Origin of the sequence: Dactylosporangium sp. NPDC049742 (assembly GCF_040674675.1) — a bacterium.
Lineage (GTDB): Bacteria > Actinomycetota > Actinomycetes > Mycobacteriales > Micromonosporaceae > Dactylosporangium > Dactylosporangium maewongense.
Window position 1 is genome coordinate 1 of sequence record NZ_JBFANF010000006.1, and the last position, 57,671, is coordinate 57,671.

43 protein-coding genes, 1 tRNA gene and 1 pseudogene are annotated in these 57,671 nt (G+C 72.8%); 31 read left to right on the plus strand and 14 right to left on the minus strand.

Annotated features, from left to right (window positions below; all coding sequences use genetic code 11):
* Together AB0J72_RS10220 and AB0J72_RS10225 are read right to left on the minus strand one after the other, a co-directional pair.
* Positions 1–182, minus strand: a 182-nt coding sequence (locus tag AB0J72_RS10220; protein WP_363397138.1) for a hypothetical protein, incomplete at its 3' end; no start/stop codon positions are given.
* Positions 183–434: 252 nt separating this feature from the next.
* Entirely contained in the window at positions 435–4,073 is a 3,639-nt protein-coding gene (locus AB0J72_RS10225; protein WP_363397141.1) for a family 78 glycoside hydrolase catalytic domain, read from the minus strand.
* Between the two features lie 130 nt (positions 4,074–4,203).
* Here AB0J72_RS10225 and AB0J72_RS10230 point away from each other — a divergent pair, with 130 nt between their 5' ends.
* The 4 genes from AB0J72_RS10230 (at position 4,204) to AB0J72_RS10245 (ending at position 10,429) form a co-directional block, all read left to right on the plus strand.
* The gene (locus AB0J72_RS10230; protein ID WP_363397144.1) at positions 4,204–5,016 is read left to right on the plus strand and encodes a cyanophycinase; all 813 of its coding nucleotides are present in this window, start codon (positions 4,204–4,206) and stop codon (positions 5,014–5,016) included.
* Complete coding sequence (gene cphA, locus AB0J72_RS10235) at positions 5,006–7,678, plus strand: cyanophycin synthetase (protein ID WP_363397147.1); 2,673 nt, start codon at positions 5,006–5,008, stop codon at positions 7,676–7,678. The genes AB0J72_RS10230 and cphA overlap by 11 nt, the downstream gene beginning before the upstream one ends.
* 1 nt (position 7,679) lies before the next feature.
* The gene (locus AB0J72_RS10240; protein ID WP_363397150.1) at positions 7,680–8,849 is read left to right on the plus strand and encodes a protein kinase; all 1,170 of its coding nucleotides are present in this window, start codon (positions 7,680–7,682) and stop codon (positions 8,847–8,849) included.
* Positions 8,850–8,935: 86 nt separating this feature from the next.
* A complete protein-coding gene (locus AB0J72_RS10245) occupies positions 8,936–10,429 on the plus strand; it encodes a hypothetical protein (protein ID WP_363397153.1) in 1,494 nt (497 codons plus the stop codon).
* A gap of 183 nt (positions 10,430–10,612) precedes the next feature.
* Here the strand turns inward: AB0J72_RS10245 and AB0J72_RS10250 are convergent, their stop codons facing one another.
* Positions 10,613–11,878 (minus strand): hypothetical protein, encoded by a 1,266-nt coding sequence (locus AB0J72_RS10250; RefSeq protein WP_363397156.1) that lies wholly within the window; start codon positions 11,876–11,878, stop codon positions 10,613–10,615.
* 161 nt (positions 11,879–12,039) lie between these two features.
* Between AB0J72_RS10250 and AB0J72_RS10255 the strand changes: the two genes are divergently transcribed.
* Positions 12,040–14,271, plus strand: a complete 2,232-nt coding sequence (locus tag AB0J72_RS10255) for an Hsp70 family protein (RefSeq protein WP_363397159.1) — start codon at positions 12,040–12,042, stop codon at positions 14,269–14,271.
* A 9-nt stretch (positions 14,272–14,280) separates the two neighbouring features.
* Here the strand turns inward: AB0J72_RS10255 and AB0J72_RS10260 are convergent, their stop codons facing one another.
* From AB0J72_RS10260 to AB0J72_RS10280, 5 genes are all read right to left on the minus strand, one after another.
* On the minus strand, positions 14,281–15,075 hold the full coding sequence (locus tag AB0J72_RS10260; RefSeq protein WP_363397162.1) for a squalene--hopene cyclase: 795 nt from the start codon (positions 15,073–15,075) through the stop codon (positions 14,281–14,283).
* Positions 15,076–15,117: 42 nt separating this feature from the next.
* Positions 15,118–16,296, minus strand: a complete 1,179-nt coding sequence (gene moeZ, locus AB0J72_RS10265) for an adenylyltransferase/sulfurtransferase MoeZ (protein WP_360572251.1) — start codon at positions 16,294–16,296, stop codon at positions 15,118–15,120.
* 41 nt (positions 16,297–16,337) lie between these two features.
* Complete coding sequence (locus tag AB0J72_RS10270; protein WP_363397166.1) at positions 16,338–17,321, minus strand: DUF3152 domain-containing protein; 984 nt, start codon at positions 17,319–17,321, stop codon at positions 16,338–16,340.
* 7 nt (positions 17,322–17,328) lie between these two features.
* A complete protein-coding gene (locus AB0J72_RS10275; RefSeq protein WP_363397169.1) occupies positions 17,329–18,369 on the minus strand; it encodes an alpha/beta hydrolase in 1,041 nt (346 codons plus the stop codon).
* Between the two features lie 70 nt (positions 18,370–18,439).
* A complete protein-coding gene (locus tag AB0J72_RS10280) occupies positions 18,440–20,839 on the minus strand; it encodes a hypothetical protein (protein WP_363397172.1) in 2,400 nt (799 codons plus the stop codon).
* A 356-nt stretch (positions 20,840–21,195) separates the two neighbouring features.
* Here AB0J72_RS10280 and AB0J72_RS10285 point away from each other — a divergent pair, with 356 nt between their 5' ends.
* Together AB0J72_RS10285 and AB0J72_RS10290 are read left to right on the plus strand one after the other, a co-directional pair.
* Positions 21,196–21,834, plus strand: coding sequence for a TetR/AcrR family transcriptional regulator (locus tag AB0J72_RS10285; protein ID WP_363397603.1), 639 nt, complete (start codon positions 21,196–21,198; stop codon positions 21,832–21,834).
* Positions 21,835–21,909: 75 nt separating this feature from the next.
* Positions 21,910–22,143, plus strand: coding sequence for a DUF3107 domain-containing protein (locus tag AB0J72_RS10290; protein ID WP_363397174.1), 234 nt, complete (start codon positions 21,910–21,912; stop codon positions 22,141–22,143).
* 169 nt (positions 22,144–22,312) lie between these two features.
* Here the strand turns inward: AB0J72_RS10290 and AB0J72_RS10295 are convergent, their stop codons facing one another.
* Positions 22,313–22,960: a ferritin-like fold-containing protein gene (locus AB0J72_RS10295; RefSeq protein WP_363397177.1), complete on the minus strand. Its 648-nt coding sequence runs from the start codon at positions 22,958–22,960 to the stop codon at positions 22,313–22,315.
* Positions 22,961–23,203: 243 nt separating this feature from the next.
* Between AB0J72_RS10295 and AB0J72_RS10300 the strand changes: the two genes are divergently transcribed.
* On the plus strand, positions 23,204–24,934 hold the full coding sequence (locus tag AB0J72_RS10300) for a DEAD/DEAH box helicase (protein WP_363397180.1): 1,731 nt from the start codon (positions 23,204–23,206) through the stop codon (positions 24,932–24,934).
* Positions 24,935–25,033: 99 nt separating this feature from the next.
* On the opposite strand, the gene AB0J72_RS10305 is transcribed toward AB0J72_RS10300, so the two are convergent.
* The gene (locus AB0J72_RS10305) at positions 25,034–25,882 is read right to left on the minus strand and encodes a hypothetical protein (protein WP_363397183.1); all 849 of its coding nucleotides are present in this window, start codon (positions 25,880–25,882) and stop codon (positions 25,034–25,036) included.
* Between the two features lie 104 nt (positions 25,883–25,986).
* Here AB0J72_RS10305 and AB0J72_RS10310 point away from each other — a divergent pair, with 104 nt between their 5' ends.
* From AB0J72_RS10310 to AB0J72_RS10320, 3 genes are all read left to right on the plus strand, one after another.
* A complete protein-coding gene (locus AB0J72_RS10310; protein WP_363397186.1) occupies positions 25,987–26,928 on the plus strand; it encodes an NlpC/P60 family protein in 942 nt (313 codons plus the stop codon).
* Between the two features lie 222 nt (positions 26,929–27,150).
* Positions 27,151–30,777 (plus strand): PQQ-dependent sugar dehydrogenase, encoded by a 3,627-nt coding sequence (locus tag AB0J72_RS10315; protein ID WP_363397189.1) that lies wholly within the window; start codon positions 27,151–27,153, stop codon positions 30,775–30,777.
* 36 nt (positions 30,778–30,813) lie between these two features.
* Positions 30,814–32,904, plus strand: a complete 2,091-nt coding sequence (locus AB0J72_RS10320) for a RecQ family ATP-dependent DNA helicase (protein WP_363397192.1) — start codon at positions 30,814–30,816, stop codon at positions 32,902–32,904.
* A gap of 361 nt (positions 32,905–33,265) precedes the next feature.
* Here the strand turns inward: AB0J72_RS10320 and AB0J72_RS10325 are convergent, their stop codons facing one another.
* Positions 33,266–33,568, minus strand: a complete 303-nt coding sequence (locus tag AB0J72_RS10325) for an MGMT family protein (RefSeq protein ID WP_344501872.1) — start codon at positions 33,566–33,568, stop codon at positions 33,266–33,268.
* 52 nt (positions 33,569–33,620) lie between these two features.
* Here AB0J72_RS10325 and proB point away from each other — a divergent pair, with 52 nt between their 5' ends.
* The gene (gene proB, locus AB0J72_RS10330; RefSeq protein WP_363397196.1) at positions 33,621–34,721 is read left to right on the plus strand and encodes a glutamate 5-kinase; all 1,101 of its coding nucleotides are present in this window, start codon (positions 33,621–33,623) and stop codon (positions 34,719–34,721) included.
* A 3-nt stretch (positions 34,722–34,724) separates the two neighbouring features.
* Here proB and AB0J72_RS10335 read toward each other — a convergent pair whose 3' ends face one another.
* A complete protein-coding gene (locus tag AB0J72_RS10335) occupies positions 34,725–36,092 on the minus strand; it encodes a gamma-glutamyltransferase (protein WP_363397199.1) in 1,368 nt (455 codons plus the stop codon).
* A 101-nt stretch (positions 36,093–36,193) separates the two neighbouring features.
* Between AB0J72_RS10335 and AB0J72_RS10340 the strand changes: the two genes are divergently transcribed.
* The 15 genes and pseudogenes from AB0J72_RS10340 (at position 36,194) to AB0J72_RS10410 (ending at position 51,650) form a co-directional block, all read left to right on the plus strand.
* Positions 36,194–37,522: an MFS transporter gene (locus tag AB0J72_RS10340; RefSeq protein WP_363397202.1), complete on the plus strand. Its 1,329-nt coding sequence runs from the start codon at positions 36,194–36,196 to the stop codon at positions 37,520–37,522.
* Positions 37,519–38,916 carry an aminotransferase class V-fold PLP-dependent enzyme gene (locus AB0J72_RS10345; RefSeq protein ID WP_363397206.1) on the plus strand — a complete coding sequence of 466 codons (1,398 nt, stop codon included), beginning with the start codon at positions 37,519–37,521 and terminating at the stop codon, positions 38,914–38,916. Before AB0J72_RS10340 ends, AB0J72_RS10345 begins: the two co-directional genes overlap by 4 nt.
* 5 nt (positions 38,917–38,921) lie before the next feature.
* Positions 38,922–39,434 (plus strand): NADH-quinone oxidoreductase subunit B family protein, encoded by a 513-nt coding sequence (locus AB0J72_RS10350; protein WP_363397209.1) that lies wholly within the window; start codon positions 38,922–38,924, stop codon positions 39,432–39,434.
* A 10-nt stretch (positions 39,435–39,444) separates the two neighbouring features.
* On the plus strand, positions 39,445–40,011 hold the full coding sequence (locus AB0J72_RS10355) for an NADH-quinone oxidoreductase subunit C (protein ID WP_363397212.1): 567 nt from the start codon (positions 39,445–39,447) through the stop codon (positions 40,009–40,011).
* Complete coding sequence (nuoH, locus tag AB0J72_RS10360; protein WP_363397215.1) at positions 40,011–40,970, plus strand: NADH-quinone oxidoreductase subunit NuoH; 960 nt, start codon at positions 40,011–40,013, stop codon at positions 40,968–40,970. Before AB0J72_RS10355 ends, nuoH begins: the two co-directional genes overlap by 1 nt.
* Before the next feature lie 13 nt (positions 40,971–40,983).
* Positions 40,984–41,481: pseudogene (locus AB0J72_RS10365) on the plus strand (NADH-quinone oxidoreductase subunit I); the annotation flags it as partial.
* A 74-nt stretch (positions 41,482–41,555) separates the two neighbouring features.
* Complete coding sequence (locus AB0J72_RS10370; RefSeq protein WP_363397218.1) at positions 41,556–43,139, plus strand: methyl-accepting chemotaxis protein; 1,584 nt, start codon at positions 41,556–41,558, stop codon at positions 43,137–43,139.
* 83 nt (positions 43,140–43,222) lie between these two features.
* The gene (locus AB0J72_RS10375; RefSeq protein ID WP_344501863.1) at positions 43,223–43,747 is read left to right on the plus strand and encodes an NADH-quinone oxidoreductase subunit J; all 525 of its coding nucleotides are present in this window, start codon (positions 43,223–43,225) and stop codon (positions 43,745–43,747) included.
* Positions 43,747–44,082 carry an NADH-quinone oxidoreductase subunit NuoK gene (gene nuoK / locus AB0J72_RS10380; RefSeq protein WP_344501862.1) on the plus strand — a complete coding sequence of 112 codons (336 nt, stop codon included), beginning with the start codon at positions 43,747–43,749 and terminating at the stop codon, positions 44,080–44,082. The genes AB0J72_RS10375 and nuoK overlap by 1 nt, the downstream gene beginning before the upstream one ends.
* Positions 44,079–45,929 (plus strand): NADH-quinone oxidoreductase subunit L, encoded by a 1,851-nt coding sequence (locus AB0J72_RS10385; RefSeq protein ID WP_363397222.1) that lies wholly within the window; start codon positions 44,079–44,081, stop codon positions 45,927–45,929. Before nuoK ends, AB0J72_RS10385 begins: the two co-directional genes overlap by 4 nt.
* The gene (locus AB0J72_RS10390; protein WP_363397225.1) at positions 45,926–47,479 is read left to right on the plus strand and encodes an NADH-quinone oxidoreductase subunit M; all 1,554 of its coding nucleotides are present in this window, start codon (positions 45,926–45,928) and stop codon (positions 47,477–47,479) included. Before AB0J72_RS10385 ends, AB0J72_RS10390 begins: the two co-directional genes overlap by 4 nt.
* 151 nt (positions 47,480–47,630) lie before the next feature.
* On the plus strand, positions 47,631–49,223 hold the full coding sequence (locus AB0J72_RS10395; protein WP_363397228.1) for a proton-conducting transporter membrane subunit: 1,593 nt from the start codon (positions 47,631–47,633) through the stop codon (positions 49,221–49,223).
* A 76-nt stretch (positions 49,224–49,299) separates the two neighbouring features.
* Positions 49,300–50,172 (plus strand): zinc metalloprotease HtpX, encoded by an 873-nt coding sequence (gene htpX, locus AB0J72_RS10400; RefSeq protein WP_363397231.1) that lies wholly within the window; start codon positions 49,300–49,302, stop codon positions 50,170–50,172.
* A gap of 85 nt (positions 50,173–50,257) precedes the next feature.
* The gene (locus AB0J72_RS10405) at positions 50,258–51,463 is read left to right on the plus strand and encodes an MFS transporter (protein WP_363397234.1); all 1,206 of its coding nucleotides are present in this window, start codon (positions 50,258–50,260) and stop codon (positions 51,461–51,463) included.
* 37 nt (positions 51,464–51,500) lie between these two features.
* Entirely contained in the window at positions 51,501–51,650 is a 150-nt protein-coding gene (locus tag AB0J72_RS10410; protein ID WP_363397237.1) for a hypothetical protein, read from the plus strand.
* Between the two features lie 70 nt (positions 51,651–51,720).
* On the opposite strand, the gene AB0J72_RS10415 is transcribed toward AB0J72_RS10410, so the two are convergent.
* Positions 51,721–52,215 carry a YajQ family cyclic di-GMP-binding protein gene (locus tag AB0J72_RS10415; RefSeq protein ID WP_363397240.1) on the minus strand — a complete coding sequence of 165 codons (495 nt, stop codon included), beginning with the start codon at positions 52,213–52,215 and terminating at the stop codon, positions 51,721–51,723.
* A 99-nt stretch (positions 52,216–52,314) separates the two neighbouring features.
* Between AB0J72_RS10415 and AB0J72_RS10420 the strand changes: the two genes are divergently transcribed.
* Positions 52,315–52,395, plus strand: a tRNA-Tyr gene (locus tag AB0J72_RS10420).
* A 156-nt stretch (positions 52,396–52,551) separates the two neighbouring features.
* Here AB0J72_RS10420 and AB0J72_RS10425 read toward each other — a convergent pair.
* Entirely contained in the window at positions 52,552–53,613 is a 1,062-nt protein-coding gene (locus AB0J72_RS10425; protein WP_363397243.1) for a hypothetical protein, read from the minus strand.
* Between the two features lie 133 nt (positions 53,614–53,746).
* Between AB0J72_RS10425 and AB0J72_RS10430 the strand changes: the two genes are divergently transcribed.
* The 3 genes from AB0J72_RS10430 to AB0J72_RS10440 all read left to right on the plus strand — a co-directional run bounded on the left by AB0J72_RS10430 (position 53,747) and on the right by AB0J72_RS10440 (position 57,051).
* Positions 53,747–54,073 (plus strand): hypothetical protein, encoded by a 327-nt coding sequence (locus AB0J72_RS10430; protein WP_363397246.1) that lies wholly within the window; start codon positions 53,747–53,749, stop codon positions 54,071–54,073.
* Between the two features lie 160 nt (positions 54,074–54,233).
* The gene (locus AB0J72_RS10435) at positions 54,234–54,452 is read left to right on the plus strand and encodes a hypothetical protein (RefSeq protein ID WP_363397249.1); all 219 of its coding nucleotides are present in this window, start codon (positions 54,234–54,236) and stop codon (positions 54,450–54,452) included.
* Between the two features lie 112 nt (positions 54,453–54,564).
* Positions 54,565–57,051 carry a bifunctional diguanylate cyclase/phosphodiesterase gene (locus AB0J72_RS10440; protein WP_363397252.1) on the plus strand — a complete coding sequence of 829 codons (2,487 nt, stop codon included), beginning with the start codon at positions 54,565–54,567 and terminating at the stop codon, positions 57,049–57,051.
* Positions 57,052–57,671 lie beyond the last annotated feature (620 nt).

The window sequence follows — 57,671 nt, forward strand, 5'->3', positions numbered from 1 at the left end:
ACGGCGACCGCGATGGCGACCGCGATGGCGACGGCGACCGCGATGGCGATGGCGACCGCGACCGCGACCGCGACGGCGACCGCGACGGCGACCGCGACGGCGACCGCGACCGCGACGGCGACCGCGACGGCGACGGCGACCGCGATGGCGGCGGCAGGTGGGCGGGTCGGCGCCGCTGCCAACCGACGTTGGTCAATGCCCTGGTTTGTGGTTTTTGATACATCGAGGGTGCGCGATCCACCTGCATTTTGAAGATCGAAATGGGGGTGGATCGCGCGATGTCTATCTGGAAAAGAGGCTTTTCGGGCATTGATCAATGTCTGTGCAAAGGGGCGGCGGGTCGGGGTTTCGGTGCCGGTCGAGGCTGGGGGATCTGGCAGCGAAGAAGGGCTCCGGCTGCACGATGCAGTGCAGCCGGAGCCGGGGACAGGTGACTACGCGGGGGCGGTGAAGGTGTAGGAGCCGGCTGGCAGCAGGAACGTGCCCGTGCCCGAGGGGACGGCCTGGCCGGGGGCCAGGATCGAGCCCGGTGCGGAGGTGGGGACGCGGACCGTCGCCGAGGTGCCGGCCGGGATCGTCACCCGGAGGGTGAGGGTGCCGGCGGAGACGGACCAGTCGCTGACGGCCAGGCCGTACGGGGTCTCGTAGGAGGACTTGGCGGAGGTAAGGCCGCCGCCGGGCTGGGGGGCGATGAGCAGCGACGCGTAGCCGGGGGAGGCCGGGCCCAGGCCGCCGACCTGGCGGTACAGGAAGTCGCCGACGGAGCCCAGGCCGTAGTGGTTGAAGGAGTTCATGCCGGGGTCCTGGAAGGAGCCGTCGGTGCGGATGCCGTCCCAGCGCTCCCAGATGGTGGTGGCGCCGCGGCTGTTCATGTAGCCCCAGCCGGGGAAGCCGGGCTGGAGCAGGATCTGGTACGCCGTGTCCGCGTGGCCCGTGTCGACCAGGACCGGCAGGAGGTTCTCGACGCCGAGGAAGCCGACGGACAGGTGCCCGCCGGAAGCGGCGACCTTGGCGACCAACCGGGAAGCCAGGGAGGCGACCCGTGAGGGCGGGACCAGGCCGAAGGCCAGCGCGAGGGTGTAGCCGGTCTGGGTGTTGCCGGAGACGGTCCCGTCAGCGGCGACGAAACGGGCGGTGAAGGCGGCCCCGACCTGGTCGGCCAGCGCGCCGTAGGAGTTGCCCTGCGCCGTGCGGCCCGTCGCATAGGCCATGCGCGAGACCAGGCGGGCGGACCAGGCGAAGAACGCCGTGGATATGACGTCCTGGGCGGTGTTGTCGTTGACGTTGAGCCAGTCGCCGTAGGTGGGCTGGTTGCGGATCAGGTCGCTGCCCGAGGTGGCGCGCAGGTAGTCGACCCAGCGGGCCATCGCGTCGAAGTGCTCGTCGACGACGCGGATGTCGCCGTGGCGCTGCCAGAGGGTGTAGGGGACGATGACGCCCGCGTCGCCCCAGCCGGCGGTGCCGGCGCCGCAGCAGACGGCGGGGGCGACGTCGGTGAAGGCGCCGTCGGAGCGCTGGGCGTCGACCAGGTCGTCGGAGAACTTGTCGAGGAAGCCCTGGACGTCGACGTTGAAGGTCGAGGTGGCGGCGAAGATCGCGATGTCGCCGGTCCAGCCGAGCCGTTCGTCGCGCTGCGGGCAGTCGGTGGGGATGGAGAGCATGTTGGAGCGCTCGCCCCAGAGGATGTTGTGCTGCAGCTGGTTGACCAGGGCGTTGGAGGTGGTGAGGGTGCCGAGCTGGGCGCCGGCGGTCCACGCGGCGCGGCCGGTGACGGTGTCCGCGGTCGGGGTGAAGCCGGCCGGGAGGCCGGTCAGCTCGACGTAGCGGTAGCCGTGCACGGTGAAGCGCGGCTCGTAGACCTCGGCGCCGCCGGTACCGGCGAGCGTGAAGCGATCCGTCGCCTGGGCGGCGCGCAGGTTGGTCGTGTAGAGCTGGCCGCCGCTGAGCACCTCGGCGTGCCGGATCTGGACGGTGGTGCCGGCGGGGCCGGTGACGGAGATCCGGTTCCAGCCGGTGAAGTTCTGGCCCATGTCGAAGATCCAGACGCCGGGCGAGGGCTGGGTGACCGAGACGGGCCGGAAGTCCTGCTGCACCCGGACGCCGTTGTCGACCTGCGAGACCAGGTTCGGCTTCGTGCCCGTCCGTACAACAGCGGATGCCCACGACGAGTCATCGAACGCGAACCCGTCCCAGCCGGCCACGGCGAGCCGGGCGTCGTAGGTCTCGCCGTGGTACAGGTCGTCGGCGCGGATCGGGCCGCTCAAGACCTTCCACGAACCATCTGTCCGCACCACCGACGAGGTGCCGTCGGTGTACACAAGGCTCAACTGAGCCGAGTACCAGGGCTGCGTGCCGTACTTCTGGCTGCCGGCGAAGCCCAGGCTGCCGGAGTACCAGCCGTTGCCGAGCCAGGCGCCGAGCGCGTTCGCGCCCTGCCGGATCTGGCCGGTGACGTCGTACACCTTGTACTGGACGCGCTTGGTGTAGTCGGTCCAGCCGGGGGCGAGCACGTCGGTGCCGACGCGGGCGCCGTTGAGCCGGGTCTCGTGCAGGCCGAGCGCGGTGGTCAGCAGCCGGGCCGACGCGACGGGCTTGCTCACCGTGAAGCCCTTGCGCAGCAGCGGCGCGGCCTTCGCGATCGAGACGTTCGAGGCCCAGGGGCCGGTGCCGTAGGTTGCCACGGCGCGTGCCGCGGGCCAGGAGCTGTCGTTGAACCCGCCGGCGTTCCAGCCCGCGGGGGCGGTGGTGGACGCCTTCCACGACGCGTCGGTGACGAGCGACGCGCCGGTGAGCTTGGCGATCATGCCGGCCGGCGACTGGGTGGTGTTCTCCGACGCGATCGCGATGGTGTTGGTACCGGCGACGAGCCGGCTCCGGATGTCGACGGCGGACGCCTGCTGCCACGACTGGTACACCCGCGGCGAGGTGCTGACCTGGACGCCGTTGACCCACACGTCGGCGGTGTCGTCGCCGGTGACCACGAGGGTCGCGGTGGCGGGGACGGAGGCGAGGGTGAACGTGCGCCGGAAGTAGCGGGTCGCCGCCGGCACTCCCGCGGCGGGGTCACCCTCGGGGTACCAGATCCAGGTCGCGCCGGACAGGTCGGCGGTGACGGCCGCCTGACCGATGAAGTCACCGGTCCACTCGGTCGCGGGCGCGCGCAGGCCGGTCTCGAACGACCAGGTGGGGCTCCACGCGCTGACCCGGCCCTGGGTGTCCCAGACGCGGACCTTCCACGTGTAGCGCCGCATCGACTGCAGGGCCGGGCCGGTGTAGACGACGTCGACCTGCTGGCCGGACGCGACCCGGCCGCTGCTCCACACGCCGTCGACCGACAGCTCGTAGGCGGCCTGGCGCTGCTGCACGGCGGTCGAGGTGAGCTTCCAGCCGAAGCGGGGCTGCGCGGCGTCGACGCCGAGGGGGTTGGCGCGGTGCTCGACCGTGCCGCTCGCGACGCTCAGCGGGGAGGGCGCGTCGGGGTCGGGCGCGACGACGTTCGAGTTCCACGGGCCGACGCCGTAGGCGCCGAGGTCGGTCGCGGCGGGCCAGCCGCCGTCGGCGAAGCCGGGCTGCTCCCAGCCGGTCGGCACGGTCTGGAACGCCTTCCAGCTGCCGTCGGTGACGAGGTCGGTGGTGCCGCCGGCGGTGACGACGTGCACCTTGCCGATCAGGCCGGCCGGCCCGTCGGTCGTGTTGCGGGCCGCGATCGCGAGGGTGTTGGCGCCGCTGACCAGGGCGGACTGCAGGTCGACGTAGACGGCGCTCTTCCACGAGTCCACGACCCGCGGGGAGGCGGCGACGGGCTTGCCGTTGAGCCACACGTCGACGGTGTCGTCGCCGGTGACGACGAGCTGGGCCTCGCTGACCGCGCCGGCGGCGACGGTGAACGTCTTGCGGAAGTAGCGGTAGGCGGCGGGGGCGCTGCTGGCCGGGTTCCCCTCCGGGTACCAGACCCAGTGCGCTCCGGAGAGGCTGACGGGGGTCGCCGCCTCGGCCGGCGCGGACGGCGCGGCGAGGAGTGCGGCGAGCAGGACGAGCGCGGTGGCGCCCGCGCGGCGTCTCTTCAGGCGCATGGCGGTGCTCCTGTTCGATGGATTGAAACGTTTCATTGAGTGGTGATGTCCTGACTGTACGTAGACCCTGGTCAATAAGCAACGCCCAGCGGCGCGACGAACCGCAAGATGAGGGAAGTGTGGAGGTGGGATGCCGGGAAAGCTGCTCGTCATCGGTGGTGCGGAGAGTCATGACGCCGGCGACGACGCCATCCTCGAACGGTTCGTGCTGCTCGCGGGCGGCTCCGAGGCGCACCTCGTGGTGATCGCCACCGCGAGCGAGTGCCCGGAGCAGCGGGAGAAGGAGTACACGGACGTCTTCCACCGGCTCGGCGCCGGCCGCGTCACCCCGCTGCGCCTCGACGAGCGCGACGACAGCAACAGCGACCTGGCCGTGTCCGTGATCGAGCACGCCACCGGCGTCTTCTTCACCGGCGGCGACCAGCTGCGGATCACCACCGTCGTCGGCGGCTCCAAGGTCGACACGGCGATGCACGCGCGGCTCGCCGAGGGCATGATCCTCGCCGGCACCAGCGCCGGCGCCGCCATGATGTCCAGCACCATGATCCTCGGTGGCAGCATCGCGTCGGTCTCCACCGACAGCGTCCGCACCGGCCCCGGCATGGAGTTCCTGCCCGGCGTGCTCATCGACATGCACTTCGCCCAGCGTGGCCGGCTCAACCGGCTGCTCAGCGCCGTCGCGATGTTCCCGCACGAGCTCGGTCTCGGCATCGACGAGAACACCGCGATCCTCGTCGAAGGCGACGTGTTCGAGGTGCTCGGCGCCGGCACCGTCACCGTCATCGACGCCGGGCAGGCCCGCACGATCAGCGCGACGATGTCCGAGGTCGGCGGGCCGATCGCCCTGTGCGGCGCCCAGCTGCACGTGCTCCCGGCGGGCTGGCGCTTCAACCTCACCGAGCGGGCGGCCATCAAGAGATCGGATCCTGACCATGCGAATTGAGAGCAGCCGCCGCCTGCGCGGCCCGAACCGCTATCTCGCGCGCCCCGTCCAGGTCACCCGGGTCCTGCTCGACGGGCTGACCGAGCGCGAGAGCAGCGACTACCCCGGCTTCACCGACCGGCTCCTGGCCGCCTTCCCCGGCCTCGCCGAGCACCACTGCGCGTTCGGCGAGCCCGGCGGCTTCGTCAAGCGCCTGCACGGCGGCACCTACTTCGGGCACACCGCCGAGCACGTCGCGATCGAGCTCTCCCAACGCATCGGCCGCCCCGTCAACTTCGGGCGCACCGAGGGCACCGGCGTGCCCGGCGAATACGACGTCGTCACCGAGTGCCCGGTCGACGAGCCACCCGACTCCGGCGTCGCACAGGCTCTCCTCGCGCTGGCGATCGCCGGTGTACTGGCGGCCCTGCACGGCGAGCCGGTGCACGTCGAGGACGAGCTTGCGGCCCTGCACCGCACGTACGAACGCGAAAAAGCCGGACCGAGCACCGCCGCCATCGCCGACGCCGCCCGCGCCCGCGGCATCCCGGTCGAGCGGGTCGGCGAGCTCAGCCTCCTGCGCCTCGGCTACGGCCGGCACCGCAGGCTCGTGTGGGCCGCACTCACCGACCATACCTCCGCGATCGGCGTCGACATCGCGTCCGACAAGGAGCTCACCCGGCGGCTGCTCGACGAGGCCGGCGTCCCCGTCCCCAGCGGCGGCGCCGCCGCCTCCCTCGCCGAGGCCCTGGACATCTTCGCCGAGCTCGGCCCGCCCGTCGTCGTCAAACCCCGGCAGGGGCGCCAGGGGATGCACGTGTTCCTCGGCGTCGACACCCCCGACGCGCTGCGCGCCGCCTACGAGGCCGCCACCGCCGGCGGCGACGACGCGGTCGTCGAGCGCGAGCTGTCCGGCCGCGACTACCGCGTGCTCACCATCGGCGGCAAGGTCGTCGCCGCGGCCGAGCGGGTCGCCGCGCACGTCGTCGGCGACGGCGCCACCGACGTCGCCGGCCTGATCGCCCGCGCCAACGAGGACCCGCGCCGCGGCGACGGGCACGCCCGGGCGCTGACCCGGATCGTCGTCGACGACGTCGCCCTCACCCTGCTGCGCCGCCAGGGCGTCGCCGTCGACACGGTCCCCGCCGCCGGGCAGGTCGTGCGGCTGCGCGAGAACGCGAACCTCTCCACCGGCGGCACCAGCGTCGACGTCACCGACGACGTCCACCCGTCCGTCGCCGACCTGTGCCGGCGGGTCGCCGCGATCGTCGGCCTCGACATCGCCGGCCTCGACCTGCGCCTGCCGTCGATCGCCGAGCCGCTGCCCCCGACCGGCAGCCTCGCGGGCGGCGGCGTCATCGAGGTCAACGCAGCGCCCGGGCTGCGGATGCACCTCGACCCCAGCGACGGCACCGCCCGCGACGTCGGCGACGCGATCGTGGAGGCGCTGTACCCGGCCGGCAGCCCGTCGCGGATCCCGATCGTCGCCATCACCGGCACGAACGGCAAGACCACCGTCGCCCGGCTCACCGCGCACCTGCTGGACGGCGCCGGCCTGCGCGTCGGCGTCACCACCACCGACGGGATCGCCATCGGCGGCCGGCTCGTGCAGCGCGCCGACGCCACCGGGCCGCGCTCCGCCCGCGTCGTGCTCAGCGACCCGACCGTCGACGCCGCCGTGCTCGAGACCGCCCGCGGCGGCATGCTGCGCCAGGGTCTCGGGTACGACTGGAGCGACGTCGGCGTCATCACCAACCTGGCCAGCGACCACCTCGGCCAGGACGGCATCGACAGCATCGAGGAGCTGGTCGAGCTCAAGTGCCTCATCGGCGAGCGCGTCCGCGAGGGCGGCGCCGTCGTCCTCAACGCCGACGACCCGCGCAGCCGCGGCCTCGCCGCCCACCCCGGCCGGTTCGAGAAGCGCGAGATCGTCTGGTGCAGCCTCGACCCGCGCAACCCGCTGATCCGGCGGCACTGGGACACCGGCGGCCGCGCGTACCTGCTCGCCGACGGCTGGCTCGTCGAGCTGGCCGACCGCCGCTGGATCCCGATCCTCGCCGTCGGCGAGCTCGGCGGCGGCTTCGGCGGCGCCGCCCGCCACCTCGTCGCCAACGCCCTCGCCGCGACCGCCGCCGCCCGCGTCCTCGGCGTCGCCACCGCCCGCGTCGCCGAACGCCTCCGCACGTTCACCGACAACCCCGGCCGCGGCATGCTGCTGCACCTCGGCGGCGTCGACGTCCTCGTCGACTACGCGCACAACCCCGCCGCCATCCGCGCGATCGGCGACCTCGTCGACCGCCTCTGGGGCGCCGACCACGCCGTCGCCGCCGTCACCCTCCCCGGCGACCGCCGCGACGACCTGCTCCGCGAGTCCGCGCGCGAGGTCGCCCGCTTCGACCGGGTCGTCATCTACGAGGACAGCGACCGCCGCGGCCGGGCACCCGGCGAAGTCCCCGCGATCCTGCACGACGAGCTGACCGCCACCTCGCCGAAGGCCATCTGCACCGTCGTGCGGACCGTCGACGAGGCCGTCCCCGCCGCACTGGCGCTGGCCCGCCCCGGTGACGTGGTGTTGCTGCTGTACGAGAAGATCGAGCCGGTCCTGTCGCTGCTGCGGACCCTCGGCGCGGAGACCGCCCACGATCAACACGTGTCGTTTCCGCTCATCGGGGCATCTGTATGACGTGGAGCGCTATCGGCTGATCGAGCAACTCGGTGTGGGCGGCATGTCCGTCGTCTGGCGGGCCCGCGACGAGGTGCTCGGCCGGTCCGTCGCCGTCAAACACCTCGCGACCGCCGCGGACCCGCGGTCCCGCCGCCGCATCCAGGACGAGGCCCGCGCCGCCGCGCTCCTCAGCCACCCGCACATCGCCGCCGTGTACGACTTCGGCCACGACGCCGACGGCGCGCCGTTCGTCGTCATGGAGCTCGTCGAGGGCGAGTCCCTCGAGGACCGGCTGATCCACGCGGGTGGGCCGCTCGAGGTCGCCGAGTCGCTGCGGATCGCCGGGCAGCTCGCCTCGGCCCTCGCCGCCGTCCACGAGCGCGGCCTGGTGCACCACGACGTCAAGCCCGCCAACGTCATGCTCACCGCCGGCGGGCCGAAGCTCGTCGACTTCGGCGTCTCCGCGATCGCCGGCAACGAGCCCGACCAGCTGATCGGCACGCCCGCCTACCTCGCGCCCGAGCGCATCCGGGGCGTCCCGCCGTCGCCCGCCACCGACGTGTACGCCCTGGGCCTCGTCCTGTACCGCATGCTCACCGGCGCACTGCCGTGGGCCGTCACCACCACCGAGGAGCTGCTGCACGCGCACCGCAAGCTGCCGCCGGCGCCGCTGCCCGCGGGCCTGACCCTGCCCGCCGGGGTGGCGGACGCGCTGCGCCGCTGCCTGGCGAAGGCGCCCGGCAACCGGCCCGCCGCGACCGACCTGGCCGCGCTGCTGTCCGCCCCGGCGGTGACCCGGCGGATCGGCGCCCGCCACCGCTTCGCCGCCCGGCGCGCCGCGCCCACCCTGCGGCTGAGCGACGTCACGCTCGGCGGGTCGGCCCGGCGGCGGGTCTCCGTCGCCGTCGCGGCCCTCCTGCTCTTCGGCTCCGGCGCAGTGGGCGCGGCCGCGCAGGACCGCGACCCGTCCGCCGCCTGGAACCCGGGCTCCCCGGTGACCTCTCCCGTCGCCGGCACCGACCCGCAGCCGTCCGATCCGGCCGGGCCGCCGGTGGTGCCGGCCGCCCAGGCCGAGACGGCCGCCAAGCACTCCGGCGGCGCGCCACCCGCCGCCGGGAATGCCGGTGGTGCGCAGAATGGCAAGGCGAAGGGCAAGCACAACGGCAACGGCAAGAAAAGTGGTGGCTGAACCTTTTCGTTGCTTATGGCGTGCAACCTTCCCGACTGGTACACAAGTCTGATCTCGGTGATGCCCTATGGTGTCCGGGTCGAGGGATGGGAGAGGCCGTGCGCTTCGAGGTCAGCCGGGTCATGGACACCATCGAGCAACGGCTGACGACTGACGTCACGCTCGCTCAGGCCGTCGTCGACCTCGCCGACGTCGCCCGGTTCGTGGCCCTCGACGGTGGCCGCCCCATCAACCTGCTGCGCCTCGGGATGGTCGTCGACGCGCTCAGCCGGTACCTCATCGACGCCGGCGCCATGCTCTACCCCGTGGTCGGCCGTGAGGCCCTGTCCGAGGCGGCGCTCACCTCGAAGGAGCGCATGGTGCTCGGCCGCTGGGCCGACGACGGGCTCATCGAGGTCACGCCCGTCGTCGCCGACCGGCCCGCCGAGATCGCCGACTTCACCGGCCTGCCCCTGATCGTGGTCCGTGACCAGCCGCAGTTCGCCGCTCGGTTCCCGTGGCTCGTCGACAGCCCCGAGCGCGTGCTGCAGCTGACCCCGCGCGCCGGCGGCGCGGTCCTGACCCCCGGCGGCGAGCCCACCCCGCCGAAGGACGGCAAGGAACGCCTGGTCGTGAAGGGCACCGCGACCCTGCCGATCATCCCGCTCGAGCCCGCCGAATCCTCCGAGCCCGCCGAGTCCTCCGCTCCCTCCGCCCCGTCCGCCGACGAAACCGAAACTTCCGAAATTTCCGATATGTCGGCGGAGGGGGAGTCTTCCGAGCAGGGCGAATCGTCGGAGCCCGTGGAGGCCGCGCCCAAGCCGTCGCCTCGTCCGGCCAAGCCCGCCGCGGCCACCACCACCGCCGAGAAGGCCGCCCCGGAACCCAAGCAGGAGCAGGGCGGGCGGCCGGACGGGCTGCAGTCGTTCACCGCCCGCGGGTCGCAGCGCGCGGGGCGCACCCGGGTGATGCGGCGGCGGTTCACCCGTGCGGAGCCCAGCGGCGTCGGCGCCGCCCTGATGGCCCGCGAGTGGCGGTGCGGCGAGCCCGAGTGCCCCGCGTTCGGCCGCTTCCGCCGGATCGGCCAGCCGGTCCCGCGCATGCGCGCCGGCGTGCCCGCCTGCCCCCGCCACGGCCAGGCGGTCAAGGACATCGGCCCGCGGCCGCCCGCGTTCGCCGTGTCCGTGGTCGTCGAGGACCTGGCCCGGCGCCGGTTCGTGGTCGGCGCCGACCGTCCCGTGATCGTCGGCCGCGAGCCCGCCGACCCCGACGACATCGCCGTCGGCCAGTGGCTGCACGAGGCCGCGGCCGCCTGGATCGCCAAGGAGCACCTGAAGCTCGAGGTCCGCGACGGCCACCCCGTCGTCACCGACACGAGCGAGAACGGCACCCTGATCTGGAAGCGCTCGGCCCCCGACATCAAGGAGGAGACCGAGCGGATCTACCGGAAGTCGTACCAGCTGACCGGCTGGGACTCCGTCGAGCTCTACACCGGCGTCGAGCTGATCGTGGGCGACCACCGCCTCCAGACGATCGTCGGCTCCGAGCCCGCCTCGGTCCTGCTCGACGCCCCCACGGTCGCCCTGCGCCTGGTCGACTAGCCGGCCGTCAGGAGAACCCCAGCGCGGGTCACCACGTCAGCTCGTACGGCGTGGTCTGCGTGATCTCGATCGTCGGGGAGAGCCTGGTGCCGGGCGGCGGTGGACGGTGCGGATCACGGCGTCATGCCGCCGCGGGGCCGGGGGTGCTGACCCGGCCCGCGGCGGCGGACGGCTGAGGTGGGCTCAGGTGAGGTGCTGCGGGGTCTTCGCGGTCAGTTTCGCCGGACCGGTCGCGGAGAGGTTCGTGATCACGTAGGCCGTCACGGTCCCGTCGGGGGTGACCGCCCACAGGTCGGGCACACCGTCGGCGTTCACGTCGGTGAGCTGCAGCTCGGACAGCTGTGCGCCCGGCAGCCAGGCGTCGGCCAGGCGGAACTGCGTGAAGGCGAGCGCCCCGGTCCCCTGGTCGTAGGTGACGCCCTGCCACAGGTACAGGGCCCCGGTCGACTGGTTCCACAGCGCGACGGCGGTGCCGCTGGGCAGCAGCTTCGAGGCGAGGCGCCAGTGCTCCCAGTCGCCGCCGCCGGTCGGGGTCGCCGTCCCGAGCTGCGTGGGGAACGCGAAGTTGGCGGTGCCGTTCTGCGAGGCGTAGTACTGCAGCGTGTACCCGTTGGCCGGGCTGCCCACGATGCCCAGCAGGTCCGGGTACGCGAAGTGGTTGCCGCTGCCGTCGTAGGCGTTGACGAGCTGCAGCGGGTTGTCGTTGTTGATGTCGGCGAACAGGCCCGCCGACAGCGTCGCCTCGTAGCCCCGGTCGGCGCGCAGCGGCTCACCGCGGCCGAGGCCGTCGATGATCATGCCGCTGCCGGGGTTGATCCCGCCCGGGTAGTACACGAAGACGTCCTCGAACGGTCCGCCCCGGAACTTGCCGGTGAAGACCTGGGCGCCGGTGAACGGGGTGCCGACGCCGTTGCCGTTGACGCCGATGTCCACCGCCGGGGTGCGCACCTGACCGCGCAGCCCGCGCCCGGTGGCCTGCCACAGGCCGGGAGCGAGCCCCGGGGTGCCGCCGACGGCGAGCAGGTCCGGCTTGCCGTCGCTGTCGAGGTCCTGGTCGGCGGCCGGCGGTGGGAACGCCGCGTTGAAGGTGGTGACGGTCGAGTCGCTGACCGAGCCGTCGGCGGCCACGGCGTAGACCGACAGGACGTTGACGGCCCGCTCGACCACCACTGAGGCGGTGGCCCGCCCGTTGGCCGCCGTGACGCGGCCACCCGGGCCGCTGTTGAGCGAGAACACGAACTGGGTGACCGGCGCGCTGCCGGCGGCCGTGCCGAACCGGAACCTGGCGGCGGCGCCGACCACCGGCGCGGTCGTGAGCGCCGTGACGGTCGGTGCCAGCGCTCCCGCCGCGGACGCGGGCTCGGCGGCCAGGACGGCGCCGGCCACGGCGGGCGCCACCAGGACCGCCGCCGCGGTGGCGGCCAGGCGTCGCAGTCGATGCAGACTCATGGATTCCCCTCGTGATGTGCCCCGCGGGGTGCGGAGCGCATCAATCAGACGCGGGCATCGACGATCGGTTGCACCTTCGGCCGAACTGTTTTCTGACCGGCGCCGGTTGACAGAACCGTTGAGAGGATCTCGCGATGGTGTGAGGTCCGTATATTGGCGCTGTGGACTCGCGAGGCTACCGGCTGGGCATCGACTTCGGCACCTCGAACACGGCGGCGGTGCTGGCCTGGCCCGACGGGCACGTGCGGCCGCTGCTCTTCGACGGTTCGCCGAGCCTGCCCTCGGCGGTGTACGCCGACCCGCAGTCGGGTCTGCTCGTCGGGCGCGACGCGGTGCACGCCGCCCGGGTCAGCCCCGAGCGCTTCGAGCCCAACCCGAAGCGGCGCATCGACGAACCCGCCGTCCTGCTCGGCGACCACGAGGTGCCGACCGCCGACCTGTTCGCGGCCGTCCTCGCCCGCGTCGGCGGCGAGGCGCGGCGGGTCGCCGGCGGCCCGATCGGCCAGGTCACCATCACCTGCCCCGCCGCCTGGGCGCACACCCGCCGCGGTGTGCTGCTCGCCGCCGCCGAACGCGCCGGCCTCGGCACCGTGACGCTCGTGCCGGAGCCGGTCGCCGCGGCCGAGGTGTTCCGCACCCTCGAAGGCACCGACGTGCGCCCCGGCACCGCGTTCGTCGTCTACGACCTGGGCGCCGGCACGTTCGACGCGTCCGTCGTCCGGCACGGCCCCGGCACGTTCGAGGTGCTCTCCGCGGAAGGGCTCAGCACCAGCGGCGGCCTCGACATCGACGCCGCGATCGTCGGCTACCTGGGCGCCAGCCAGTCCTCCCGCGACCCCGCCGCCTGGAGCCGGCTCGTGCACCCCACGACCAGCGCCGAACGCCGCGCCAACCGGCTGCTCTGGGACGACGTCCGGGCCGCCAAGGAGATGCTGTCGCGCACGTCCTCGACGATGATCCATATTCCGATGTACGACGAGGACGTCCCCCTCGGCCGCGACCAGTTCGAGCAGCTCGCCCGCCCGATCCTCGCCGCCACGGTCACCGCGACCCGGGCCGCCATCGCCGCCGCCGGGCTCACCCCGGCCGACATCGCCGGCGTCTTCCTCGTCGGCGGCGGCAGCCGGATCCCGCTCGTCGCGACGCTGCTGCACCAGGCCCTCGGCACCGCCCCGACCGCCGTCGAGCAGCCCGAGATGGTGGTGGCGCAGGGCAGCCTCGGCGCCCCGGCCCAGCCCGGCCCGGCCGGCCAGCCGGCCTCCGCCCCGGTCTCCGGTCCCGCCTTCCCGACCTCGTCGCCACCCGTCACGTTCCCGACCTCGTCGCCGCCGGCCGCGTTCCAGGCACCGGCAGCGGCGGCGTCCGCACCGGCCGCGTTCCAGGCGTCCGCACCGGCCGCGTCCCCGCCGGCGCCGAACGCCGGGTTCCCGACCTCGGCGCCGCCCGCGTCGTCACCGGTCTCCGGTCCGGCGTCCGGCTCCGCCGCCGTGCCGGTGTCGGGGGCGCCGATGTCAGGGGTGCCGATGTCGGCGGTGCCGGTGTCGCCGGGGTTCGCCGCCGAGCCGACCTCCGGCCAGCCGTCGTCGCAGTTCGGGCAGGACTCCGGCTACACCCCGCCGTCCGGCTACGCCGCCACCCAGCCCGGGCCCGCGCAGCACTCGCCGGCCGCCCCGCAGCCCGGTCCGGCTCAGCACTCGCCGGCGAGCCCGCCGCCCGGCCGGGCCGCCGTGCCCGCCACCTACGGAACGCCACCGCAGCCAGCGCCGCAGCCGGCACCGCAGACCCCTCCGCAGACCCCTCAGCAGGCCCCGCCGCAGTCCTCGCCGCGGACGCCGACCCCGCCGCAGAGGCCGGAGCCGGCACCCGCGGCGGCGCCCGGCGGGCAGCGCCGGACCGGGATGCTCGCCGCGGCCGCCGTGGTCGTGCTCCTGGTGGTCGGCCTCGGCATCTACGGCTTCACCAAGCTCGGCGGCGACGACGACAACGGTGGCAAGGGCGACCAGTCGGCGAGCCAGACCGAGACCCCCGGCGACGGCAGCGGCGACAGCGGCGATGGTGGCGGCACCGACAGCACCACCGAGGTCAACGCCGAGAGGGACGACAGCGACTGGAACACCAACGCCGAGGAGTACAACGGCAACGAGGGCAAGCTCATCCGGTACACCTGCCCCAAGGGCGGCAAGGCCGGCAAGGTCTGGGGCAACGGCCCCTACACCACCGCCTCGTCCGTCTGCACCGCCGCGGTCCACGCCGGATACCTCAACCTCGACGAGGGCGGCAAGGTCGTGATCCAGATCCGGCAGGGCTCCGACTCCTACGAGTCCAACACCCAGTTCGAGATCACGACCAGGACCTACGGCAAGTCCGACTGGGAGTTCACGATCGCGGGCTGAGCCACCGGCTCAGCGCAGCGCCCGGATCGCCGTCAGGGTGGTGTGCACGTTGAACTGCGCGCCGTCGTCGCTCTCCCAGCCGCCGTCGCTGCGCTGCGTCTCGCTGAGGCGCTTACGGGCCGCGCTGAGCAGCCAGTCCTCCGGTGACATGCGGACCCGCCGCAGCGCCGCGTAGAGCGACGCCGTGTCGGCCGGGGTCATCTCCGGCACCCGGTCGGCGAGCGCCACCTGGATCTGCGCCGACTCGTAGAACCAGCCGAGGTGGAAGAGCACGGCGCAGCCGAGCCAGCCAGCGACCAGGAACGACGGCCAGCTGCCGTCGGGCCGCAGCGACGCCCGGAACGCCTCGGCGGCGCGGGCGACCCGGGTCGCGTGCTGGTCGTCGCCGTTGTTCGGGCCGCCGACCACCAGCCAGTAGGCGGCGTTGGTGGTCAGGTACAGCTTCGCCTCGTCGTCGCCGGGCTGCGCCCACGGCGGGGCGATGCCCGCCAGGGACGCGTCCTCTTCCCACATGCCGTCGGGCCGCTGGCTGCGGCCGAGCCACGCCAGGGCCCGGCGGGCCGCGGGGCGGTCGATGGCGCCCAGGTCGTCGAGCTCGCCGAGCCGGAAACAGGTGGCGTCCACGGACGCGACGTCGGCGCCCCACAGCGCCGGCCAGCCGCCGTCGGACGACTGGCCGATCTCGGCCTGCTCCAGCACGTCGGCCGGTGGGGACTGGCCGGTGCGCAGCCAGGCGAGGCGGGCGCGATCGACGGCGTCGCCGTGTGCGACGACGTAGCCGATCGCGGCATCAAGGTCGACCATGGGCCGTACGCTACCGCCCGCCCGCTGCCCGCGCGTCGTGACCTAATACACCGGCAGTGACGGATCGACGGTCTTCACCCAGGAGACCACCCCGCCCTGCACGTGGACCGCGTCCTTGAAGCCCGCCGCCTTGACCGCCGCGAGGGCCTCCGCCGAGCGGACGCCGCTCTTGCAGTACAGGACGATCTGGCGGTCCTGCGGAAGATCGGCGAGGGCGGAGCCGTTGAGGATCTCGCCCTTCGGCACGAGCCGCGCCCCCGGCACCCGCACGATCTCCCACTCGGCCGGCTCGCGCACGTCGATCAGCTCGATCGGCTTGCCCGAGTCCTGCCAGTCCTTGAGCTCGGTGGCGGTGATCGTCGAGCCCTGCGTGGCGGCCTGCGCCTCGTCGGACACGGCGCCGCAGAAGTCGTCGTAGTCGATGAGCTCGGTGACCGTCGGGTTCTCACCGCAGATCGCGCAGCCCGGGTCCTTGCGGAGCCGGATCTTGCGGTAGGTCATCTCGAGCGCGTCGTACACCATGAGGCTGCCGAGCAGCGAGTCGCCGACGCCCGTCAGGAGCTTGATCGCCTCGGTGACCTGGATCGCGCCGATCGAGGCGCACAGCACGCCCAGGACGCCGCCCTCGGCGCAGGACGGGACCATCCCCGGCGGCGGGGGCTCCGGGTAGAGGCAGCGGTAGCAGGGGCCGTGCTCGGCCCAGAAGACGGACGCCTGACCGTCGAACCGGTAGATCGAGCCCCAGATGTACGGCTTGCCGAGCAGCACCGCCGCGTCGTTGACCATGTACCGCGTGGCGAAGTTGTCCGTGCCGTCGACGATCAGGTCGTACTGCCGGAAGATGTCCATCACGTTGTCGTTGTCGAGGGCCTCGTTGTGCACCACGACGTTGACATACGGGTTGATCTCGAGCACCGAGTCGCGCGCCGACTCGGCCTTCGGCCGGCCGATGTCCGACTGGCCGTGGATGATCTGGCGCTGCAGGTTGGACTCGTCGACGGTGTCGAACTCGACGATGCCGAGCGTGCCGACCCCGGCCGCGGCGAGGTACATCAGTGCCGGCGAGCCGAGACCGCCCGCGCCCACACAGAGCACGCGCGCGTTCTTCAGGCGCTTCTGCCCGGCGACACCCACGTCGGGGATGATCAGGTGCCGGGAGTAGCGGCGGACCTCGTCAACGGAGAGGTCGGCGGCGGGCTCGACCAGTGGAGGCAACGACATGGTTCTCATTCTGCCGCGCCCGCCCCGCAAACCCACGTGACCTACGGCACTTTGGCGCCGCTGTACCGCTGGCCATCGACGAACGGCCATGCGTTGGCGACGCAGCCCTTCAGCCCGTACGTCTGCTGCTGCATCACCGGCGCCGGACGGCCGGGGCCGGGGCAGGCCTCGTGGCCGTTGCCGAGCTCGTGGCCGACCTCGTGGTTGATCACGTAGTGCTGGTAGTCCTCGACCGGCGCGCCGTAGTCCGGCACCCCGGTCAGCCAGCGGGCCAGGTTGATGACGACCTTCCCGGTGATCCGGCAGGAGCTGTACCCGGCGGTGTGCAACCCGGCGGTCGCGCAGATCTGCTCCGACGTGACCGGCGTGGCCAGGAAGATCGTGAAGTCGGCGGTGCCCTGGCCGGCGACCCGCTGCAGCCGCACCTGGCCGGCGGCGGGCCAGCCGCGCGGGTCGGCGAACACCCGCTCGACCGAGGCGGCGAACGCGTTCGCGTCCTGGCCGCTGCCGTTCTCCACCGCGACCCGGTACTTCCGCACCGTCCCGGCGCTGCCGGCGACCGGTCCGGCGCTGGTCGCGTACGCGAACGTGCCGGCGGCGCTGGACGGGCCGGCCTCCGGCGGCTGGCTCGCGGGGCGGCTCGGCGGGTCGAGCATCGGCGCCGGCCCGCGGGTCGCGGCGGCCGTCACCGGCGCCTCCTTGTCGGCGCCGCCGAAGAACAGCAGGCGGCCCAGGCCGGCCGCGGCGATCAGGAACGCGGCGGCCATCACGCCCGCGACGACGTAGCGCCGCTGCCGGCGGACCTGCTCACGCCGCCGGCGCTGCTCGGCCCGGACGACCTCACGGGCCTGCCGCGGGTCGCTCGGCAGCGGCACCGGCAGCCGGGAGTCGCCGGAAGGGGGCTCCTGGGGGCTGCCGGCAGGGTATGCCAGGTCCCCGGAGCTGCCGGAAGGGTGGGACGGGTCCCGGGAGCTGTCGGCATGGCGTGACAGGCCCCGGCGGTCGCTGCTCAGCCGGCTCGCCATCGATTGGTCAGCTTGCCATGCGCACCCGCGGCGCGCGCTGCCGCACCCCATCCCGCACCTGAGTTGCAACCTGCTGGGCGGCGGTCCGGCCGGCCCTGTCCTCCCGCAGCTCGTCGAGCATGCCGAACACGGCGCGCGCGACCGTGCGCGGCACCTCCATCTGCGCCACGTGGCCGACGCCCTCCAGCATCATCAGCCGGCTGTCCGGGATGAGGCGGGCGACCTGCGGCGCGGTGCGGATGTCGACGAGCCGGTCCTGCCGTCCGGCGATCACCAGCGTCGGCGCCTTGATCCTCGCGGCCATCTTCCACATGGAGCCCTCGCCCGGCAGGTACGCGCGCAGGAAGCTGCTGACCAGGCCGCGGAGGCTGCCCACGTACGCCTCGGCGTACCACGGCACCAGGTGCCGCCGCCGAGCCTCCTCGATCGCCTCCAGCCGCCGCTGCTCCGGGTAGCGGGTCGGGTCGGCGTAGCAGGACTCGATCACCATCGCGGCGAGGGCCTCCGGCTCCATCGACGACATCCGCCGGGCCGCCAGCTTCGCCGCGTTGGGCAGCAGGAGCAGCGGCACGATCGGGCCCTGCAGCGACCGGCGCGGGTCGAGGAACGGCATCGCCGGCGAGATCAGCGTCAGGCTGCGCACCAGGTCGGGGCGCAGCGCGGCGGCCACGACCACGGCCGCGCCGCCCATCGAGTTGCCGAACAGGTGGACCGGGCCGCGGCCGCTGTGCTCGACCCACCGGACGATGTGCGAGGCCATCGCGGCCAGCGAGTAGCTGCGGGCCGGGGCGCTGTACCCGAACCCGGGCAGGTCGATCGCCTGGCCGTCGAGCCGCCCGGCGAGCACGCCGGCCAGGTCGGTCCAGTTGGTGGACGAACCGCCGAGGCCGTGCACGTAGACCGCCGGCTCGGCGCCCGGCGTGGTGGCCGGGGTGTCCCGCACGTACGCCTTCAGACCATCGAGCTCCACCTCGCGCCCGGGCCACGTGTCCGGCAGCCGCTCAGGTGACGGGACGGTGAACTCCGGGACAAGGGCAGCTCTCTTCATGCTTACCAGTGTGCCCCAAGGGGTCTACGGCAGCCGTGCTCTCAAAATGCTTACCCGGCTGCCCGAAGGGCTATGGCAGCAGGGCCTCCAGGCGCCGGTTCACGGCCGCGAGAGTGGCGCGGACCACAGCCTGCCGCGGATCACCCGAGTTCACCGCGGAGCCCGTCAGCTGCTCGACCCAGCCGTCGTACAGCAGCAACAGCACGACGACGGCGACCTCGCAGCCGCCGAGCTGCACCACCGCGGCGTGCTCGATGTAGCACCTGGCGCGGGACGTCGCGTCGACGTCGACCAGCAGCTGGTCCACGGCCGAGGCGGCGGCCGCCGCGGACAGCCGCAGGATGTACCCGTCGACCGCCGGGCCGCTGGCGACCCCGACCGCCGGGTGACCGTCCGCGATCAGGCGCACCTCGACCACCGCGTCGACGCCCTGCGTGCTGACCTCGACCTGGTCGATGATCACCCGCGGCGACACGATGGTGCTGGACTGCGGCACCAGCGCCGGGGGCGCGTCCCGGTTCACCGGGACCGGCGCGTGCTCTCCCGGCGTTTTCGGCACCTGTACGGGATGCTGCTGGCCGGACGCGACGAGACCCGGCGGCTGGGGCGGCCGGCGCGGCTCGTCGACCTCGGCGAGCGGCGCCTCCGCACGGAACTGCTGGAGCTCCTCGACCTCGGGGCGGGGGGCCTCGGCCGGGCGGCGCACGCCGCTGACCGGGCGCCGCCGGCGGGCCTCGCGGCCGTAGCCGGGCAGGGCGCTGTGCGGCGCGTTGCCCCGGATCGCCGGGCGGGCCAAGGGTGAGGCGGACTCCGGCGGGTTGGGCTCGGCGGCCAGGCCCATCCGCTCGTTGAGCAGGCGCGCGACGGCCCGGCTGACCCGGCCCGGGTCGGCCTCGTCGAGCAGCTCGAGCCGGAGCGTGTGCAGGCCGTCCGCGTTCTTGCGCAGCGTCGCCTCGCGTACACCGGAGACACCCTGCACGGCGCGGAGGACCGCCGGGATGTCGAACCCGTCGGGGCGGTCGTCCAGGCTGGGCTCGTCGTCCTCGTCCTCGCGCTCCTCGCGCAGGAACGTGGCGATCCTCGCCAGCTCCGCACCGCCGGCCGGGGTGGCCTCCGTCACGAGGGGCTCGACCTCGACCTCCGGCACCTGCGGCACGTCAGGGTGCGACGGGACGCGCTGCGGCAGCTCGGGGCCGTTGCCCCAGTCGGCGCCGGTAAGTCCGGTGGGCTCCTGGGCGGCGTACGGCGGCTCCGACGCGAACGCCGGCATCGTCGGCTCCGCCGCGGACAGGGGCGTGGCGTTGCCGAGCAGCTCGGGCGGCAGCGGGCCGACGAGCGGGTCGTCCTCCGGCACCCGCTGCGTGGGCACCGGGTGCACGGCCGGCTGTGGCACTGGGTGCAGGGCAGGCTGTGGCACCGGGTGCAGGGCGGGCTGCGGCACGGGGTGCAGCGCCGGCGCCGGGACCACGGGCTCCTGCGACGGCGCGGCCCAGTCGAACTCGGGGCCGGGCTGCTCGTACGCCTGGTAGCCGTTCGGGGGTGGCGGCTGCTGCGGGTACTCCTGCGACGGGTACTGCTGCTGCGGCGGGTACTGCGCCGGGTACTGCTGGCCCTGGTACGGGTACTGCTCCCGCTGCTCCTGGCCCTGGTACTGCTCCTGTGCCTGGTAAGGCTCCTGGTTGCCGCCGGCCTGCGGGTCGTGGTGGGCCACGCCGTTGGCGGCGGGCGTCTCCTGGTGGAACGCGCCGTTGTGCGGGCGGATGTCCCTGTTCTCGTAGCCCCAGGCCGGGTCCGGGTAGGCGCCGGGCCGGTCCTGGTAGGCAGCGGCCTGGTCCTGGTAGGCGGCGGCCTGTTCCGGGCGGGCCGGGGCCTGGTCCGGGTAGCGGGCCGGGCTCGGGGCCTGGTCCTGGTAGGCGGCGGCCTGCTCCGGGTAGGCCGAGCTCTGGTCCTGGTAGGCCGGGGCCTGGTCCGGGTAGCCGGAGCTCTGGTCCTGGTAGGCCGAGCTCTGGTCCTGGTAGGCCGGGGCCTGGTCCTGGTAGGCGGGGGTTTGGTTCGGGTAGGCGCCATACGGCGGCATGCCGTTGTCGCCGTGCACCCGGGCACGTGGGTCGACCGGGCCGGGCCGGCCGCTGAGCCGGTCCAGGGCCGACGGCGCCGCGCCATACCCGCCGGACGTCGGCGCGGGCGGCGGACCGTAGCCCCCGGAGGTCGGCCGGACCGCTTCCTCGCGCGCGTCGGCGACAGGGGCGGCGCCGTAGACGGTGCCGGAGCTGACGGCGGGCAGCGGGCCGGTGTGGCCGGTGTCGTGCGGCGGCTGGGCCTGCGCCGGCGACCCGGAGGCGGGGAGCGACCCGCTGGTCTCCGGCTGGCTGACGGAGCTCGGCCAGCCCTGGCCGTCGGGTCCGTAGTGCCCGTAGTGCAGCGACGTGGTGGGGTGCATCGGCGGCGGGGCGGAGACCGGCGGGCTCATCGGGGCGAGCATGTCGGAGTAGGAGCCGCGGACCTCGGCGCGGCCACGCGGGCCGGCGCCGTTGATCGAACCGCTGACCGACGCGCGCCCAGCGATGGCTCCTGTTGCCGGCTCACGCCATGCGGAGACGATCGCCTCGAGCGCGTCATCGCTCGGCGTCGACCCGTCACCATGGGTGCCGTCCGGTGACCTGTGCGGATCCGTGTGTCCTCCTCCGCGATATGCGCCTGACCCTTGTGGGCTTCCGGCTTGCCCCGTTTCGTCCACCGCGCGCTCCTCCGTCGCCCCTAGGTGAGGCTACCGTGTGGGCGGAAAGGGGGTAAGTTGCAATCCCGACCCAAATCCGGATGGTGAACATGACCTCGGCGATGAGCGGCACCCAGGCGGCCGGACGGCCGATGCGGCTGCCCCGGTCGGCCCGCCGCAAGCAACTGCTCGCCGCGGCGCAGCAGGTTTTCGTGGCGCAGGGTTACCACGCCGCCGCGATGGACGACATCGCCGAGCGGGCGGGTGTCTCCAAGCCGGTGCTCTACCAGCACTTCCCCGGCAAGCTCGAGCTCTATCTGGCGCTGCTCGACACGCACTGCGACGCGATGGTCTCGCGGATGCGCGCCGCGATGGAGGCGACCACCGACAACAAGGAGCGGGTCCGCGGCGCCATCCAGGCGTATTTCGACTTCATCGACCACGAGAGCGAGGCCTTCCGCCTCGTCTTCGAGTCGGACCTGCGCAACGACCCCGCGGTCCGCGAGCGGGTCGACCGGGTGGAGAGCGGCTGCATCGCCGCGATCACCGACACGATCATGGCCGACACCGACCTGAGCCAGGAGCGCGCCGAGCTGCTCGCGTCCGGGCTCGTCGGCGCCGCCGAGGTCGCGGCCCGGTTCTGGGTCGCCGGTGGCCGCCAGGTCGCGAAGCCCGAAGCGGAGGCGCTGCTGACCGCGCTGTCGTGGCGCGGCATCGCGAGCTTCCCCCTGCACGGCGAACACGCCTGATCGCGTTAGTCTTCAACCACACTGGGTGTGCGCGCCGAGGCACGGACGCGCCGCAGCCCGATCAAGGAGGAAGACGTGGAGGTCAAGATCGGCGTGCAGCATGCGCCTCGGGAGTTGGTGCTGGAGAGCAACCAGTCACCCGCCGAGGTCGAAGCTGCGGTCACCGACGCGATCGACGGTGGCGACAAGGGTGTGCTTTCTCTCGTCGACGAGAAGGGCCGCCGGGTGATCGTCCCGGTCGGCAAGATCGCCTACGTGGAGATCGCCGAGTCGTCGCCGCGGCCGGTTGGGTTCTCTTCCGCGCGTTGACAGATAGCGCTCAGGCCCTGCCCCGTACGGGTGCCAGGGCCTGGGCGTCGTCGGTCGTCGCGCCCCTGAGCTGTCGATCCCTCGGTTGTTGAGCGCTCAGCTGTTGAGCCTTCAGTTGCTGGGCCCTCAGTTATTGAGGCCTCAGTTGTTGCGCCTTAGCCGCTGAGCCTCAGTTGTTGAGCCCGACGGCGCCCATGCGGGCGGTGTGCGCCGAGGTCAGGCGCCTGAGCAGGGCCTGGAAGTCGGTGCCGCCGATGGCCAGCAGCTCGGCGAGCGAGGGCCGCTCGGCCGCGACCCGCAGCGCCTGCGAGATGCCCTCGCCGACCAGGCGGCGGGCCCACATCGACAGCCGGTTGGCCACCTTCGGGTCGGCGGCGATCGCGGCCCGCAGCTCGTCGGCGGCGAAGTCGGCGTGCCGGGAGTCGTGCAGGACGTCCAGGATCAGGTCCTGGTCCGGGCCGGCGAGCACCGCCGCGACCTCGCGGGTGAAGTCGTCCGCGATGCCGTCGCCGACGTACGCCTTGGCCAGCCCCTCCAGCCAGTCGGCCGGCTCGGTCTGCAGGTGGTACTCCGACACCGCCTGCACATAGGGCCGCATGGCGTCCTCGGCGTCGACGCCGAGCTCGGCCAGGCGGTCGGACAGCCGGCGGAAGTTGGTGATCTCGCGGGCGGCCATCTCGCTGAGCACCGCCCGGCGGCGGAGGTCGGGCGCGAGCCGCGCGTCGGCCGCCATCCGGTCGAACGCGACCAGCTCGCCGAAGGCCAGCATGCCCAGCAGGTCGACCACAGCCGTGGCGGGCGGAGTGAGATCGGACACCACGGCACACTACATCGCCGGATCACCGGGCGCGCCCCGATGCCCGGCCGAAGCCACTGAGCGGAACGGCTCGTAAGCCGGTACAATGACTCCGATAGCCGTGGACGGACCCTAGTCCTGGCGCCCGGCGCTTGTAGCCCGCGACCTTGATCATTTCGGTTGCGTGTGGCCCGCGCCCTACCCATTTGAGCGCACCCAGCTTCACCAGGGGCGCTCCCGCGAGAGAGACACCCTGAGCACAACATGACGATCGACAACACTGAGGCCGCCGAAGCAGTGGCCCCGCGCGCACCCGTGCGCCCAGACGCACCCACGTTCGCCGATCTGGGGGCGCGGCCGGAGACCGTGGCCGCCCTCGAAGCCGTCGGCATCATCCACGCGTTCGCCATCCAGGAATACGCCGTGCCGATCGCGCTGCGCGGCACCGACCTCATCGGCCAGGCGCCGACCGGCACCGGCAAGACGCTCGGCTTCGGCGTCCCGCTGCTGGACCGGGTCACCGCCCCCACCGAGGGCGCCGACGGCCTGCCGCAGGCGCTCGTCGTGGTCCCGACCCGCGAGCTGGGCCTGCAGGTGGCCCGCGACATCGCCGCCGCCGGCAAGACCCGCGGCATCCGCGTGCTCCCGCTGTACGGCGGCGTCGCCTACGAGCCGCAGGTCGACGCGCTGCAGAAGGGCGTCGAGATCGTCGTCGGCACCCCCGGCCGCCTGCTCGACCTGGCCAAGAGCAAGCACCTGCGGCTGCACGCCGTGCGGGCGCTCGTGCTCGACGAGGCCGACCGCATGCTCGACCTGGGCTTCCTCGACGACGTCGAGCGGATCCTGACCCTGCTGCCGGAGGACCGGCAGACGATGCTGTTCTCCGCCACGATGCCCGATCCGATCGTCACCCTCGCCCGGCGGTTCCTGCGCCACCCGATGACGATCCACGCGCACCACGACGCCAGCACCGGGCCGTCGCCGCTGACCAAGCAGTTCATCTACCGCACCCACCCGATGAACAAGATCGAGATCGTGGCGCGGATCCTGCAGGCGGAGGACCGCGGCCTGACCATGATCTTCACGCGCACCAAGCGCGCTGCCGACCGCGTCGCCGAGGACCTGGACTTCCGCGGCTTCGCCGCCGCCGCCGTCCACGGCGACCTCGGCCAGGGCGCCCGCGAGCGCGCCCTGCGCGCCTTCCGCGCCGGCAAGATCGACGTGCTGGTCGCCACCGACGTCGCCGCCCGCGGCCTCGACGTCTCCGGCGTCACCCACGTCATCAACTACGACTGCCCCGAGGACCAGGACACCTACACCCACCGCATCGGCCGCACCGGCCGCGCGGGCGCGACGGGCGTCGCCGTGACGTTCGTCGACTGGGAGGACATGCCCCGCTGGCGGATCATCGACAAGACGCTGGGCATGGACCTGGCGGAGCCGCCGGAGACGTACCACACCTCGTCCCACCTGCTGACCGACATCGGCATCCCCGAGGGCATCACCGGCTCCCTGCCGACCGCTGACCGCAAGCGCGCCGGCCTCGCCGCCGAGCAGCTCGAGGACATCGAGGGCAAGCCCCGCGGCCGGGGTCGCACCCGTGGCCGGGCCCGCGGCGGCGACTCGTCCGGCCCCGCCCCCGCCGCGGACCCGACCGGCGAGCCCCGCCGTCCCCGCCGCCGCCGGCGGCGCGGCGAGGTCGACCCCACCGAGCTGACCCTCACCGACTCCGCCGAGGCTGCCGGCACCTCCGCGGACGCCGGCGAGCAGTCGGAGCCCCGTCCGGCCCGCACCCGCACCCGCCGCCGCCAGGTGGTCGGTCAGGTGGCCGAGGGCTCGGACACCGCGGACACCGGCCCCGTCGCCACCGCCGAGGCCACCGAGGACGGCGAGCCCCGCACCGCCCGTGCCCGCACCCGCCGCCGCCGTCGCGGCGGCCGTGGCAAGGGCGGCGAAGGCTCCGCCACCGAGGGCAGCGACAGCGTCGAGGCCTGACCCTTCCGGCCGTCCCTGGCCGACTTCATCCCGACGATCCGAACAGCGCGGCAGCCCCCGGCTGGCCGCGCTGTTCGCCGTCCAGACGGAGTGGGGTGGTCAGGGGACGACGACGGTGAACTCGACGCGGTGGACCTGGCCGGCGCGCTGGAACTCGAAGTAGAGGCGGTAGCGGCCGCTGCTCGGGGCCGACAGCCAGAACTTCACCGCGCCGCCGACCAGTTCGGTCTCGGGGTGGACGTGCAGGTAGCCGAGGTCGCCGTCGCGGAGGACGACGAGGTGGCCGTACGTGCCGAGATAACGCTGCAGGTCGGTGACGGGGCTGCCCGAGGCCAGCACCCGCAGCGACAGCGGCTGGGTGGCGTTGACCGCCGGAGTGCCCTCCATCGTCACCGTCATCCCGGCGACCTCCGCGGTCCGGGCGGGCGCGGGAAGGGTCACCGGCTGGTAGTCGCCGGCGACGGTGGCGTCCACGGCGAGCGTCACCGGGGCCTGGGCGCCGGTCGCGTCGAAGGTGACGAAGTCCGTGTAGATCCGCCAGATGCCCGGCGACGGCAGGGTCAGCGGGATCGACCAGGTGCCGTCGGGGGCCATCTCCGGGTGCAGGTGCTGAAACCCGGACAGGTCGTGCCGGGCCACCACCAGGTGCATGAGCTTCTCGTGGTTGACCGCGAAGCGGGTGACCGGCTTGCCGTCCGGGCCGAGGATCCGGAACGCGAACGGCTGGGTGGCGCCCGCGGCGAACGTCGTGGTCGTCGGCGACAGCGTGAAGCCGGCGGAGCTGAGCGACAGGCCGCCGAGGTCGCCCGCGGTCGCGCCGCCGTGGGAGTGCGACGGGATGGCGGTCGGGGCGGGGGCGGCGGCCGGTGGTGACGCGGTGGACCTGGCGATCACGAAGCCAAGCAGCAGCGCCAACACGAGTCCACCCGCGACGACCGGCCCCTTCATGCCCAAGACCGTAGCCGCAGGCCGTCGCCACCACTCCACCGGGGGACTTTTAGTCACGTTTGTCCAAATCATGGCGTTAGTGACACGTGGGGTCAATCGGCAAGATGTGGACCGCGGCCGCGGGCATGGTCGCTGCGTTGATCGTGCCCGGCATCGGGTTCGCTGACCCGGTCACCGACCGGCAGCGGCAGCTCGCCACCGCCTGGCAGGAGCTGGAAGGCGTCATCGAGCGGTTCAACGCCGTACGCGACGACCTGCGCGCCACCGAGGCGCAGCTCGAACGGGTGAACGCCCGCACCGGCCCGCTGCAGGCGAGCGTCGACGCCGCCCAGCGTGACGCGGACGAGGTCGCCGCCAGGCTGTACCGCAGCGCCGCCGTCACCAGCACGGCCGTGCTCGTCAGCGCGCCGTCGCCGGAGTCGTTCATGGACCAGCTGGCGACCCTGGACCACCTCCAGCGCCGGCGTACCGACGCGCTGCGCCGCCTGAAGGCCGACAAGGCCGCGCTCAAGAAGGAGCAGGCCGACCTCGGCGACCTCCAGGTCCGCCAGCGCACCCAGGAGCAGGAGCTGGGCCAGCGCAAGGCGGCGATCGAGGCGCAGGTCCGGCGGCTCGGCGGGGCCCGGGCCGCACGCACCGCCAGGACGCCGTCCGGGGCGCTGCACGACGGCTACGTGCCGCGCTTCACCGACGACCCGGCCGGGCGCGCGGTCAGGTACGCCTATTCGCAGCTGGGCAAGGTGTACCGGTGGGGCGCCGACGGCCCGGACACGTTCGACTGCTCGGGCCTGACGATGGCCGCGTGGAAGGCGGCCGGCGTGGTCCTGCCGCACAACGCGGCGAGGCAGAAGAAGACCGTCACGCCGATCAGGCGCGAGGAGCTGCGCCCCGGCGATCTCGTCTTCTACTACAAGGACGTCAGTCACGTCGGCATGTACATCGGCGACGGCAGGGTGATCGAGGCGCCGCGCGAGGGCGAGCGGATCTCGATGCGGCTGCTCGACTACGCCCCGATCGTGGGTTACGGACGGCCGGACTACCAATAGAAGATCAGCGCATCGCGATCGAGCCACCACGATGCGCTGATCAACTCCCTGCGGACCAGCTACGACGGGCCTGTTTGTGTCCTAACGGACGAGGCGCGCCAGTCGGCTTGGCGACAGCATCATCCTGACAGTGGACATCTACTGGCTGTCTCCCCCTGCGCGTCCGCATCCAGGAGTGCCCTCATGAGGCGTCGCCGCCGCTCCCGTTTATCCCTTGGCCTAGTGCTCGCGCTCTGCGTCCCGGCCTCGGCGGCGCTCACCGCACCCGAGGCGGCGGGCGCCGTGACCACCCTGCCGAGCGGGTTCTCCGAGCAGGTCGTGCTGTCCGGGCTCAACCACCCGACGAAGCTGGTGTTCTCTCCTGACGGACGGGTGTTCGTCGCGGAGAAGGGCGGCACGATCCAGGTCTACGACAGCCTGTCGGACCCGACGCCGACCCTGTTCGCCGACCTGAGCGCCCGGGTGCACGACAACGAGGACAAGGGCCTGCTCGGCCTGGCGCTGCCGCCGAACTTCCCGTCCAACCCGTCGGTGTACGTCACGTACACCGCGACGCAGCCCATCGGCGGCGGACTCGACCTCGGCGACACCTGCCCGACGCCCGGCACCGGCTGCATCGTCAGCGGGCGGCTGTCGAAGCTCACCGCGAGCGGCGACACGTGGACCGGCACCGAGCAGGTGCTCATCAACGACTGGTGCCAGCAGTTCGAGACCCACTCGGTGGGCGACGTGCGCTTCGGCCCCGACGGCGCGCTCTACGTCAGCGGCGGCGAGGGCGCGAGCCCCGTCTTCACCGACTGGGGCCAGCAGGGCAACCCGGTCAACCCGTGCGGCGACCCGCCCGGCGGCGTCGGCGCGGCGCTCAGCCCGCCGACCTCCGAGGGCGGCGCCCTGCGCTCCCAGGACGTGCGGACCCTCGGCGACCCGACCGGCCTGAGCGGCACCATCATCCGCATCGACCCGGTCACCGGCGCCGCGAAGACCGACAACCCGCTCTACAACGCGACCACCGACCCCAACGCGCGGCGGATCGTGGCGTACGGCCTGCGCAACCCCTTCCGGTGGACGTTCAAGCCCGGCAGCAGCGAGATCTGGATCGGCGACGTCGGCTGGCGGACCTGGGAGGAGATCAACCGGCTGCCCAACCCCCTCGCCACGCCCGTCACCAACTTCGGCTGGCCGTGCTTCGAGGGCAACTCGCAGCAGCCCGGCTACCGCGACGCGAACCTGAACCTGTGCACCACGCTGTACAACCAGAACACGGCGACCGGTCCGGTCTACACCTACGGGCACCACCAGCAGGTCAACGACAACGACGGCTGCCCGACCGGCGGGTCCAGCCCGACCGGCGTCGCGTTCTACCCGACGTCCGGCGGCGCCTACCCGGCCAAGTACCAGGGCGCGCTCTTCTGGGGTGACTACGCCCGCCGCTGCATCTACGCGATGCTGCCGACCAACGGCACCCCCGACCCGAGCAAGATCGAGACGTTCGCGCCCGGCGCGGCCGGCCCCGTCGACCTGGAGATCGGCCCCGGCGGCGACCTGTACTACGTCGACGTCGACGGCGGCACGGTCCGCCGGGTCAACTACAGCGCCGGCAACCAGCCGCCGACCGCGGTGATCAGCGCGGACAAGACCTCCGGCGCGCCGCCGCTGGCCGTGCAGTTCAACTCCGCCGGCACCAGCGACCCCAACAGCGGTGACGTCCTCACGTACCAGTGGGACTTCACCAACAACGGCAGCTACGACGCGACCGGCCCGACGGCGAGCTTCACCTACACGACCGCCGGCAACTACACGGCCAAGCTGCGGGTCACCGACGCGGGCGGGTTGTCGGACACCAAGTACCTGCAGATCCTCGTCGGCTCCGACGCGCCCGTACCGGTGATCGACACGCCCGCGGCCGGCTTCACGTGGGCGACCAACGACACGGTCAACTTCACCGGCCACGCCACCGACGCCCAGGACGGCAACATCCCCGCGACCAGCCTGCACTGGCAGCTGATCCTGCAGCACTGCGCCTCGGCCGACAACTGCCACCAGCACTACATCAGCGAGACCGACGGCGCGTCCGGCTCGTTCATCGGACCCGACCACGAGTACCCGTCCTACGTGGAGCTGCGGCTCACGGCGACCGACAGCAGCGGGCTCAGCACGACGGTCAGCCGCCGGTTGGACCCGAAGACCGCGAACATGACGTTCGACTCCGTGCCGAGCGGCCTCAACATCACTGTCGGCTCGGTCACCGGCGTCACGCCGTTCACCACGACGGTCATCCAGAAGTCGACGCAGACCGTGTCGGCGCCGTCGCCGCAGACGCTCAACAGCACCCAGTACACCTTCGGCTCCTGGAGCCAGGGCGGCGCGGCCACGCAGGTGATCACCGCGCCGACCACGGCGACGACCTACACCGCCAACTACACCGCGACCGGCGGCGGCACGTGCTCCGACAGCTTCGGCTACGTGTGCACCACCGCGACCAAGGCGTTCGTCAACGCCGACACGACGGTGCTGAGCCTGACCGGCGACGAGGGGCTGCAGCAGATCTCCCTGCCGTTCCCGGTCAAGTTGTACGGCGTTTCGTATTCGACCGCGTGGGTCGACACCAACGGCGCCGTCAGCCTGGTCAACCCGAACGGGCCGAAGTGGGACAACACCGCGGTGCCGAGCGCGGCCCTGCCCAACGCGGCGGTCTACGCCTTCTGGGACGACCTGGTAGTCGACGCCAACGCGTCGGTGCGGACCACGACCCTCGGCACCGCGCCCAACCGCCAGTTCGTCGTCGAGTGGCGCAACCCGTACATCTACGGCAACACCAGCCGGCGCGTCACGTTCGAGGCGATCCTCTCGGAGAACGGTGACGTGGTCACCAACTACGCGAGCCTCGACAACGACATCGAGAAGGGCAACGCGGCGACGGTCGGCATCGAGAACGCCGACGGCACCGTGGGCCTCGCGTACTCCGTCAACACCCCGAAGCTCCAGTCCGGCCGCGCGGTCATCTTCACCGCGCCGGGCGGCACGACCCCGCCGCCCCCGCCGCCGCCGTCCACCGGGACGGTCAGCGGCACCGTGAGCGTCGCGGGCGGCGGGCCCGTCGCCGGGGCGACCGTGACCCTCACGGCCGGCACGACGACGACCACGGACGCCTCGGGCAAGTACAGCTTCTCGAACGTGGCGTACGGCTCGTACACCGTGAGCGCCACCGCCAACGGGCAGTCGACGTCGGCGCCGCTCACCGTCGACGCGGCCACGGAGACGCTCAACCTGACGCTGCCGGCCCCGCCGCCGCCCACCGGGAACTACGGGATCACCACGGTGGCCACCCCGTTCGTCCCGGCCGACGCCACGGTGCTCACGCTGACCGGTGACGACAACATCCAGCAGGTCACGCTGCCGGCGCCGGTCACGTTGTACGGCGTCACCTACACCACGGCGTGGGTCGACACCAACGGCAAGGTCTCGTTCGTCAACCCGGGCGGCGCCTACGTGGAGCACTCCGCGCTGCCGTCGACCGCCGCCCCGAACGCGACCGTCTACGCCTTCTGGGACGACCTCGTCGTCGACGGCTCCGCTTCGGTGCGCACCGCGCTCGTCAACGGTTCGGTCGTGATCGAGTGGCGCAACCCGTACATCTACGGCAACGGCGTCCACAACCGGGTGACGTTCTCCGTCGTGTTCGCCCCCGACGGGGTGATCACGCTGCACTACTCCAGCCTGGACAACGACATCGAGAAGGGCGGCGGCGCCACCGTCGGCGTCGAGAACGCCGCCGGCACCACGGCCGCGCAGTACCTGTTCAACCAGCCGCTGCTGGCGTCGGGGACGGCGGTCCGCTTCACGCCTTAGCGGGTTTCTGTCGTACCCGAGGGCTAAGTTCGTGGGGTGCGATCTGAGGCATCGGTACTTCTGAAGAAGCTCGCTGGTCCTTCCGCCGAACTGCGGGAGGACCAGTGGGCCGCCATCTCCGCCCTGGTGGCGGAGCGCCGCCGCGTCCTCTGCGTGCAGCGCACCGGGTGGGGCAAGTCCGCGGTGTATTTCATCGCCACCGCACTGCTGCGGGCCCGCGGCGCCGGCCCGACGGTGATCGTCTCGCCGCTGATCGCCCTCATGCGCAACCAGGTCGACGCCGCCGCCCGCGCCGGGATCGCCGCCCGCGCGATCAACTCGGCCAACCTGGAGGAGTGGGACCAGATCACCGGCGAGATCGCCGCCGGCACCGTCGACGTCCTGCTCGTCTCGCCCGAGCGGCTCAACAACCCCGACTTCCGCGACAACGTGCTGCCCAAGCTCGCCGCGAGCGCCGGCCTGCTCGTCGTCGACGAGGCGCACTGCGTCTCCGACTGGGGCCACGACTTCCGCCCCGACTACCGGCGGCTCGGCACCCTGCTGGCCGACCTCGCCCCCGGCACGCCGGTCCTGGCCACCACCGCCACCGCCAATGCCCGCGTCACCGCCGACGTCGCCGAGCAGCTCGGCGACGCGCTCGTGCTGCGCGGCTCGCTCGACCGCGAGTCGCTGCGCCTCGGCTCGCTGACGCTGCCGTCCGCGCCGCACCGGCTCGCCTGGCTCGGCGAGCACCTCCGCGCGTTCACCGGCTCCGGGATCATCTACACGCTGACCGTCGCCGCCGCCCACGAGACCGCCGCCTATCTGCGCGGCTGTGGCTACGAGGTCGCCGCCTACACCGGCCAGACCGAGAATGCGGACCGCCTCGCCGCCGAGGAGGACCTGCTCAACAACCGGATCAAGGCCCTCGTCGCCACGTCCGCGCTCGGCATGGGCTTCGACAAGCCCGACCTCGGCTTCGTCGTGCACCTCGGCGCCCCGTCGTCGCCGATCGCCTACTACCAGCAGGTCGGCCGGGCCGGCCGCGCCGTCGACATGGCCGACGTCCTGCTCCTGCCCGGCACCGAGGACCAGGCCATCTGGCGGTATTTCGCGTCCCTCGCCTTCCCGCCCGAGGCGCAGGTCCGCGGCGTGCTGTCCGTCCTCGGCGCGGCGGGCCGGCCGATGTCGACCGCCGCCATCGAGCCGCAGGTCGAGCTGCGCCGCGGCCGGCTCGAGCTGATGCTCAAGGTCCTCGACGTCGACGGCGCCGTCCGTCGCGTCCGCGGCGGCTGGGAGTCCACCGGCGCGCCCTGGCGCCACGACAGCGAGCGCTATGACCGCATCGACGCCGCCCGCGCCGCCGAGCAGGACGCGATGCGCGAGTATGCCGCCCTGACCACGTGCCGCCTGGAGTTCCTGCGCGGGACCCTCGACGACCCGGGCGCCGCCCCCTGCGGCCGCTGCGACACCTGCGCGGGCACCTGGTATCCGGCGGAGGTCTCCGGCGACGCCCTCGCCTCGGCCCGCGCCCACCTCGGCCGCACCGGCGTCGAGATCGCCCCGCGCAAGCTGTGGCCGACGGGCCTGTCCGCCGTCGGCGTCTCCCTCACCGGCAAGATCCCGCCCGCCGAGCAGACCCTCCCCGGCCGGGCGATCGGCCGGCTCAGCGACCTCGGCTGGGGCGACAAGCTGCGCAGGCTGCTCGCCGCGCCCGACGCCCCGGTCCCCGGCGACGTCTTCGCCGGCGTCGTCGCCACCCTGACCGAGTGGGCGAAGGGCGACGAGCGCTGGCCCGCCCGCCCCGTGGGCGTCGTGGTCCTCGGCTCCCAGAGCACCCCGGTCCTGCTGGAGTCGCTGGGCGCCCGCATCGCCGAGGTCGGCCGGATGCCGCTGCTCGGCACGGTCCAGCCGGCCCACGCGGCCGATGCCGCCTCCCGCACCAACAGCGCCCAGCGGGTCCGCGCCCTGCACACCGCGTTCACGGTCCCGCCGGAGCTGGCCGCCCGGCTGGGGACTCTCGACGGCCCGGTCCTCCTCGTCGACGACCTGGTCGACACCGGCTGGACGATGGCCATCGCCGGCCGCCTCCTACTCCGCGCCGGCGCCCCGGCGGTCCTGCCGTTCGCCCTGGCCGTCTCCGCCTGACCCCGCCCGCCCATTCGCATGATCCCGAAGGGTTATGGCTGCTCCGACTACCAGATTCGTTCGGGATCAGGGGCGGCCCTCGTGATCCGGTAGACCTTGTGCACTTCCGGCGGCGGAGGTCTTCCTGGTTCTGAGGGCGGCCCTGCCGTTCTCATGATCCCGAATGGCTTTGGCCGCTCTGACCACCAGAATCGTTCGGGATCATGGGTGGCTCTCGTGATCCGGTAGACCTTGTGCACTCCTGGCGGCGGGAGGTCTTCCGGATCACATGGTGGGGCGGGTGTTTCCGTGATCGCGAATGGTTGTGGCCGTTCTGGCTACCGGAATCGTTCGGGATCATGAGGCCGGGGCGGGAGCGGCGTCAGGGGGTGTCGTCGGGCCACCAGGCGGCTCGGCGCATGTCGATTTTGTCCGACCTGAGTGGGGTGCCTTCCTCGCGGTGGCGGCGGAGGGCCTCCTGCTCGTGGCCAGGGACGAGGCGGCCGTTGGCGGCGACGACGCGGTGCCAGGGGACACCGCCGCCGTAGTGGGACATGACGGCGCCGACCTGGCGGGGGCCGCCGCGACCCAGGTACTCGGCGATGGCGCCGTAGGACATGACGCGGCCGGGCGGGATGCGTTCCACCACGGTGAGGACCAGCTCTGTGAAGTCGTCGTCGGCCACGATATGGGAACCTACCGTGGATCGACGGTGGCGACCCGGCAAGATAGGCGGCGTGCGCACCCAGGTCACCGAGGCTCGACGGATCGTGGTCAAGGTCGGGTCGTCGTCGCTGACCACCGCGGCCGGCGGGCTCGACGGCAAGCGGGTCGATGCGCTCGTCGACGCCCTGGCGGGGAGCCCCGCGGAGGTGGTGCTGGTGTCGTCGGGGGCGATCGCGGCCGGGCTGGCACCGCTGGGGCTGCTGAAGCGGCCGAAGGACCTCGCGACACAGCAGGCGGCGGCGAGCGTCGGGCAGGGGCTGCTGATGCGGGCCTACAACGATGCGTTCGCCAGGCACGGCAGGGTCGTCGGGCAGGTGCTGCTGACGGTCGACGACGTGACCCGCCGGGCGCACTACCGCAACGCGTACCGGACCCTGCGCCGCCTGCTCGACCTGCGGGCGGTCCCGGTCGTCAACGAGAACGACACGGTCGCCACGGAGGAGATCCGGTTCGGGGACAACGACCGGCTCGCCGCGCTGGTCGCGTCCCTCGTCCACGCGGATCTCCTGGTGCTGCTGTCGGACGTCGACGGGCTGTACACCGGCGACCCCTCCAAACCGGAGTCACTGCCGATCACGGACGTGCGCTCCCCGGAGGACCTGCGCGACATCGACGTGAAGCGGCCCGGGAAGGCCGGGGTCGGCACCGGCGGCATGGTGACGAAGGTCGAGGCGGCGAGGATCGCGACGACGAGCGGCATCCCGGTGGTGCTGACCTCCGCGCCCAACGCCAAGGCGGTGCTCGACGGGGAGCCGGTCGGGACGCTGTTCCACCGGCTGCGGGAGCGGCCGCAGGCGCGGCTGTTCTGGCTCGCGCACGCCACCAGCCCCCGCGGCCGGCTGCACCTGGACCCCGGCGCCGTGCAGGCCGTGCGGCAGCGGCACGCGTCGCTGCTGCCCGCCGGGATCACCGCGGTCGACGGCCGGTTCGCCGCGGGGGACCCGGTGGACCTGGTCGACGTGGGTGGCGTGCCGGTGGCCCGCGGCCTGGTCAACTACGACGCGACCGAGCTGCCGCCGCTGCTCGGCCGGTCGACGGGGGAGCTCGCCGCCGCGCTGGGCCCGGCGTACGAGCGCGAGGTCGTCCACCGCGACGACCTGGTCCTTCTCTAAGAACTACAAGGTGCGGCCCACGCCGCCGCGGCGGGGGTCGCCGGCGGCGCCCGCGAGACCGACGGCGCTGACGCCGCCGAAGTAGTGGTCGAGCCGGTCCCACTGCTGCACCTTGAAGCCGGTGAAGTGCGACGGGTCGCAGCCGGGCTCCAGGTGGACGAGCCGCGACCCGTCCACCGACACGGGGTGGAAGCGCGGCCGGCGGATCGCGGTCGTCATGTCGTCGCCGTGGACGAGGACGTTGGTGAGCGTCTGGATCATCGCGGTGCGGATGCGGGTCGCGCCGGCCGAGCCGATCGCCATGACCAGCGCGCCGGCGGGGTCCAGGACCACGGCCGGGCACATGCACGACGCCATCCGCTCGCCGGGCAGCGTGCCGGGGCGGATCAGCTCGCCCTCGCCGAGCATCGAGTTGAGGTGGACGCCCAGGCCGGGCAGCCACACCCCGGCCCCGATCCCGAGCGTCATGGTGATCACGCAGGCGTTGCCCGCGCTGTCGACGACCGAGATGTTGGTGGTGTCGCCGAGGCGCTGCGACCCGTACGCCAGCAGCGCCGACGCGAGATCCAGCGGCGTGAACAGGGGCGGCAGCGCGGCGATGGTCCTGATCGTCTCGTTCAGGTCGGCGCGGGCCAGCACCCGATGGGTGCCGAACGAGGCGGCCGAGACCGGTGCCTGCACCACGCGGTACGACGACAGATCCAGCGGACTGAGCACGCCACCGCCGGCGGCCACCTCCGCCACCATCGCGGCGCCGATCTGCCCGGTGTAGAAGGCGGCCGGGCCCTCCTCCGCCAGGATCCCGAACGTCGTGTCGAGCCCGGGGTGGTGCAGCAGCTCGCCGCCCTCCAGGAGCCGCCCGTCCGGCGCGTACACCGCGGCACCGAGACCCGGCAGCATCGCCGGCGCGAGCGACACGAGCGTGCGGGCGTGCGCCCCCGGCAGGAGCACGCCGCTGCGGGCCAGGTTCTGTGCCGGTGCCACGATCCGCTGCCAGGGGAGGCGGCCCCAGCGCCGGTGGATCTCGCCGGCCCCGGCCGGGATGCCGGGCACGCCGACGCTCGACGCGCCGATCTCGTACCGCTGCGGCACACCGCCGAAGGAGATCTTGATCGGCTCCATCGGGGCCGCGGGGGTGGTGCTGCCCAGGCCGGGCACCGAGCAGAAGAAGTCGAGGCAGGTGACCTCGCCGGTGGCCGCGTCGAAGTAGGTCGCGAACCCGCCGCCGGCCAGCCCGGTCAGGACGCTCTCCGCGGCGCATCCCGCCAGCATCGCGGCGACGGCGGCGTCGGCCGCGGACCCGCCGGCCGCGAGGACCCGCAGCCCGACCTCGGTCGTGGCCGGATGCCCGGCGGCGACCCCGGCCGGCACCGACGACCTGGGGCGTGACTGGGGCTGCAGCAGCGCGGTGGACAGCGGAGGTTCCTTTCCTGCGAGGCGATGGCTAGCATCCGTGGACCATGGCCCCAGACGTGCGAACCGAGGTCCTGCCGGGACGTGTGCGGGCGGGCTATGCCCTCGGCTCACTGGTCACCGGCGCGTTCGGCACCGTGCCGGGACTCCTCCTGCTGCCATACCTGACGGACACCCTCGGCGTCGCTGCCGGGGTGGCCGGGCTGCTGGTGCTGGCGCCGAAGGCGTGGGACGTGCTGATCAACCCGGTTGCCGGGAGGATTTCCGATCGTACTCGCACCTCGATGGGTGCCAGGCGACCATTTCTGCTCTTCGGCGGGCTCGCGCTCGCGGTGCTGTTCGCCGGCATCTTCGCCGCGCCGTTCGGTGGCGGTTCGGCCGCCTACGCGGCCGTGATGTTCCTGCTCGCGGCGACCGCGTTCGCGTTCTACCAGGTGCCCTACGTCGCGATGCCGGCCGAGATGACCGACGACTACGCCGAGCGGACCCGGCTGATGAGCTGGCGGGTCGCGATCCTCGCGGTCGCGATCCTGGTGTCCGGGGCGCTGTCGCCGATGGTGACGAAGCAGTTCGGGGGCGGTGTCCCCGGTCACCGGGCGATGGGGGTGTTCGTCGCGGCGCTGATCCTCATCGGCACGTTCGGCTCGTTCTTCGGCACGCGGAGCGCCCCGGTCGGCACGGTGCTGCCGAGCGAGCCGTCGTTCGCCGCGCAGCTGAAGGTCGTGCGGGGCAACCGGCCGTTCCGGCTGCTGCTGATCTGCTTCGTCGTGCAGGCCGCCGGCATCGCCACGATGCTCGCCGGGGTCAGCTACTTCGCCACGCAGATCCTCGAGTCCCCGGACACCGGCGCGACGCTGCTCTTCGCCTGCTTCGTCGGCCCGGCGCTGCTCGTGATGCCGGTCTGGACCCGGGTCGGCGCGCGGCTCGGGAAGCTGCGCTCCTACACGGTCGCGTCGCTGGTGTTCGCGGCCGCCGCGGCGCTGCTGGCGCTCGCCCCGTTCCTGCCCGCCGCCGCCGTGTACGTCCTCACCGGGCTCGTCGGCAGCGGATACGCGGGCCAGCAGGTCTTCGGCATGGCCATGCTGCCGGACTGCATCGCCTTCGACGCGCGGCGGACCGGGCGGCGCCAGGCCGGCGTGTTCACCGGTCTGTGGACCGCGGGGGAGACGTTCGGCATGGCGCTCGGCCCCGGCGTCTTCGCCGTCCTGCTGGCGATCTTCGGATACGTCTCCAGCTCGTCGGGGGAGGCGGCCGTACAGTCGGACACCGCGAAACTCGGGGTCCTGCTCGGGTTCACCGTCGTGCCGGCCATCGTCGTGGCATCGGCGCTCATCGGTCTGCGAGGCTACGACCTGACCGAACGACGGCTCACCGAGGAGGTCTCGTGAAGGGTGTCCCGGCCGAGCAGGTGCTCGCGGAGCTCGCCGAGCTGCGCAAGGCTGACCTGCCGACGCACGGCGGGCGGCTGTTCGCCTACGTCTACGACCCGGCGGTGCCCGGGCTCGACGAGCTGGCCGCCGCCGCGTACGCGTCGTCCGCGCACGTCAACGGGCTGGACCCGACCGCGTTCCCGTCGCTGCTGCGGATGGAGAACGACCTCGTCGGGATGGCCGCGGCGGTCCTCGGCGGCGGCCCGGCGACGGTCGGCAGCGTCACCAGCGGCGGCACCGAGTCGCTCATCCTCGCCGTGAAGGCCGCCCGGGACGCCGCGCCGCACATCGCCGAGCCGCGCCTGGTGATGCCGGTGACGGCGCACGCCGCGCTCGCGAAGGCCGCCGCCTACCTCCGGGTGGCGCTGGATGTCGTACCGGTCGGCGCCGACCTCCGGGTCGACCCGGAGGCGGTCGCGGCGGCCATCGGGCCCTCCACGGTGCTCGTGGCGTGCTCGGCGCCGTCCTACGCGCACGGGCTCATCGACCCGGTCGAGCCGATCGCGGCCGCCGCCGCCGCGGCCGGGGTCCGCTGCCACGTCGACGCCTGCTTCGGCGGGTGGACGCTGCCGTTCCTGCGCCGCCTCGGCGAGCCGGTCCCGCCGTTCGACCTGTCCGTCCCGGGGGTCACCAGCATCTCCGTCGACCTGCACAAGTACGCGTACGCGCCGAAGGGCGTCTCGGTCCTGCTGCACCGCGACGAGCAGCTGCGGCTGCCGCAGTACTTCGGCTACGCCGACTGGCCGGGGTACACGATGGTCAACCCGGTCATCTCCTCGACCCGCTCCGGCGGGCCGATCGCGGCCGCGTGGGCGACGCTGCGGCACCTCGGCGACGACGGCTACCTGGCGCTGGCCGCGACCACCCTTGACGCGGTGCGCGGCCTCGCAGCCGCCGTCTCCGCCGTGGACGGGCTCGTCCTGCTGCCGGTCGAGTCGACGGTGGTCGCGTTCCAGTCCACCTCGGTGGATCTCTTCGTGCTCGCGGACGAGCTGGCGGCGCGGGGGTGGCACACGCAGCCGCAGTTCCAGCACGGGGACATCGCGCCGTCGGTACACCTGACGGTGACCGCGGCCGTCGCGCCCCGGGTGTCGGAGTTCGCCGCCGATCTCGCCGCCTCGGTCGACGCCGCCCGCGCGCTCGGGCCCGTCGCGCTGCCGCCTGACATCTTTTCGCTTGTTGGCGACGTTTCGTCGCTCGCATCGGCGTTGGGCGTCGGGTCCGGCTCGTCCGTCCTGCCCGATCGGATGGCCGTGATCAACACGCTGTTGAACGCGGCGCCGCCGGCCGTGCGCGAGCAGTTACTGGTCGCATTCCTAAGTCTGTTGCAGCGGCCGACGAGCGTAGGCTGACAGACATGTCGAGTGTCCTGGGCGACCCGATCAAGTTCGTGCTCAACTGGGGCCGCCGCTATTCGCTGTGGGTGTTCAACTTCGGTCTCGCCTGCTGCGCGATCGAGTTCATCGCCACCTCGATGGGGCGGCACGACTTCATGCGCCTCGGCGTCATCCCGTTCGCGCACGGGCCGCGCCAGGCCGACCTCATGGTCGTCTCCGGCACCGTCACCGACAAGATGGCGCCCGCGGTCAAGCGGCTCTATGACCAGATGCCCGAGCCGAAGTACGTGATCAGCTTCGGCGCGTGCAGCAACTGCGGCGGGCCCTACTGGGACTCCTACTCCGTCACCAAGGGCGTCGACCAGATCATCCCCGTCGACGTCTACATCCCCGGCTGCCCGCCCCGGCCCGAGGCGCTGCTGCACGGCATCATGAAGCTCCAGGACAAGATCGCGGGGGAGCAGTCGGGGCTCGGCGGCGTCAACCGGACCGACGTCAAAGCGCTCACCGCCCCTCCGGTGCGCAAGCCTTAGGATCGCGGGCATGGATTCGGACGAGATCGGCGAGCTGTTCGGCGACGGTGCGTCCGTGACCGAGTCGGCCGGCGGCGGCCGCTTCGCCCGGCCGACGGTCGACGTGCCGCCGGAGCGCTGGGCGGAGGCGCTCCGCATCGCGCGCGACGAGCTGGCCTGTGACTTCTTCGACTGGCTGTCCGCCGTCGACGAGCTGCCGGGTGGCTTCACCGTGGTCGCGCACGTCTATTCGACGTCGCGCCTGTCCGGCGTCCTGGTGCGTGCGGTGCTGCCGCGGCTCGCGCCGTCGGTGCCCACCGCCGTCAGTGTCTATCCGGGTGCGGCCTGGCACGAGCGCGAGACCCACGAGATGTTCGACATCGACTTCACCGGCAACGACGCGCTCACGCCGCTGCTGCTGCCGCCGGAGTTCGAGGGGCACCCGCTGCGCAAGGAGTTCGTCCTCGCGTCCCGGGTCGCCAAGCCGTGGCCCGGCGCGAAGGAGCCCGGGGAGAGCGAGCACACCGCCAGCAAGCGTGCCCCGATGCGTCCACCGGGCGTCCCGGACCCCAGCGAGTGGCCGGGAGGCCGGACCTGATGCCGATCTGGTTGGAGCTGGCGCTGCGCGTGCTGGTCGTCGTCGGCGCGTTCCTCACCCTGCCGCTCATCGTCGGCCAGGCCGAGCACAAGGTGATGGCGCACATGCAGGGCCGCCTCGGCCCCATGTACGCCGGCGCCTTCCACGGCTGGGCCCAGCTGGTCGCCGACGGCGTCAAGTTCGTGCAGAAGGAGGACATCACCCCGCGCGCCGCCGACCGGCCGGTGTTCCGGCTCGCGCCGGTCGTCGCGCTGCTGCCCTACCTGGCCGTCCTGCTCGTCATCCCGCTCGGCCCGCACGGCCTCGTCGCCCAGCCGCTCGACGTCGGGCTGTTCTTCGTCCTCGCGGTCGTCGGCATCGGCGTCATCGCCGTGCTCATGGCGGCCTGGTCCTCGGCCAACAAGTACTCGCTGCTCGGCGGGCTGCGGGCGGCCGCGCAGCTGCTCGGCTACGAGCTGCCGTTCGTGCTGTCGGCGGCGTCGGTCGCGATGGCCGCCGGCACGCTGTCGCTGTCCGGCATCGTCGAGGCGTGGCGCCCCTGGTGGCTGCTGTGGCAGCTCCCCGCGATGCTGATCTTCTTCACCGCCGGGCTCGCCGAGATCCGCCGCCCGCCCTTCGACATGCCGATCGCCGACTCCGAGCTGGTCTTCGGCTACATGACCGAATACACGGGCCTGCGCTTCGCGTTCTTCCTGCTGGCCGAGTATGTCGGCATCGTCGTCATCGCCGCCCTCACCACCGTGCTGTTCCTCGGCGGCTGGAAGGGGCCGTTCGACGACCAGCTCGGCTGGCTGTGGACACTCCTGAAGGTCTTCGCCGTCGCGTTCGTCGTGATCTGGCTGCGGGTGGCGTATCCGCGGCTGCGCGAGGACCAGCTCCAGCGCCTCTGCTGGCTGATCCTCGTCCCCCTCGCGTTGCTGCAGCTCGTGCTCACCGCCGCGGTCAAGGTCGCGCTCTGAAAGGTCTCCGACTATGGACATTCCTGGTAAGGGCCTCGTCAAGGGTCTCGCCGTCACGCTCGGCACGCTGACCCAGCGCTCCCACACGCACCAGTACCCGGACGTCGAGCCCGATCTGCCGCCCCGCAGCCGCGGCGTCATCGCGCTCATCGAGGAGAACTGCACGGTCTGCATGCTGTGCGCCCGGGAGTGCCCCGACTGGTGCATCTACATCGACTCCCACAAGGAGGAGGTCGTCGTCCCGGGCGCGGCGCGGGCCCGGCAGCGCAACGTGCTCGACCGGTTCGCGATCGACTTCTCCCTCTGCATGTACTGCGGGATCTGCATCGAGGTGTGCCCCTTCGACGCGCTGCACTGGACGCCCGAGTTCGAGTACGCCGAGCACGACATCCGGGACCTGCTGCACGAGAAGGAACGCCTGGAGGAGTGGGTCGCGACCGTCCCCGCCCCGCCGGCCCACGACCCCCGGGGCGAACCGGCCAAAGAGCAGACCGCCGCCGCAAAACGCTCAGGTCGCGGCGCTGCCTGACCGATCCTCGTGGTGAGCCGCGCCTTCGCCGCGGCCGACTGCACGGAGGTGGCGGCATGTCCCGGCTGGGGATCTCGCAGAAACTGTTCATCGGCTTCCTGCTCGTCTCGGTGGTGACGGTGGTGGTCGGCGTCTACGGGATCACCCGCCTGCGGGTGCTCAACCAGCACACCGGCGACGTGTACGCGACGGCCGGCGCCCCCGGGTACAACGCCCAGCGGATGCAGAACCACTGGACCGAGACGCAGCTGCTCATGTACGCGGCGGCCATCAGCCCGGCGGCGAACCTCGACCAGATCGTCACCGGGTACGTCAAGCCGGTCGACGCCGAGTTCGACGCCGCGTACGCGGGCTACCTCGCCAGCCGGCACACCGCCGAGGGCAGGCAGCTCGCCGACGAGCTGGCCAGGCAGATGACCGCGGTCCGCAAGATCCGCGACGAGCAGCTGCTGCCGGCCGCCCGGCAGGGCAACACGCCCGCCGCCATGGGGGTGCTCTTCAAGCCGGAGATGGGCGCGATCCTGGAGGCGCAGCAGAACACCGGCAGCAAGATCGCCGACATCGAGCAGGCGAACGCGAAGAAGATCTCCGACCGGGCCACCGACACCTACAGCTCCGCCCGGACCAGCCTGATCGTCATGCTGGTGCTCGGCATCGCGCTGTCGATGCTCCTCGCGGGTCTCGTCGCCCGCTCGATCGTGCGCTCGGTGCGCCGTGCCAAGACCGTCCTGGACGAGGTCGCCGGCGGCGACCTGACCGCCCGCATGGACGTGACCAGCGGCGACGAGGTCGGCCAGATGGGCCGGTCGCTGAACGACAGCCTCGACCGCATCGCGGAGATGGTCCGCCTCGTCGGCACCTCCGCGACGTCCCTGGCCGGCTCGTCCAACCGGCTCACCGGCGTTGCCCGCACCATCGCCTCCGGCGTCGACGACGCCGCCGAGCAGGCCACCGCCGTCAGCGGCGCGGCCGGCGAGGTGTCGCGCAACGTGCAGACCGTCGCCGTCGGCACCGACGAGATGAACGAGAGCATCCGCGAGATCGCGCAGAACGCCACCGAGGCGGTCCGGGTCGCCAACGAGGCCATGGAGGCCGCCAACGAGACCACCCGCACCATGGCGAAGCTCGGCGAGTCCAGCGCCGAGATCGGCAACGTCATCAACGTCATCACCGGCATCGCGGCCCAGACCAACCTGCTCGCGCTGAACGCGACGATCGAGGCCGCCCGCGCCGGCGAGGCCGGCAAGGGCTTCGCCGTCGTCGCCAACGAGGTCAAGGACCTCGCCCAGGAGACCGCGAAGGCCACCGAGGACATCAGCCAGCGGATCTCCGCGATCCAGGCCGACGCGGCCAGCGCCGTGGCCGCGATCAGCCGCATCAGCGAGGTCATCGAGAGCGTCAACGGCTACCAGACGACGATCGCCTCGGCGGTCGAGGAGCAGACCGCGACGACGAACGAGATGGGGCGCAACGCGGCGAACGCGGCGAACGGCAGCACCGAGATCGCGGCCAGCATCGACCGGGTGGCGAAGGCGGCGCAGTCCACGAGCGTCGGCGTGCAGGAGACGGAGACGGCGGCGGCGGAGCTGGCGGGCATGTCCGCGGAGCTGAGCCGGGTGGTGTCGCGCTTCCGGGCGTAGCTTTTTGCTCGTCTTTTGCCGCCCGCCGGTCGAAACCTGTCACACCCTGGTGGCAGGATGTCCGCCATGAGGGTGGCATCGAGATGACAGCGGCGGATGTGCTGCTCGCCGCGCTCGGCGCCGTCGCGCTGGGCGCGGGCCTGCTGGTCGTGACCACCCGCCACGTCGTGCGCGCCGGGCTGTGGCTCGTCGTCACGCTCGGCGCGGTGGCCGGGCTCTATCTCGTGCTGTCGGCCGAGCTGCTCGCCTGGGTGCAGGTGCTGCTCTATGTCGGCGCCGTCGTGGTGCTGCTGCTCTTCGCGGTGATGCTGACCCGCGCGCCGATCGGCGCCAGCGACGATCTCGACCGGGCCCGCTGGCCCGGCGCGCTCGTCGGCGCCGGCGCTGGCGCCGGGCTCGTGGTCCTGTTCGCCGACGCGTTCCACTGGAGCCGGGTCGGGCTGCCCGCGCCCGGCACCGCCGAGGCGATCGGCGGCGCGGTGTTCCGCACCTGGGTCCTGCCCTTCGAGCTGGTGTCGGTGCTGCTGCTGGCGGCGCTGGTCGGCGCGATCGTGGTGTCCCGGCCCGACATCAGCACCCGCTCCCGTTCCGACTCGCGGGGGCGCTGATGCATCCGGTCCTGCCGTTCACGATCGCGGCGCTGCTCTTCGCCATCGGCGTCTATGGCGTGATCGTCCGGCGCAATGCCGTGCTGCTGCTGATGGCGGTCGAGCTGCTGCTCAATGCCGTCAACCTGGTGTTCGTCACCGCCGACGCGACGATCCGGTCGGTCGTGCCGCACAGCGGCCAGTCCTTCACCCTGTTCGTCATCGTGCTCGCCGCCGCCGAGATCGGCGTGGGGCTCGCGCTGATCCTCCAGCTGTACCGGCTGCGCCGGTCCGTCGACGTCGAGGACCTGCCGCTCACCGAGGCCCCCGCACCCGACTCGGAGGTGGCACGGTGAAGGCGGACCTGCTCGGGCTCGCGCTGCCCGCCGTCCCGTTCGCCGCCGGGCTGCTCGGGCTGCTCCTGCGGTATCAGCGCCGCGGCGTCGCGGCCGCGCTCGGCACCGGCGCCGCGGCGGCCGCCCTGGCCTGCGCCGTCGCCGTCGCCGTGCGGGGGCCGCGGCCGGCCGACGCGGGGCTCACCGTCGCGGAGTTCGGGCGGTTCTCCGTGCGGCTCGGCACCTGGCTCGACGGCCCGGCCGGCCTGGTCGCGGTTGCCGTCGGCGTCGTCGCGCTCTGCGTCCAGCTCTACTCGGTGGCCTACCTGCACGACGACGAGCGCTATGCGCCCTATGCCGCGCAGGTCAGCCTGTTCACCGGCGCGATGCTGCTCGTCGTCGTCTCCGGCGACCTGATCGCCCTGCTGGTCGGCTGGGAGATCATGGGCATCTGCTCCTACCTGCTGATCGGCCACGACCGCCGGCTCCCCGAGGCGCCCCGCGCCGCGGTCAAGGCGTTCCTCGTCACCCGCGTCGGCGACGTCGGCTTCCTGCTCGGCATCGTGCTGCTCGGGCTGCAGGCCCACAGCTTCCGCATCGCCGACATCTTCGGGGCGGACCTGCCGGCCGGCACCCTCACCGCCGCGTGCGTCCTGCTCCTCGCGGGCGTCGCCGGCAAGAGCGCCCAGTTCCCGCTGCACACCTGGCTGCCCGACGCCATGGCCGGCCCGACCCCGATCTCCGCCCTGATCCACGCCGCGACGATGGTCGCCGCCGGCGTCTATGTCGTCGCCCGGCTCCACCCGCTGTTCGAGCGCTCGGCCGCGGCCGTCACCGTCCTCGCGGTCATGGCCTCGATCACGATGCTGCTCGGCGCCCTCGCCGCCCTCGGGCAGGACGACATCAAACGGGTCCTGGCCTGGTCGACGGTCAGCCAGCTGGGGTACATGACCGGCGCCCTCGCCGTCGGTGCCCCGGCTGCGGCCCTGTTCCACCTGCTCACGCACGCCGCCTTCAAGGCGCTGCTCTTCCTCGCGGCCGGCGCCGTCATCCACGCCGTCGGCACCAACCTCATGGCCGCCATGGGCGGGCTGCGCCCCCGCATGCCGGTGACCTTCTGGACCATGACCGCCGGCCTCGCCGCCCTCGCCGGCGTCCCGCCCCTCGCCGGCTTCTGGAGCAAGGACTCGATCATCGAGGCCGCCTGGCACGCCGCCCACGACGAGGCCGCCGCGTCCTCGCTGCCCCGATGGGCGGCCTGGCTCGTGCTGGCCGCCGCCGCGCTCACCGTCCTGCTCACCGCGGCCTACGTGGTCCGCCTCTGGCGCCGCACGTTCTTCGGCGACGCCCGCACCGACACCGCCCGCACCGCGCACGAGCCACCGTGGGCGATGCGCGGCCCGCTCCTCGTCCTGGCGGTGCCGACGGTCCTGCTCGGCTTCGCCGGTCTGTCGGCCGCCTTCGCCGCCCGCCTCGGCGGCGCCGGGCCCATCGCCGAGGTGGGCGCCTTCGCGCTGATCCCGCTCGCCCTGCTGGTCGCGGGGGCTGCCCTCGCCTGGCGGCGCGACCCGGCCGCCGCCCTGCCCGACACGGCCGTCACCCGCCTCCTGGCCAACGCCTTCTACCTCGACGCCGTCCAGGACGCCCTGGTCACCCGCCCGGTCACGGCCCTGGCCCGCCTCGCCCGCCGCACCGACGAGTCCGCCGTCGATGGCGCCGTCGACGCCACGGGCACCGCCGCCACGACCACCGGCGGCCTCCTCACCCGGGCCCACACCGCCGGCCTGCCCCGCGCCGTCACCACCGTCCTGACCGGCGCCGCCCTACTGACCGCTGTCGTCGCACTTGTCGTGGGGGTGTCCTGGTGAGCGCCGATCAGGGTCTGCTCCTCGCGCTGCTGATCGTCCCGGCGATCGGAGCCCTCTTCGCGGCGGGCATGCCGGCGAGGCTCGACCGGGTCGCCCGCATCGGTGGCGCCGCGTTCGCCGCCGCGAACTGCGGCGTGGTCCTCGCGTTCCTGCCCGGCGGGGATCCGCCGTCGTCGGCGAGCGAGGTCCCGACGTTCGCGCCCATCAAGGCCAACCCCATCGCCCCGTGGGCCGAGATCGACCTGCCGTGGGCGCCCGACCTGAGCCTGCGATTCCATCTCGGCATCGACGGGATCTCGTTTCCGCTCGTGGCGCTCACGGCCGGGCTGACGATGCTCTGCTGCGCGTACTGCCTCTGGCGGGTGCCCGACCCCGGCCGCGGGCGGCTCCTCGTGGCGCTGCTGCTGGTCCTCGAGGTCGGCATCATCGGCGTGTTCCTCGCCCTCGACCTGGTGCTGTTCTTCGTGTTCTTCGAGGTCGTCCTCCTGCCGATGTATGCGGTCATCGCCGTCTGGGGCGGCCCCGACCGCCGCCGCGCCGCGCGCAAGTTCGTGCTGTACACGCTGTTCGGCTCGGTGCTGCTGCTCGTCGGCGTCTTCACCGTCGTGTCGGCCGCCGGCACCGGCGACCTCGTCGCGCTGTCCGACCCGACGAGCACCCGGATGGGCGGCGGCGTGCAGCTGCTCGCGTTCGTGCTGCTCGCCGTGGCGTTCGCGGTGAAGAGCCCGCTCTGGCCGCTGCACACCTGGCTGCCCGCCGCCCACACCGAGGCGCCGACCGTCGGCTCGGTCATCCTCGCCGGCGTCCTGCTGAAGATGGGCACCTATGGCCTGCTCCGCGTCGCCGTCGGCGTCGCGCCGGAGGCCGCCGCCCGCAGCGCACCGGTCCTCGGGATCCTCGCGACCGCCGCCATCATCGTCGGGGGCCTCGTGTGCCTCGCCCAGACGGAGCTCAAGCGCCTCATCGCGTACTCGTCCGTCGGCCACATGGGCTTCGTCCTCCTCGGCGTCGCCACCCTCACCACGACCGGCTTCCAGGCCGCCCTCATCGGCAACATCGCCCACGGCGTCGTCACGGGCCTGCTGTTCTTCGTGGCGGGCGGCATCAAGGACCGCACGCACACCGGCGACCTCGCCCAGCTCGGCGGGCTGCGGGAGACGGCGCCGGCCCTCAGCGGCGTCCTCGCGTTCGCGGCCATCGCGTCCCTGGGGCTGCCCGGCCTCGCCGGCTTCTGGGGTGAGGCGTTCGCGGTCGTCGCCGCCTTCGAGCGCGGCGGCCCCCTCTGGACCACCCTCGGCGTCGTCGCGGCCGCCGGCGCCGCCCTCGCCGCCGCGTACTTCCTGCGCCTGCTCCGCCGCGTCACCCACGGCGCCGCGACGCCACCGGTCACGGCGCTCGCCACGACCGCGACCGGCCGCCTCCGACCGGGCGAACTGGTCGCCTGGTCCCCGCTGATCGTCCTCACCCTCGCCATCGGCGTGGTCCCGATGGGCGTCCTGTTCTTCTCCGCCGGCGCCGCCGACGCACTGGCAGGCGTGATCACCCGATGACGCCCGCCACCCTCCGCGCCGCACCCCGGGCCACCGCACCCGGCTCGCGCCCCGACCACGGGCCCGGTTCGGCGGCCTGGGTCCTGCCTGGCCCGGAGTCCGGGTTCGCGCCCGGGTCGGTGGGCCGTGAGCCTGTCAGGGAGGTCGGGCGATGACGATCGACCAGATCGCGCTGCTGCCGACGTATGTCGCCGCGGCCACCGCGGTCCTCGCGCTGCTCGCCGACCTGGTCGCGCCGGGCAGGCTGGGCGCGGTCGTGGGGACGACGGCGGTCGGGATGGTGGCGACCGCGGGCACCGCCATCGGGGTCGGGCTGGGGCTCGGTGACGCCGGCCGGCGGACCGCGTTCTGCGTCGGGCCCGACCAGTGCTCGCTGGTGGCGGACCCGGCCGCCGCGGCCGTCGGTGCCGCGTTCGCGATCCTGGCGCTCGGCGCGGTGGCGCTGTCGCTGCCGGTGCTGCGGACGGGCGAGGTGCCCGTCGGCGAGTACTGCTTCCTGCTCGCCTGCTCGCTGACCGGCGCGGTCGTCCTCGGCGGCGCCCGCGACCTGATCACGCTGATCGTGGCGCTCGAGACGCTCACCCTGCCGCTGTACCTGCTGGTCGGCATCAGGCGCGGCGCCACCGCCGGGGCGTCGGCGGCGGTCACGTTCTTCGTGGTCAGCGTCGTGTCGACGGCGGTGGCGCTGCTCGGGGCCGCCCTCGTCTACACGGCGACCGGCGGCGTGCACCTCGCCGACATCGCCCGGGCGGACCTCGCCGTGCCCGAGCTGCGCCCGCTGCTGAAGGTCGGCATTGTGCTGCTGCTGGCGGGGCTGGCGTTCAAGGTCGCCGCCGTGCCCGCGCACGCCTGGGCGCCGGCCACGTATGACGGCGCCCCGCTGCCGGTCGCCGCGTACCTGTCGACCGCCTCGAAGCTCGGTGGGGTTGTCGCGCTGCTGCGCGTCGGTGTGCTGGCCGGCGGTCCGGTCCTCGCCACGTCGGGGCTGACGCTCGCGGTGCTCGCCGTGCTCAGCATGACGGTCGGCAACCTCGTCGCCCTCCGGCAGCGGCGCATGGTGCGCCTGCTCGCCTGGTCGTCGGTGGCCCAGGCGGGCTACGTGCTGGCCCCGCTCGGCGCGCTCCTGGCGAGCGGCGGCCGCACCACCGAGGCGGTCGCGCTCGCCGTCGCCGCGACCGTCGCGTACGCCCTCTTCTACGTCATCCTCGAGTTCTCGGCGTTCGCCGCCGTCGTCGCGGTCCGGGGCAGCGCCGACGGCGGTGAGATCGCCGACTACCGGGGGCTCGCCCGCCGCTCGCCATGGCTGACGGCGGTCCTGGTGATCGCGTTGACGGGCCTCGCGGGGCTGCCGCCGGGCCTGGCCGGCCTGTTCGCCAAGGTCGCCGTGGTGCGGTCCCTGCTCGGCGGCGACGCGGCGTGGCTGGCGATCGTCGTCGCGATCAACGCGGTCATCGGCCTCGCGTACTACATCCGGGTCGTCGCGAGCCTGTTCGCGACCGCGGAACCGGCGGTGGCGGTCACCACCCCGGCCCCGGCCACTACGGGCGCACCGTCACCGGCGACCTCGCCGGCACCGGCCATCGCAGCGGCATTGGACACCGCACCCGTCATGGCACCGGTTTCGGCGCCGGTGCGCGCCGGGTGGCCGGTCGCCGCGGCGGTCGGGGTGGCCGCCGTGCTCGCGGTGCTGGTCGGGCTGGCGCCGCAGGGAGTGCTCGAGCTGGCGGCGTTCTTCACCCCATGAGGCTCGGACGAGACGTTCAGCCAGCTCACAGCCGGCGTGGGGAAGGGGCACGGCCGATCGCGGTGTTGTAGATGGTATGCAGCACAGGCATCTCAACGGTCTCAAGACGGCGGCCCTCCTGGGGCTGCTGACCTCGCTGATCCTGCTCGTCGGCTACTGGCTCGGTGGCAGCACCGGCCTGGTCATCGCCGTGTTCCTGTCGCTCGGCATGAACGCGTTCAGCTACTTCTTCTCCGACAAGCTGTCCCTGCGTGCGATGAACGCCCAGCCTGTCACCGAGGCCCAGGCGCCCGAGTTCTACGCCATCGTCCGGGAGCTCGCGACGTCCGCCGGGCAGCCGATGCCCAGGCTGTACATCAGCCCGACGGCGCAACCGAACGCCTTCGCCACCGGGCGCAGCCCACGGCACGCGGCGGTCGCCGTCACGCAGGGCATCCTCGGCATCCTCACCCCGCGCGAGCTGCGCGGCGTGATCGGACACGAGCTGTCACACGTGTACAACCGCGACATTCTCATCTCGAGCGTCGCCGGCGCGCTCGGCGGCATGATCACCATGCTGGCGCAGCTGGCGATCTTCCTGCCGATCGGGGGCTCGTCGAGCGACGACGACGGCCCGGGCGTCGGCGGCCTGCTGCTGATGCTGATCCTCGGCCCGCTCGCCGCGACCGTGATCCAGCTCGCCATCAGCCGCAGCCGTGAGTACCAGGCGGACGAGTCGGGCGCCCGGCTCACCACGGACCCGCTCGCCCTGGCCAGCGCCCTGCGCAAGATCCATCGCGGTACGCAGGCCCTGCCGCTGCCGGCCGACGGTCAGCTCGCCAGCCAGGCCCACCTGATGATCGACAACCCGCTGCGGGGCGGGGGCATCGCATCGCTGTTCTCGACCCACCCGCCGATGGAGCAGCGGATCGCCAGGCTGGAGCAGATGGCGGGGGTCACGCGCCGCTGACGCAAATTCCTGAACGGGTGACCGGAGCCTGCCGTTAGGATCGGCAGGCTCTTCACCCGTTACCGGCAGGAAATGAGGCAGTGCGTTGCGGCAGTACGCGGCGGTTTGGCGGCTCCCCGGCGCACCGGTCCTCCTGGTCGTCGGCGTGATCGCCCGGCTCGGCATCGGCATGGTCTCGCTGTCACTGCTGCTGCTCCTGCAGCAGACGACCGGCCGGTACGCGCAGGCCGCCGCCGCCTGCGCCGTCTACGCCCTCGCGGGTGCCGCGGCCAGCCCGATCGCCGGGCGGCTCGCCGACCGGGTCGGTCCCGGGCCGGTCCTGCTCGTCACGGGCATCGCCCACCCGCTCGCCCTCGCGGCGCTGATCGTGGTCGCGCTCCGGCATTCCCCGATGCCGTTCGTCGTCGGTACAGCGGTGCTGGCCGGCGCCACGTTCCCACCGCTGACGGCCGCCGTGCGGGGGACGTGGAACGCGCTGACCGCCGACCTGCCACACGTACGGGTGACGGCGCTCGCGGCCGAGACGGCGCTGTTCGAGATCGTCTTCGTGGCCGGGCCGATGCTGGTCGCGCTGTGCGTCGTGCTGTGGCAGCCCGCGGTCGCGCTCAGCGCCGCCGCCGGCGTCACGCTCCTCGGCACCCTGACCGTCGCCCGGGGCCGGGCCATCCGGTCCTGGCGCCGCCACGCCGACCACACCAACGCCAAGGGCCTCGGCCCGCTGCGGGTCCCCGGCTTCGTGCCGCTGCTGGTGACCGCGTTCGGCCTCGGGTTCGCGTTCGGCGGGGTCGGGGTCGCGGTGCCGGCGTACGCCACCGCGTACGTCGAACACGACCCGGCCGGCGTTGGCGGGCTGCTGCTCGGGGTGTGGGGCATCGGCAGCGCCGTGAGCGGCTTCTACTTCGGCACGCGCCCGCCGGGGCGCCTCGGCTGGCTGCTCGGCGGGGTCTCCGCCAGCATCCTGATCCTGGCCGCGATGCCCAGCGCGCTGGCGCTCGGCGTCGCCCTCGTGCTCGGCGGCGCGACCATCGCCCCGGCCCTCACCGTGCAGAACTCGCTCGTCGGGCAGATCGTGCCCGGCTCGATGCTGAACGAGGCGTACACCTGGCTGGTGACCGTCTCCGTGGCGTCCGGCGCCGCCGGCGTCGCCGCGATGGGACTCGTCGTCGACCGCCCCGGCGGCGTCGTCTGGGCGTTTCTGCTGGCGGGCACCGCCGTCGCGTTCGGTGCCCTGGTGGCGGCCAACCCGCGCGGCGCGATCGCGCGGGTCGCCACGCAGACGTCACTCACATGAGTGATGCCAGGAGCACGTCCGTGTATGGTCCTGCCTCATGGCATTGCCGATCCACGCCGTGCTGGCAGACCCCGATCATCGGGAGAAGGCCGACACCGAGATCTGTGACACCGACAGTTTCGTGCTGATCCGGGCCGAGGGGACCGCGGAGCGCCCCGAGCGGCGCCCGCCGGCCCGCCGGGACTGAGCCGTCACCGGTAGTCGGCTCGCCTGGTAGTCGGCTCACCCCGGTAGTTTGGCTCACCCCGGTAGTTGGCTCACCGGTAGTTGGTGAACTGCAGCGCGATCCCGAAGTCCTCGCCCTTGAGCAGCGTGATGATCGCCTGCAGGTCGTCCTTCTTCTTGCCGGTCACGCGCAGCTGATCGCCCTGGATCTGCGCCTGGACGCCCTTGGGCCCCTCGTCGCGGATCTTCTTGGAGATCGCCTTCGCCTTCTCCGACTCGATGCCCTGCACGATCTTCGCGTCGATCTTGTACGTCTTGCCGGACGCACGCGGCTCGCCCGCGTCCAGCGACTTGAGCGAGATGTTGCGCTTGACCAGCTTCTCCTTGAAGACCTCGAGAGCCGCGACCACGCGCTCCTCGGTCTCCGCCTGGAGGCTGACCGTCTCCTCCCCGGCCCACTTGATCTCAGCGCCGGTGCCGCGGAAGTCGAACCGCTGCCCCAACTCCTTTTCAGCCTGGTTGAGCGCGTTGTCGACCTCCTGCCGGTCGACCTTGCTGACGATGTCGAACGAGGGTGCCGAAGCCATGGCAGCTGCTCCTGTGGTGCGGTCGATTGGCGGTATGGGCGTGCCGAGGGTACCCGTTTGCATTGCCCCCGGGGCGTACCGCTATTCTTGCTTCCGCCAGGCGGGTTGCCCGAGCGGCCAATGGGAGCGGACTGTAAATCCGTCGCGAAAGCTACAGAGGTTCGAATCCTCTACCCGCCACCGGCAGTGCAGAGAGGGCCGTTACCAGGGGAAACCCCGGTAGCGGCCCTCTCTCGTCGGTCCCGCTGGGTCTCACCCGGACCGGCCGTGGCTCACCCGTCGTGGCGAAGTTTCCGCTCCTCCTTGCGGTCCTTGTCCTTGTGCTCGGCCTGACGACTAAGGAACGGTGTAGCCGCCCGCTGGCGCCGGGTCGTCCGCGGGCCGTGGATCGGCCGTCGGCCAGGACTGCGAACCCTGATGCAGGGTGCGGCTGGCCGGTCGAAGGAACTGCTCGCTGCGCGGGTCGGCCAGCCCGGCGAACCCGCCGAGGGTCGCCGCGATGCCGGCCACGACGGTCACGAGCATCAGCGTGCCGGTCAGCTCGAGGTCGCTGTCGAGGAAGTCGAGGCGCAGGCCGGTGGCGGTGGTGCGGGTGGCCCAGTACAGGGACAACACCTGCAGGAGCAGTAGCAGTACCCCGGCGATCCGGGCGATGCGCGCCCCGTTCGGCCAGCCGCGCCCGGCGACCCACGCCGCGGAGCACGCGCCGGCGGCCGCGACAGCAATCGCGCCGGTGCCGGCCAGGAAGATGAGGCCTGCAGGGCTGGCGAGGTCCGTCAGGTCGCCGTCCACGAGGTCGTCGATGTTGATGTAGACGGGCCCGGCAAGACTGAGCGCGCCGCCCACCGCGAACCGTGGCACGGCCGCCCGCAACGGTGCCGGCGGTCCGGTCCGGCCCGCCTGCTCGATGCCGGTCGCCGCGAACGCCTGGCGGGCGGCCGGGGTGCCGAGGCTGACCGTCGCCCCGGCCAGCGCGGTCATGGCCACCAGCACGCAGAGCGCACCGGCCCATGCCGGTAGGCCGATCCACACGTCGAAGTCCCACCTGCTCAGCAGGCGCCCGCGATTGGCGTACTGCACCAGGGTCACGACGGACCCGACGCCGCACAGCCACACCAGCCCGGCGCGCCCGGCGTCCCGGCCCGCCAGCGCCAGCCCCGCACACACCAGCAATCCCGCCACCAGCAGGGTCGCCGGCAGCATGGCCTCGAGCGTGGCGGCGGTGAGGATCGCCTCGAGCACGTCGGTGGGGAGCCCGGTGCCGAGGTCCTGGACCGCGTGGGCGTGGGTGTCCCGGACTCCGATGTAGGCGCCGTAGAGCAGGACCGCCAGGCTGAGGACGGCGAGCCCAACCGCGGTCAGCCCGAGGGCGACCGGGGTGCGCGATTTCTGGGACATCCGCGCACGGTACAACCCGCGAGGGCGCGGCCGTTCTCGCTTCCGACGGTCCCCTGGGCCTGTAGGCACGCTACCGGTTGAGTCTGCTCCCGAAGTCCCGAAAATTGTCGTACATGCGTTCTAAGATGTACCCATGAATGAGCGGCAGTGGTGGAACGGGCGGTGGTCCCGGCTCGTGCGGCGGGACGTCTTCGTGCGTAACGCGGCCGACGGCCGGTGGCAGGTGGAGCTCCGGCGCGGCGGCCCCGACGGGCGGCTCCGGGTTCGGTCGTTCGACTCCGAGCGGGACGCGGTCGGCTGGGTCGAGTCCGCGGTCCTTGCCGACGACGACCCCGAGACCGGTTGGCGCGAGATGCGCGACGAGGCCCCCCGTCCCCCGTCCGTCAGGGGACGAAAGATGGGCAGGTCTGACTCCCGACGTCGCGGAAAAGTTGCCCGGGATTTAGATCAGGCGGGCTGATGTAGCCGGATCGCCACTATCGGAATCGGCCGAAAGGTCGATTCTTCCGCGGTGGCGCTTCATCCTGGCCCTCGCACTGTTGGATCAGACGTTGGCTGTGGCAGGATCGTGGGTATCCATACGGGACCCTGATGTCACTGCGATCGCATGGGAGCGACAGATGCGAGAGACGACGCCTGGCCGATGGATGACACGGTTCGCGGTGATGATCGGCGCTGGCGTGGTTGCGCTCGGTGTCTCGGCCGGTGCAGCCCATGCGAGCACGGACAGTGAGGGATCTGTGGTGAAAATGGTGAGCGTTCTGCGCGCCATCCAGCCGCACGCTGCCCCGCCCGTGGTCGAGCCGATCTTCGTCACCGAAGGCTGGGACTGGAGCTAGCCGGATCGGCCCGTCGCGGACGGGGTGATGCACCAGGCTCCATGCCCGAAAGGTAGGGGAATGGGTGCCGGCTCCAAAGGTTCCGATCAGCCGCTCTGAGGTCCACTCGTGGTTGATCACGGCACCCCTGTTCGTCCTGGGGGCGCTGCTCTCGATCCCCATCCTGCTTTCCGACCGTCCATCGCAAGTCGGGCACCACTACGGTCACGCGCTGGCGCTGCTGGCGCTCGCGACCCTCGCCACGCCGCTGGAGCTCCGCTTCGACATCCGGCGGCAGGGCCTGAGCACCAAGATGAACGAGATCCCGCTCATCCTGGCGCTGTACTACCTCTCGCCGTGGCTCGTCCTGGCGGTGCGGGTGACGGCCGGGCTGCTGTGGAACGTCTTCGGCGCTCGGTTCAGCTGGCACAAGGTCGCCTTCAACGCCGCCAGCCACTTCGCCGGCACAGCGACAGCCAACCTGATCGTGTTCCAGTTCGGGTTGCACGGCGGCGGCTCGCCGCTGACGTGGCTGGTGCTCGGCATGGCCATCCTCGCGGGCAACGTGGTCACCCTGGCCGCCATCGCGGGCGTCATGGTGCTGCTGCAGGGCGTCGGTCAGTTGCCGCAGTTCCTGAAGTCGTCGGTCCCCGGGTTCGCCGTGATGGGCGTCAACATCGTGCTGGGCCTGGTCATGCTGCTCGCCCTGGTCGCCAGCGACTGGGCTGCGCTGCTGCTGGTCGCGCTGGCGATCGTGCTGTTCATTCTGTATCGCTCCTACACGCAGTTCTTCCGGCAGCACCGCAACCTCACCGAGATCTATGCGTTGACGCGTGAGATCGCCGCGACCAACCACGACGGCACGCTGCCGGACGTGCTGCTCGGTCGGGTGCGGGCGCTGCTGACCGCGGACTCGGCGACGCTCTGGCTGCCGCGGCACGGGCGCCATCACGAGATGCTGCTGTCGTCCAGGTTCGACTACCAGGGGCTGCTGGACAGCGCCCCGACGCCGGACCTGTTCCGGCAGCTGGCGATGCGCACCGGGCAGACCGTCGTCGCCGGGCCCAGGGCCGGCGGGCCGGAGCTGCAGTCCGCGCTGCAAGAGGCGCAGGTCAAGGATGTCATCGTCGTGCCGCTGCGCTCCAGTGGCGTCGCGATCGGCACGCTGGAGGTCGCCGGCCGGCTCGGCGACAAGGTGCTCTTCGGCAAAGAAGACGTGCAGCTGCTGGAAACGGTGTCGCTGCAGGTCGGCGCGGCGGTCGAGAACAGCCGCCTGGTCGACCGGCTCCAGTTCGACGCCAACCACGACGCGCTCACCGGCCTGGCCAACCGGCGCCGGATGCTCACCGCGTTGGGCGAGGCGATGACCGGCCGGGGACCACGCGAGGTCGTCGCCGTGCTGCTGTTCGACGTCGTCGCGCTGCGCGAGGTCAACGAGTCGCTGGGGCACGACGCCGGCGACCAGGTGCTGATCCAGGTCGCGAAGCGGCTGCGCGGGCTGGCGCCACAGGGTGCGCTGGTGGCTCGGGTCGGTGGCGACGAGTTCGCGGTCGAGCTGCGCACGGCCAGTGCCGAGGCGGCCGCGGCGGTCGCCGACACGCTGCGGGCGGGGCTGCGCGACCGGATGGTCATCGACTCGCTCACGATCGACGTCGACACCAACGTCGGTGTGTCGATCTACCCGGACCACGGCACGGAGCCCGAGGCACTGCTGCAGCGGGCCGTGGTGGCCACGTCGGTGGCGAAGTCGCGCGGGATCGTCCAGCTGTTCAACGCCGGCCTGCAGTCGCGTTCGGTGCGGCGCGTCGGGCTGGCCGCGGACCTGGATGCCGCGCTCAACACCGGCGAGCTGGAGGTCTACTTCCAGCCCAAGGTGTCGCTCAAGGACCGCCGGCTGGTCGGGGTGGAGTGCCTGGCCCGCTGGGAGCATCCGGTGCACGGTCAGGTGGCGCCGCCCGACTTCGTCGCGGTCGCGGAGCACACCGGTCAGCTCGCCCGGCTCAACAGTGTGGTCCTCAGGGAAGGCATCCGCAGGGCCCGTGAATGGGCCGACGCCGGCCGTTCGCTCACCGTGGCGGTCAACATCTCGGTCCGCACCCTGGGCGACGCAGACTTCCCGTTACAGGTGTCGGAGCTGCTCGATGAGCACGGCGTGCCGGCCGATCGGATCATCCTGGAGCTCTCCGAGCAGGAGCTGCTCGGCAGCGGCCGCGGCGTTCCTGCCCTGAAGCGCCTGCGCGACCTGGGCGTGCTGCTGTCCGTCGACGACTTCGGCGCGGGCCGGTCGTCGTTCGCGGACCTCAGCCGCCTGCCGGTGCAGGAGGTCAAGATCGACCGCGCGTTCGTGCAGGGCTTGGCGACCGACACCGCGGATCTCGCGATCGTGCGGACCGCCGTCGACATGGCCCGCCACTTCGGGCTCGCCGTGGTCGCCGAAGGCGTTGAGAGCGAGCTCACACTCGGCCTGCTCGAAGACATGCACTGCGACATGGGTCAGGGCTTCCTGTTCAGCCGGGCGCTGCCCTACGAGCGCTTCGAGTCCTGGCTCCAGATCCAGGCCGACGCCGATCCCACCGTCCCACCCGCGGGCGAGGTCCGCTGGCTCCGCGCCGTGCCGTAGCCCCCACTCCAGCCGCCGAGCCCCGTGCCCTGTGCTGTGCCGTAGGTCCGCTCCAGCAGCCGATCCTTCATGGCTCCGGCCCGTCGTAGGCACGGCTGTTGCTCCCGTCAGCCAACGGTCGGGCCCTGGGGGCCTCTCTGCCCCGGTCGATCCGGCGTCCGCCAACCGTCCCACCGCACCGACGCGGCAGGGGCGCCAGGAGGGCAGGGCGACGCGGCCGGGTGATGTGGCACGGCGACGCGACGCGGCGGGGCCGGCTCGGGGACGTGGCTCCGGCGCGGTGGTCACCGGCCGGCGCACCCTGCTGGACGTGCCGGGCGTAGGGCGTGCCCGCGGAAGCTGCCTCTCAGAGCCCCTGTGCCTCTCGGAGAGGCCCGAACGGTTCCGCAGACACCCGCCGGCGTTCCGGGCGAATCGTCACCCGGTGGCGCGTCCCAGCGCGGGGAGGCTGCGCGACGTTCAGGCGGGCACGGCAGGCAATGACGCTGGACGGTGGCGCACCCGCGAGAAGGCGGTGATGTAGGCCACGCAAGCCGGCCCGGGAGTATCGGCCGCGGCGGGGAGACACGCCGGAGGCAAGGGGCGCAAGCTGGGCAAACACCACTTCGGGGAACTCGATT

What these genes read in the sequence shown, in the direction of transcription:
- nuoH (WP_363397215.1), top strand. Translation starts at nt 40,011, where the DNA reads ATGCCGATCTGGTTGGAGCTGGCGCTGCGCGTGCTGGTCGTCGTCGGC.
- cphA (WP_363397147.1), top strand. Translation starts at nt 5,006, where the DNA reads ATGCGAATTGAGAGCAGCCGCCGCCTGCGCGGCCCGAACCGCTATCTC.
- AB0J72_RS10285 (WP_363397603.1), top strand. Translation starts at nt 21,196, where the DNA reads ATGACCTCGGCGATGAGCGGCACCCAGGCGGCCGGACGGCCGATGCGG.
- AB0J72_RS10415 (WP_363397240.1), bottom strand. Translation starts at nt 52,215, where the DNA reads ATGGCTTCGGCACCCTCGTTCGACATCGTCAGCAAGGTCGACCGGCAG.
- AB0J72_RS10395 (WP_363397228.1), top strand. Translation starts at nt 47,631, where the DNA reads ATGACGATCGACCAGATCGCGCTGCTGCCGACGTATGTCGCCGCGGCC.
- AB0J72_RS10280 (WP_363397172.1), bottom strand. Translation starts at nt 20,839, where the DNA reads ATGAGCCCGCCGGTCTCCGCCCCGCCGCCGATGCACCCCACCACGTCG.
- AB0J72_RS10245 (WP_363397153.1), top strand. Translation starts at nt 8,936, where the DNA reads ATGGGAGAGGCCGTGCGCTTCGAGGTCAGCCGGGTCATGGACACCATC.
- AB0J72_RS10270 (WP_363397166.1), bottom strand. Translation starts at nt 17,321, where the DNA reads ATGGCGAGCCGGCTGAGCAGCGACCGCCGGGGCCTGTCACGCCATGCC.
- AB0J72_RS10370 (WP_363397218.1), top strand. Translation starts at nt 41,556, where the DNA reads ATGTCCCGGCTGGGGATCTCGCAGAAACTGTTCATCGGCTTCCTGCTC.
- AB0J72_RS10300 (WP_363397180.1), top strand. Translation starts at nt 23,204, where the DNA reads ATGACGATCGACAACACTGAGGCCGCCGAAGCAGTGGCCCCGCGCGCA.
- AB0J72_RS10250 (WP_363397156.1), bottom strand. Translation starts at nt 11,878, where the DNA reads ATGAGTCTGCATCGACTGCGACGCCTGGCCGCCACCGCGGCGGCGGTC.
- AB0J72_RS10230 (WP_363397144.1), top strand. Translation starts at nt 4,204, where the DNA reads ATGCCGGGAAAGCTGCTCGTCATCGGTGGTGCGGAGAGTCATGACGCC.
- AB0J72_RS10430 (WP_363397246.1), top strand. Translation starts at nt 53,747, where the DNA reads ATGAATGAGCGGCAGTGGTGGAACGGGCGGTGGTCCCGGCTCGTGCGG.
- nuoK (WP_344501862.1), top strand. Translation starts at nt 43,747, where the DNA reads ATGCATCCGGTCCTGCCGTTCACGATCGCGGCGCTGCTCTTCGCCATC.
- htpX (WP_363397231.1), top strand. Translation starts at nt 49,300, where the DNA reads ATGCAGCACAGGCATCTCAACGGTCTCAAGACGGCGGCCCTCCTGGGG.
- AB0J72_RS10310 (WP_363397186.1), top strand. Translation starts at nt 25,987, where the DNA reads ATGTGGACCGCGGCCGCGGGCATGGTCGCTGCGTTGATCGTGCCCGGC.
- AB0J72_RS10260 (WP_363397162.1), bottom strand. Translation starts at nt 15,075, where the DNA reads ATGGTCGACCTTGATGCCGCGATCGGCTACGTCGTCGCACACGGCGAC.
- AB0J72_RS10410 (WP_363397237.1), top strand. Translation starts at nt 51,501, where the DNA reads ATGGCATTGCCGATCCACGCCGTGCTGGCAGACCCCGATCATCGGGAG.
- AB0J72_RS10425 (WP_363397243.1), bottom strand. Translation starts at nt 53,613, where the DNA reads ATGTCCCAGAAATCGCGCACCCCGGTCGCCCTCGGGCTGACCGCGGTT.
- AB0J72_RS10355 (WP_363397212.1), top strand. Translation starts at nt 39,445, where the DNA reads ATGGATTCGGACGAGATCGGCGAGCTGTTCGGCGACGGTGCGTCCGTG.
- AB0J72_RS10435 (WP_363397249.1), top strand. Translation starts at nt 54,234, where the DNA reads ATGCGAGAGACGACGCCTGGCCGATGGATGACACGGTTCGCGGTGATG.
- moeZ (WP_360572251.1), bottom strand. Translation starts at nt 16,296, where the DNA reads ATGTCGTTGCCTCCACTGGTCGAGCCCGCCGCCGACCTCTCCGTTGAC.
- AB0J72_RS10305 (WP_363397183.1), bottom strand. Translation starts at nt 25,882, where the DNA reads ATGAAGGGGCCGGTCGTCGCGGGTGGACTCGTGTTGGCGCTGCTGCTT.
- AB0J72_RS10375 (WP_344501863.1), top strand. Translation starts at nt 43,223, where the DNA reads ATGACAGCGGCGGATGTGCTGCTCGCCGCGCTCGGCGCCGTCGCGCTG.
- AB0J72_RS10275 (WP_363397169.1), bottom strand. Translation starts at nt 18,369, where the DNA reads ATGAAGAGAGCTGCCCTTGTCCCGGAGTTCACCGTCCCGTCACCTGAG.
- AB0J72_RS10225 (WP_363397141.1), bottom strand. Translation starts at nt 4,073, where the DNA reads ATGCGCCTGAAGAGACGCCGCGCGGGCGCCACCGCGCTCGTCCTGCTC.
- AB0J72_RS10350 (WP_363397209.1), top strand. Translation starts at nt 38,922, where the DNA reads ATGTCGAGTGTCCTGGGCGACCCGATCAAGTTCGTGCTCAACTGGGGC.